We start from the raw sequence: 56809 nt of genomic DNA on the forward strand, positions 1-56809 counted from the left end.
ACAGTGTGGCACCGGGGTACGACAACAAACCAGCCACCGGGAAGCACCTGGTCCCGAAAGCCATGCAAGACCATCGCGTTCAGGGCACGCTCGGCATGCGGTCGCGGTCCGCGCGGAAGTGTCGCGACTGCGCCGCGTACTCGGTGCTGTCGTGGAGAGCCGACCCTATCGATTAGCCGAATCCGTTTGTCTGACAGTCAAACTCGGCGAGACCGACCGCCTGGCCGACTGCCATTTCGTTCGCCACGCCACCGCCCCCGGCCTTCGCGCCCTGTCCGAGCCGAGCCTCTAGGGTCGGTAGTGCAGACCGACCCGAGGAGCAGGCATTCATGAATACGTCGAACGAGCGCACACCCAGCGGGTGGGAGGAGCTCACCGCCGCGGACCCGGCACATTCGAGCTGGTACGTGGAGCGGTTCAGGACCCTGGCCGCGCAGGGCGAGGACATCGTGGGCGAGGCGCGGCTGATCGACGCGATGCTCGGGCGCGGTAGCCGAGTGCTCGACGCGGGCTGCGGGCCGGGGCGGACCGGTGGCTACCTGCATGGTGCCGGGCACACAGTGGTGGGCGTCGATGTCGACCCGGTGCTCATCGACGCGGCGCGTGCGGACTATCCCGGCCCGACCTGGCAGGTCGGCGACCTCGCCGAACTGAATCTGCCTGCCGCCGACTTCGACGCCATCGTGTGCGCGGGCAATGTGATGACCTTTCTTGCCCCGTCCACCCGGTCGGCCGTCCTGGCGGGGTTCGCCGGGCATCTCGCGCCGACCGGCCGGGTGATCATCGGGTTCGGCGCGGACCGTGGCTACGAGTTCGCCGAGTTCCTGACCGATGCCGAATCCGCCGGTCTCACAGTCGATCTACTGCTGTCAACCTGGGATCTGCGGCCCTTCACCGCCGACTCCGACTTCCTGGTCGCGGTGTTCTCCCTGGCACCCGACTCGAACGCGCGCACCGATCCCGACGCATGATGGGCATCGACGAGATCAGGAGGCGCAGGCGCCGGATAGGTGGACGAGGTGATGGCCGAACTGGTCGCCCTCGATGACCCGAAGATGCGCGCGGTGAACGAGAAACACGGCGACGCACCCACCTGGATCACCGAGACGGCGCGGCGACAACACGGATGACTCGACCCGCCGTGCACGCGCTCGTTCGTTGCCCGTCGGGCCTCGATGGCCGTTAGCGTGTCTCGGATGGGTGTGGATGAGATCTGTGATCGGTTCGTCGAGGACTACGCGGCCGCTGATCCGGTCATGGCGACCATGTTCGGCATCGCGGGGCATGACGATCGCCTGACCGACTATTCGCCCGCCGGGCATGAGGTTCGGGCGGAGATCGCCCGAAACGCGTTGCGCGCCATACTTTCCGCGCAACCAGTCGATGACGGTGAGCGGGTGGCGAAAGCCGTCTTCACCGAACGCATCGGGCTCGACGTGGAGATCCATGACGCCGGGCTCCCGCTCGCCGCGCTCAATGTGATCGAAAGTCCGGTGCAGAACATTCGGATGGTATTCGACGTGATGGCCGCTGAGACCGCCGCGGATTGGACAGTGATCGCCGAGCGTCTCGCTGGGGTGCCTGCGGCGCTGGCCGGTGTGCGCGCGTCGCTGGTGGTCGCGGCGGAACGCGGGCAGGTCAGTGCGCTGCGGCAGGTCGTCAAAGTCGCCGAGCAGGCCGACACGTGGGCAGGTTCCGGCGGGAAGCAAGGATTCTTCACCATCTTCGTCGCCGCCGCCGCGGATGTCGACGGTGCCCCGCTGGCGGAACTGCGCCGGGGCGCGGACGCGGCCCAACGGGCCTTTGCCGACTTCGCTGAGTTTCTGCGCGCCGAGCTCGTGCCCCTCGCTCCCGCCAAGGATGCCGTCGGCGAGCAGACCTACCGGCTGTGGTCGCGCTATTTCACCGGCGCCGACCTCGACCTGCGCGAAGCCTATGTCTGGGGGTGGGCGGAGTTCGCCCGGCTCGAGACCGAGATGCTGGCTGTCGCTGCCCGCATCGCGCCGGGGGCAACACTCACCGAGACGGCGACAGTGCTCGACGCCGACCCGAAATACCGGGTGCGCGGGCAGTCCGAGCTCCGAGCGTGGCTGCAGAAGATGTCCGACGAAGCCCTGGAGGCGTTGCGCGACAAGCACTTCGAGATTCCCGACGAGATCGTGCAGCTGGAATGCACGATAGCGCCGCCCGGCGGTGTGGTCGGGGCGTATTACGTCGGGCCAAGTGCCGATTTCAGCCGTCCCGCTCGCATGTGCTGGTCGGTGGAGCCCGGAAAAGAAGACTTCGCGACCTGGCGTGAGGTGAGCACGGTCTACCACGAGGGCGTGCCGGGCCATCATCTGCAAATCGCGACCGCGGTGTGCGCGGCGGATTCGCTGAATCGGTACCAGCGGATGATGTCGTTCGTCTCCGGGCACGGCGAGGGCTGGGCGCTCTACGCCGAACGCCTCATGCAGGAGCTCGGCTATCTCAGCGACGACGGCAATCTGTTCGGTATGCTGTCGCAGCAGCTGTTTCGCGCCGCGCGGGTGATCGTGGATATCGGGATGCACCTCGAATGGGAGATCCCCGCGGGCACCGGCTTCCACGAGGGCGAGCGCTGGACCCCCGACCTCGGCCTGGAGTTCCTGCTGACCCGGACAGTCACTGATGCCATCACGGCCCGCGACGAGATCGACCGGTACCTGGGGTGGCCGGGACAGGCGCCTGCGTACAAGCTCGGTGAACGTCTGTGGCTCGCAGCCCGCGCAGAGGCAAGCGAGCGAGCGGGCGCAGCGTTCGATTCGAAGCAATTCCACACCCGCGCTTTGCGATTGGGCGGAATGGGCCTGGATACGATGCGGGCGCAACTCGCCGCCATGGCGTGAGGGCCGTCAGAACAGGCTGGTTTGCGCGGGTTCCGGACTCGCCGTGATCGAGGGGTCGAGTTCGATGCGGCGACCGACCAGGCGGGTGTCGTTGACCAATACGAGTTCGCTCGCGCCCGCGGTGTCCCGGCACGCGATCGTGTGACCGTGCGCTGTCACCGCGTCGATGAGGTATTCGCCTGGCTCCCCGGCGATTTCGGTGGCGACCGGGAACCGGCCGTGTTCGAGGATCGTTGCGTAGAAGTCCCGGCCGCCCGACCAGCCGATATCGGTGCGCGCGATGTCGGTGGGCAGTGCGCTCGCGGCATGCTCGGCCGCATCGGCGACGGCTGATTCCAGGGCTGCCCACGGGCGCAGCGGTTTGGTCAGGATGCGAGTCTTGGTGACACCGGCGACCGCCTGCCCGATGCCCGCTCGCTCGGTCACTGTCCGTTCGAGATCTCGAACATGGAGTCCGTCAGGGGAATCGGTGATGAATCGGGCGACCAGCGCGCCCTGTTCGAAGAGCCGGCGATTGCGCCGCGACGCCGAGGCTGTACCGACCTTGGTCATCCCGTCGCCGAAATACGCGATGTAGAGGTGGTGTGGCTGCGACATGTAGTCGCGGACCTGTTCTGGCAATGCCGTGAGCGGACCGCGATGACTGTGCACCACCGACCAGCCCTCGGTGATTCGGCACTGCTCGCACTGACGACCGGTGTCGACTCGTGCGCGGCGAGGGCACGGCTGCCGCCCGCGACGTCCGCCGCCGAACCCGTTGTACCCCAGGCAGAATCGCCCGGAATCGGTAATCCGGAACGCCAGCCGCGTCCCGACACCGGGCATCAGCTCGGTGGTCCCGTCGTCGCCGAGCAGCTCGTAGAACCATCGACCCTGCTCGTCCCAGCGAGTGCCGCAGTACAGGGCCGTGGAGGTCATCGGTCGAACCTACACTGGCCGGTCGGTGCCGATCACAAGTCGGCAGCCGAAAGATATCTGAACGCCCAGTAACCCCCGCACGATTTCGCGCACCGCGAATCGGTCACCTACGTTGAGCGCACAGCAGGGGCGCGAAACCGGTAAGGGGAAAAAATATGGACGATCTCGAGCTCCTACTCGACCCGGGATTCAGTGTGATATCGAATGCGCACATGGATTGCCTGACAGATCAGCTGATGGTCGCTGTCGAATCCTGCTCGCGCAACGGCATTCCCTTTCCCCGAATATGGGAGGAGGTCGAGGAGGCACTCGACCTGGTCCCGGCGGATGTCCCCGCCGAGTGGCGCAGCGAATTAAGGCTCTACCTCACCGATCACGTGATCTCCGCATTCATGAATGTCGCGGCGGACGCGACATCGCCACCCGGCTGGTGACCCAAGGCCGCTACAGCGGTCGAACCGTGCACGTGTCTTCGGCGGGCGAAGCGGGCACAGCTCGAACGGGCACAGCTTCTTGCCGCACCGATGAGTTTCGGGAGGCGAGAGCGTCGTTGTGGTAGAGGACAGTGGATCGATCAGGGATCCGCGGGCCCGGCACCGAGAGGAACGAGTTATGAGGATCGCTACGTCGAAGGATGGTACGGAGCTCGCGTATGACGTTTCCGGGAACGGGCAGGCACTGGTGTACATCACCGGCGCGACGTGTTTCCGGAGGTTTCGGCCGATCGTCGCCGACGTGCGGGTGTTCGCCACGAAATTCACTGTCTACAACTATGACCGGCGCGGGCGCGGGGACAGCGGGGACGTGCTGCCGTACGCGATCGAGCGGGAAATCGACGATATCGAGACGGTGGTCGATGCGGCGGGCGGGCGCGCGATTCTCTACGGACATTCGTCGGGTGCGGCGCTCGCACTCGAAGCGGCGGTAAGGATGCCGGACAAGCTCGACAGGGTCGTGATCTACGACGCTCCCTATGTGCACGACGAGGCCGAGCGGGCGTCCTACGCCGAGCTGGCCGGGACGGTACGCGCGCTTCTCGACGAGGGGAAGAACGCCCGAGCGCTGAAGGCATTCCTGCAGGGGATCGGGATGCCGCGTGCGTTCGTCGCGCTGCTACCGCTGTTTCCCGGCTGGAAAACCATGAAGGCACTCGCCCCCACAGTGATGTACGACATCGGGATCACCGAGATACTTCCCCCGGTGGAGCGTTTCGAGAACATCCAGGTGCCGGTGAATGTCGTTGTCGGGGCGAAGAACCCACCCGGAATGCATCAGGTGGCGCGGGAGCTGGCCGCGGCGATTCCCCACGCGACGCATCGGGTGCTCGCCGGGCAGGACCACATGGTCAGCGCCGAGGCGTTGCTGCCGATACTGACGAATTCCGCCGCGAACGATTGAACCGGCGCCGGTCGTCTCCTGCTCACCTCGCCGTCCACGGCGCCGGCGGGAACATTCGGACGGACTGCTGGACCGGTAGCGTGCGCGCGGCGGCCAGGGCCTCGGTGCGGCTGGGGTAGACGGGTAGCCACTCGGTGAGGCCGGCGGCGAGGATGATCCGGTCGGTGACCGACGGCACGGGATTGACCACACTCATGCGCAGCTCGCACTGTTGGGCGCGGGTCGCCATGTCGAGAATCGCCCGGCAGGACATGAAGGTCACGTCCCTGATGTCGATCACCAGATGGCCCGACTGCCCCTCCGCCGCGATGGCCTCGTCGAGAATCGCGCGCCACTCGAGCAGGTTGCAGGCGTCGATCTCGCCGTGCACGTGCAGAACAGTCGCCGTGTGATGGAGGGTGACCTCCGCGCACAGTGCCGGGTCGAATTCGTCGATCCGGATCGTCCTGTCACCATCACTGGAATGGGTGTTCACGAGTGCTCGATCCCTCGACACCGGCAGGTAGACAGACTGCCCGCCGATCCAGGTAGCTAGAGATGGGCTGGTGAATCCATTTCAGCACGCCGAGTCGGTGGTGTCAGCGATTGTGATGGATCTGATGCGTGTCGAAAAGACCGCGGGTCATCGGTCCCGTCGAGGACCGATGACCCGGATGGCGTGTGACCGGTCAGTCGCGGAACGCGTCCTTGACCTTCTCGCCCGCGTCCTTGAGGTTCGACTTCGCCTGCTCGCCGCGACCCTCGTTCTCGAGATCACGGTCGTCAGTGGCGCGGCCGGCCGCTTCCTTGGCCTTGCCCGCCAGCTCTTCGGCCTTGTTCTTCGCCTTGTCAGCGATACCCATGGCATTCCTTTCAGGCTGTTTCTCGGCCAGCTGGTGGCCGTGGGCCGTCCTGGGGGCCCATCGACGGCCTACCCGGGTCCGCCATAGGCAAACAGGCGCGGCGACCGGCACGGATCAGGAGTTGCCTTCGATACGGGCCGACGCGCGATGCTCACAGGTGCGGCACCGCGGCCCGATCTCGTCGGGTAACGGCCGGAAATGAGCTCGAGGCGTGACCCGATGGTTACGGGGTAACCTCCGACCACATGGTCGGTGACGAGGGAGGTGGCGTGCGAGCTCGAGATCGCGACACCGCTCCCCGCTCGAGAACCGTCGGGTTCCAGGTGCCCGCCGACCTGGACCAGCTGAGCATGGTGCACGCACTCGCCGAGACCGTCCTGCTCGTCGGTGGCTTCGCGCTCGACGAGGTCACCGATCTCCTGCTGGCACTCGACGAAGTCGCCACCGCGTTGATGCTGGTCGCGACCCCGGACTCCCAGCTCGACTGCTCGTTCACCGGCGGCGACGGCGTGCTCGGCGCCCGGGTGAGCGCACTGGCCCGCGAGCCCGCCGCGCTCGATGAGCAATCCTTCGGCTGGCATGTCGTCGCGACCCTCACCGACGCACTGCGCACCGATTACGCCGGCTTCGACCCGGCCCGCGACGGCTATCCGACCACTGTCGAATTCGGCTGGATCAGGCGATTGCACGGACCGACCGAGTCGTGATCATCTCGCGCTAGCCTCATAGGTAGGGCATGGCCCCGGGTCCCGGTGGGTACCCCATGAACACATCTGCAACCGCCTGGAAGTGAGGCAAGTAGCGATGACATGGGAATCAACGACAGCCGCAGTTCGTCCGACCGCCCGGCGATCCCATTCGCGCGGCGACAGCTACGACAACATCGAACCGTGGTTCGAGAAGCTGCGGGCACTGCCCATCGACGACGAGCACCACGACGCGATGCGCAGGCAGGTCATCGAACTGTGTCTGCCGCTCGCCGACCACATCGCACGCAAGTTCAACGGCCGCGGCGAACAGTTCGACGACCTCGAGCAGACCGCCCGGGTAGGGCTGGTGCTCGCCGTGGATCGCTATGACGTCACTCGCGGCTCCTCCTTCCTGTCCTTCGCGATTCCGACGATCATGGGCGAGGTGCGCAGGCACTTCCGTGATCGCACGTGGGCGGTGCGGGTGCCGCGACGGCTCAAGGAGATCCAGCTCAGGATCGGTCCCGCCACCGAGGAACTGTCGCAGCGGCTCGGGCGGTTCCCCACCGCGCACGAACTCTCCGACGAACTCGGCGTCGACCTGATCGAGGTCACCCGCACGCTGGTCGCGGGCAACGGTTACCAGACCAACTCCATCGACGGCGTCACCCACGACGGTCGCGACAATTCCACGCAGCCGATCACCGATATCCTCGGCTCCGAGGAGCCCTGCTACCAGCTCACCGAGGACGCGATGGCGGTCCGTCCGCTGATCGCCGAGCTGCCCGCCGAAGAGCGGCAGGTGCTGATCATGCGCTTCTACGAGTCCAAGACGCAGGGCCAGATCGCCGAGGAATTGGGTGTCTCCCAGATGCAGGTCTCGCGGATCCTGTCGCGGACCCTGTCGTCGTTGCGTGAGCAAGCACTCGCCGAGCCGATGCCCGCGCAGTGACAGCGGCGCCGCCACGTGCCAGAATCGTCCCAGGTCGATACCTCCAGCCGAACCGGTTCTCGTGCGCCGCACCCTGTGCCAGGGTCCGTCGGTAGCGCGAACCGGAACGCCCTGTCGCACAGGAGGTTCTATGTCTGTCGTCATGGATCGCCGGCATTCGAGTCGGCTGCGCTGGTACCGCGGGTGCTCCGCGGCCGCCGCGGCCGGGTTGGCGCTGCGCGATCCGGGGCGACCGGGCTGCTGGGTCTTACACGGCGGTATCGAGCTCGACGCGGCGCGGATGCCCCGATTCTGTGCGCTGCTCGACCGCGCCGTGCATTCCGGTGCGCGCGTGGTGGTCCTCGATCTGCGCGATACCGAGTTCCTGAGCCTGCGGGTCGCCACGATGCTCGGCGTCGCCAAAGCTGACGCGTGGTCCCGCGGGGTCGATATCAGCCTGCTCACCGACGGTCGTGAGGTGGAGCGGGCACTGGATCTGGTCGGCGTGCGGCCACTGTTCCGGTACTACCTGTCCATCGACGAGGCGTCGGGATCCGAATCCGGCCACTGAGAAGCTGTTTCGGGTCGGTAGTTCCTGGGTATGCGCTCGGTGAAGCCACTCCAGCGCATGCTCGGGAGGAGGACATCGTGGATTCGAGCGACCGGCTCATCGCCGATTCGATTCATGCGACATCGATCCGTATCCAGATCGACGCCGACCTCGGCCAGGTTGTCATGCTCCGGGCTGTCGCCGAAACCGTTGCCCTGATCGCGGGTTTCACCGTCGACGCGGTCGCCGACATGCGAGTCGCGCTCGACGAGGCAGCCACCTGCCTGATCCTCGGTGCGGTGCCCGATTCCCAGATCACCTGCGAGGTGACCGCCGACGGCTTCCGGATCCGGATCGAGGTCGACGCCGTCTGCGGAGACACCGACCCGATCGACACGACAGGGTTCGGCTGGCATGTGATGCACTCGATCACCGACCACCTCACCGCCGACCACGAGGCCTACGACCGGGACCGGGGCGGTTACCCCGTCGCCATCTCCTTCACGCAGGTGCGCCGGGTGCACTGATCGCCTCACGCAGCGAACCGCGATCCTCGTTCCAGCACTTCAGGATGTGCTCGGCGAAGCGGTCTTCGAGCAGGTTCGTCGCCTGGATGCCGAAGACGATCGAGGCGGCTTCGCCCGGTTCGGCGGCCAGTAGCCCAGCGATGACATCGCGACGCATCACCTGTTCGTGCACGGCGTCGGCCTCGACGTGCTCGGCGTAGAAGTGCGCGCACGCGGGATGCGGGAGCAGCGTGCGGGCCAGCTCCGCCAAGCGCCGGGAAGCCGGCGACGAAGTGATCTCGACGGTGGCGAAATGCCCGACCAGTGCGCCGCGCAGGCCGCGATGCAGGCCGAACAGCGACATCATGTCCACCAGCGCGAGCATCGGCGCCGGCACCGCGTCGAGGTAGTGCAGGTAGCCCGGCTCCAGTCCCGCCCCCGAGAGCAGGTCGGCGAAGAGTTGCGCGTGGACGCGTTCGCCGCGGCCGCCGCCGAACTCGTCGAATTCCACCGCCACCAGCGACGCTTTCGCCTGTCCGCGCAGGCGCGGGATCACCCAGGCATACGGGTCGGCCTCGATGTGGTGGTAGATCGAGCGGTGGACGAAGTACTCACGCAACTGGTCGGCGGTCCCCCGCTCGGCGAGGAACCCGGCGACGCCGTCGGTGTCCGTGGTCGGTTCGAGCAGACGATCGAGTTCCCCGTCGACGTCGTCGCCGCCGGGGACATCGGCGCGCAGTGCCGTGAGCAGGGTGTTCTCCAGGTCGCGGCGCAAACGCAGGAGGTCGGGGTCCCATTCCCAGTTCTCGTCGACACCGGCGAATCCCTGATAGTGCAGTTCGTAGCAGGTGTGCAGGGCGAGCAGTAGATCTTCGCCGTAGGGGTCGAGCGCGCAAGCATCGGGAACCACCGAACCTGGTGTCCGCGTGAGTAATTCGACAACCGCGGCGGACAACTCGCCACGCGGGCGCGGCAGTGATCGCCGGGGCATCAGTCGGCGCTCCTCGGCTGACGTCGGCGCCGGTGGCTGGTATCGCACAGCGGGTACGTGCTCGATCGACGACACAGACACAGCGCCACCACGAAACGGTCGCAGTGCAGCACCGTGCCGTCGGCGGTGACCAGGTCGACGGGACCGTCGATGAGTGCGGGCCCGTCGTCGGTGAGTACGACGCGCCGCGGCTCAGGCGGGGTCGGCGACGACAGACGACGATGTTCGGTCGACACGGATCACCACCAGTTCCTCTTCGCGCTGGCCATGCCTGATGAAGCCCTTCGCGGCCAACCACCCGGCGCGTGACCGCATGACCGGCCCGAACGGCACCGTTCCCGTTGCCACGACATCGGCGTTCGCACCCAGCTCGCGGAGCTGGGCCAAGCTGCGCTGGGGATCACTGATCGCCGAATGCACGATCAATCCGACGCCGCGTTCGGTGAGCAGGTCCGGCAGCATCGCGCACAACCGGTTGAGCACACTCCTGCCGTCGGGACCCGCGTCCCACGCCAGTGCAGCACCGCGACCGCCTGCCCGCTCGGTGGGAACATAGGGCGGGTTCGCGACCACCACATCGAAGCGCGGCAGCCCCAGCGCGGACGCGAAATCGCCGTGCAGCAACTCCACCGCCACGCCACGCAGCGTGCAGTTCATCCAGGTCGATATCAGTGCCGACCGCGACAGGTCGACCGCGGTCAGACTGCTCGCACCCGCCGCCGCGGCAGCTACCGTCAACGCGCCGGTACCGGCGCACACGTCGAGCACCCGGCCGCCACGCAGCGAGGGCACCTCGTTCAGCGCGCGGGCCAGCAGCCAGGTGTCGGCCTGCGGTCGGTAGACGCGCGGCGCCCGGATGACCACCACCTCAGTGTCCTCGTGGTTCACCCAGGGCGAGGCCCTCCTGCGCCTTCACCCACCGATGCTCCGCGACCACGAGCCCGATCCCCATCACCAGACACACCGCGCACGCCACCCCTGCGAGCACCGCCCAGCCCGCGAAGCCGTACCCGGCCGCGGTGAGCGTGACGGCGAGCAGCACCAGCCCGAGGGCGGCGAGAATCAATCCGGGCCAGTTCCTCGTGTCCCTGATCGACTCCCCCGCATGTGTCCGAGTGGTCCGAGCGTTATCGGGGAACTGCTTCTCTGATTGATTCACCGCGCATGCTCCTTTCGCGGACGACACCGCCCTGTCGTGGACATGCCCGCAAACCGGCAAGGCAATCAGCCGACACCCGCGTGGACCGGTGAGTCAGTTCGTCTCGATGACCCCGGCCAGGTCGCGGCGCGGGGTGGATTCCAGCGCGACCCGCGGGCCGTCCGCTGTGGTCAGGGCCACTCCTAGGACTTCGGAGTCCTGGCGAGTTGGTGAATCCGTCGCACCCGTCCGTCGGCGGCGACGCTGCCGATCATGATCCATTCGATCGCCACCTGTCCGAGCTTGCGATGTTCGGCGGCGAGGTAGCAGCGGGCGGCGAATCGGTGGCCGTCGACGAGCAGGTCGTCGATCCGGACATCGACGGCGGTGACGTTCTTACGGGAGGGGGCCGCGTGCGCGATCAGCGCGGCGCGATCGAGCTCGCTGCCGTCGGTCTGCCAGATCACGTCCTCGGTCAGCGTGCGGTTCACGATCTCGGCGGGATCCTCATCGGACAGGGCCATATCGCGGGTGTAGTCGAGGACGAGTCGGCGGGCCGCGCGTTCAGTTATCTCTGACATACCTGACAATTTTAAGTGGGCTGTTATCGTTGTCAATCGTGTCAGAGATAAGGAAGCGCCGTCAGCGGGCAGAGGTCGGACGCAACCGGTCGGCACTGGTAGCGGCGGCGATCCGGGTGCTGGGCGAGCGCCCGGAGGCGAGCATGTCCGAGATCGCTGCCGCGGCGGGGGTCACCCGACAGACCGCGTACGCGCACTTCGGCACCCGCGAGATGCTGCTCACCTCGGTGCGCGACGAACAGAGTCGACGGGCGCTCGACGCGCTGGCAGCAGCAGACCTCGAAACCGGCACTGCCACTGCGGCTCTCGACCGATTCCTGTCCGCGGTCGCCACGATGCTGGCCGAGCAGACGAGATTCGACTATTCCGACAACGACCGCACCGCCGACGCCGCACGTCACGTACCGATCGAACAGCACCTCGACGCGCTCATCCGCCGTGGCCGCGACGCAGGCGAATTCACGACGGATCTGCGCACCGACTGGCTCGTCGCCGCGACGATCGCGCTCGGCCATGCCGCCGACCAGCACCTGCGCGGCGGCGGGCTCGACGTGGCGACCGTGACCGCCCAATTCCGGTCGTCGGTACTGCGCCTGTACGGCGCCGACTGACCGGGCTCGGTCGAATTCCGAGCCCGGTCCGTCGGCCGAGTACTACGCGGGCAGTCGACCCTCGATCGCGCCGATGATCCGCGGACGCAGATCCGCGACGCTGACGATGGCGTCGACCGAGCCGACCTCGACCGCGCGCTGGATGTTGTGCACGCGGTCGAACTCCGCGGCCACATCGCCCAGCTTCTCCGCGCGTACCGAAGAGCGCGTCTCGTCGAGTTCAGCACTGAGCGTCGCGCGGTCGGTGCCGACAGCGGTCGAGACCCGGGATTCCAGCTCCCGCACGCGCGGATCGGCCGCGGTCCTGGACTTCACCTCACCGGCGAACACCACCGCGGCGGCAGGCGCACCGCCGAGCACCGAGGCGAACGACCCTTCCAGTGCCAGCACCGTCATGTTCGGGTTCAGCGCCTTCGAGAACACCACGAACGCACCGCCGTGGTAGCGCGAGATCACGCAGAACACGATGGGGCCTTCGAAATTCACGATGGCGCGGCCGATTTCGGCGCCGTACTCGAGCTGCAGCTTGCGCATCGATTCGGGCGAGCCGTCGAAGCCGGACAGGTTGGCCAGCACCACCAGCGGGCGGTTGCCGCTGGCCGCGTTGATGGCCCGTGCGGCCTTCTTCGACGAACGCGGGAACAGGGTACCCGCGGTGTAGGTGTCGGGCCCGTCGGTGGACGGGAAGCCGCGCCGTGCCACATTGCGCGACTCGATACCCAACAGGCACACCGGGATTCCGCCGAGGTGCGCGTCGTGCACCACCGCGGTCTCGGCGTCGGCCATCCCGGCCCAGCGTTCCAGGACGGGGTGATCCTGATCGGCCAGCGCCCGCATCACCGTGCGAATATCGAAGGGCTTCTTGCGATCCGGGTTAGCGGAGGCGGAGAAGATCTCGCCGACAGTGGCGAAGGTGCTGTCCGCCAGCACATGCGGGAAGGCCGAGATATCGCGATCGACGGGATCACCGGTCGCGGCACGCCGCGGTGCCTGCTCGCCGGGGGCGACATAGGTGTGGTCGTAGTGCGACATCAGGACATCGCGGGCGGCGGACAGGTTCGGCGCCCAGTACTGGGCCTGGCCGTTCGGGCCCATCACGCGGTCGTAGCCGCCGATGCCGAAGTTGTCCTCGGCCGAGACGCCGCCGGAGAAGTCGAGCGACTGCTTGCCGGTGAGCACCATGGCCGAATCGGGGGTCATGACCAGCACACCCTTGGTGTGCATGAGCATGGTGGCCTCGGCGTTCCAGTACGGCTGCGCGCCGACGTTGATGCCGGCGACCACGATATTGATCTCGCGACCGTCCTGGGTGAATTCGACGATCCGCTTGAGCGCGGCCGCGACCCAGTCCATGTTCTCGGTACCCGAGGCCATCGAGATCCGCGCGCCCGAGGACAGCGCGTACCACTCGAGCGGCACCTGCAGGCTCTCGGCCAGATCCAGCGCGGCGATCACGCGACGGCATTCCGGTTCCGAGAGCGCGCCGAGGGATTTGGTGGGGTCACCGAGCAGCAGCACGCGGGTGACGCCCTGCGGATGCTGCGCGGTCGGCGTGGTCACCACACCGGCGACGATCGCCGCGGTGTTGTGTCCCTTCGGCCGATCGACCGGCACCAGCGCATGGTTCGCGTCGAGATCGTATTCGGCGAAATCGCCCAGCAGCGAAGTCAATTCGTACGGGTACACGGTGTTGCGAGCCGCGGCACGCAGCACCTTCTGCCGGTACTCGTCCAGCGGCTCGACGGGCTCGTCGGTCCGCTCGCCGACCGTCACCTCGGATTCGCCGTTGGGACGGAACGAGATTCGCACACCGACCTTGGTCAGCGCACCGGTCTCGGGATCGCGCTGGCGGGCGATGAGCAGGATCTCCTCTAGCCCGGCGCCCGCGGCCGTCGGCAGCACGTGGCCACCGATGGTCTCGAGCTCCGCGCGGGTGACATCCATATGCGGCCAGATGTACATCACGATGCGGTTGGTGTTGAGCCGCTTGGCCGACGGGAACCGCGACTGGGCCCGGCGGATCGAGTCGACGCAGGTGGCGATGGCGCTCTCGGCGGTGGGCAGGGCCACCAATCGTCCGTCGTGATCGCGCAACGCCGCGAGGTCACGGACCTGGGCGAAGGCGATGAGGCGCTCGTCGGAGGGGTTCTCCTTGGCCACCCCGCGGAACAGGTAGACCTCCTCGTCCGAGGACGGCAACCGGGTGAGGTCGAACTTGCGCAACCGCTCCAGCTGCATCCGCTGCGCGATGTAGGGGTGCAGCCCGCGGATCAGCCGTTCCTCTGCCATGCCGGTCACCGACGGACGGAAGGTGAAGTGGTGGTGCATGACCGAGCCGCCGCTGCCCGCGACGGTGGCGGTGATCCGGTGCACCTGGTTGGGCACCGGGTGCGCGCCGAGCACCTCCTGCAGGGCCGCTGCCATCGCGTCGAAGTCCTCGGGCTGCGATTCCCAGCTGAGGTAGATGTCGGCGTCGATCGAGACAGCGCCGCTGGCCAATTCGGCGAGCCCGTCCAGTGCCCCGTCGAGCTTGTCGAAACTCACGGCGGTCGAGACCAGCATCGAACCGTAGCGTTCGGCGACGACGAACGTGGTGTCGCCGACCTGTTCGGTACGGACCCCGGTGAGACCCTTGTTGCCGTAGTAGCGCCGCGTCAGTACCTCGAGCATCGAGGTGTGGTCGGGCTTGTCGCGCTCGAGGCGCTGGCCGAGCAACCGCACGAGCGGTTCGGTGCTGCGCACCATCTCGGCGATCCTGGTGCCGCGATCCTCGGCGGCCGGGTTCGCGTCCAGGTAGCTCAGGTGCTTGCGGACGTTGGTGTACACGCGAGCGCGGTTGCGGCGCAGCAGCGGCTGGCCGTACCAGCTGTAGACCAGTCCGCGGGCGAGGTCGGCGATCGCCGGGAAACGCACCTGCGTTGCCGCCACCAGGCGCTCGAGCGCCAGGCCGACGGGTTCGCGCAGCACCTGGTCGGGCATCGGTTCGGTCAGCCATTCACGCAGTAGCGTCGTGATCACGGCGACGGTGTCGGCGGGACGTTGCTGGGCGAGGAAGATCCGGAAGACCGCCGCTTCCAGCTCGGGCGAGCGATCCAGCTCGGTGACGCCGTAGTGTCCCAGCGCCGCGCCGAGCTTGGCCTGGTAGGTCTGCGGCAACCCGGCCCGCTCGACGTCGAGGCTCTGCAGATAGGTGTGGAAGTACTCGCGGGCACTGTGTACGTGACCGTTGCCGTGGTCGTCGTCGGCCGAACGGTTGTGGCTCAGTTCGGCGACGTCGGCGAAGACCTGCACCAGCTCGAGCTCCTCGCCGAGCGGACGGCGGTTGTCGCTGACGGCTTCGCGGCGGGCCGTGAGGTAGTCGTCGAGGACGCGGCGGTCGTCGTGCGGGTCCACATCGAAGCCGAGCAGCAGACTGCGCAGGTCCTGCAGGCCGCGCGCCACCCGCTCGTGGGCGCGCAACGGCGTTGCCTCACCGGGCAAGTCGAGTTCGACGGTGCCGGTGGTGGTCACGGTCTCGGCGGCTTCGTCGTCGTCGGCGAGCGGTTCGAGCCGCAGCAGCGGCGCGCCCGCCTCGACCTGGGTGCCGACCGAGACCGTGCATTCCTTCAGCCTGGCCCGGAACGGTGCGCGCAGCACCGTTTCCATCTTCATGCTCTCCAGCACGAGCAGCGGCGCACCGGCCTCGACCTCGGCGCCGACCTCGAGCGGTGTGCCGACGACCAGCGCCGGAGCGGGTGAGCGGACGACACCGCCTTCGTCGCGGCTGATCCGGTGGGTCACGCCGTCGACGTCCACCACGTGCGTGGGCCCATGGGTGCCGGTGATCAGGCGGTAGCGGGTGCCGTTGACGACGATCTGGCCGGTGTGGTGATCGAAACGTTCGAGGTCGACGTCGGCGGTGCGCAGGTCACCACCGGCCTCGATGCCGACACGGAACCGGTTGGCACCGATCCGGGCGACGCGCACGCGATAACCCGCGCCACGCAGTTTCAGGTCGAGTGGCCGTCCGCTCTCGTGCTGCACCTGCGGACGGCCACCGGACGCGGTCGACAGCAGTCGATGCCGCTCGACCCGCTCGTCTTCCTCGTAGGCGTCGATCGCGGCCACGGCCAGCGCGACGGTGGAGTGACGGTGGGTCACCAGGCGGCCTTCGCCACGCACCCGGTCGATCCAGCCGGTGTCGGCGCTGGCGTCGATGACCTCGGGCTGATCGAGCAGGTCGAGCACGAAGCTCTTGTTCGTCGCGCCGCCTTCGATGACAACCCTCGTCTGGGCCATCGCCCGGCGCAGTCGACCAAGGGCTTCGTCGCGGTCGCGGCCGTAGGCGATGATCTTGGCGATCATCGAGTCGAAGTCGGCGGGGATCGTGTCACCCTGGCTCACGCCGGTGTCGACGCGAATGCCGGGGCCCGCGGGCAGATCGAGCCGCACGATACGACCGGGGGCGGGCGCGAAGTCACGGTCGGGGTCTTCGGCGTTGAGGCGGGCTTCGATGGCGTGGCCACGCTCGGCCGGCGGCTCGCCCTCGAGCCGGATGCCCGATGCCACCCGCAACTGGGCGTGCACGAGGTCGAACCCGGTGGTGAGCTCGGTGATCGGGTGCTCGACCTGCAGGCGGGTGTTCACCTCGAGGAACGCGAACAGCTGGTCGCCGGGGTGGTAGAGGAACTCGACGGTCGCCGCGCCGCAGTACCCGACCGCGATCGCGAGGCGCTCGGCCGAGGCCTTGAGTTCGGCGGTCTGCTCGGCGCTCAGCACGGGAGAGGAGGATTCCTCGATCACCTTCTGATTGCGTCGCTGCACCGAGCAGTCGCGCACGCCCAGCGCCCACGCGGTGCCCTGACCGTCGGCGATTACCTGGACCTCGACGTGCCGGGCGCCCGTGACCAGGCGCTCCAGGAATACGACGCCGCTGCCGAAGGCACGGGCGGCTTCCTGCTTGGTGCGCTCGTAGGCGTCGACGAGTTCGGCCTCGTTGGTGATCACGCGGATGCCGCGACCGCCACCACCGGCGGTGGCCTTCAGCATCAGCGGGTACCCGATCCCGGTGGCCGCTTCGATGGCGTCTTCGACGGTGTCGACCGCGCCCCGGCTCCACGGCGCGACCGGCACCCCGACTTCCTCGGCGATCAGCTTGGCGCCGATCTTGTCACCGAGCTTGCGCATCGCGTCGGCGCTCGGCCCGACGAACGTGACACCGATGTGGTCGCACAGCTCCGCGAACGCGGGATCCTCGGCGACGAAGCCCCAGCCCACCCACGCCGCGTCGGCCTTGGTGGCGACGAGTGCGTTCTCGAGGGCCTTGAGGTCCAGGTACGGCCGTGCCGACGCCGGACCGAGGTCATAGGCGATATCGGCTTCCCGGACGAACGTGGCATTCCGGTCGACGTCGGTGTGCAGGGCGACGGTTTCGATCGGTAGCCCGGTCGCCGCCGCCAGATCACGGACGGCGTGGATGAGGCGCATAGCGGCCTCGCCCCGATTCACGATGGCGATACGGCTGAACACTCGCCGACTCCTTCCATTTACCCAGGACATCGTCCTGCGGGTGAGATTTGCAACTCCCGGTCCGTGCGCAGTCTGCACCCCCGTACCTCATATACAAGCACCGTGCGCGGGTTACCGGCACGTAGCCAAGGCACGAGCGGCCGCCGAGCACGATACAACCCGACGAAGGCGAGTGGTCGAAGTCGCCGAGATGACGGCTGGCTGGCGTCGCGATGCCCGTTGGTCGAACAAGCACATCCCCCAAGCGAGTGGACGGCCAAGGTCTGCGGTCCCGGACCATCCACTCACTTCGAAATCCTATCAATCATGTTGACCTACAACATATTCGAGGTGACATCCCGCTCGTCCCACTGATGCCATCACCGGTATCGCCGGCACGGGTCGTCTCCGTCGGCACCGGCGCGGCCCGGACCGTCGGCGGCGGGGGCGTTTCCGGACCCGAGATGTGAAACGCGGGTGAACCATCCACTGTCATCCGTGCCATCTGCGCGCGCCCGCGATCGTGAGTTCTGCCAGCGGGCACGCCGGATCGGCCCCCTCGGCGCGCGGGCTTCTACCGTCGGGTCCGTGTCAGAAGACTCCCCAGGTAACGCCACCCCCTCCTACGACTACGACGTCCTGATCGTCGGGTCGGGGTTCGGCGGCAGTGTCACGGCCCTGCGCCTGTGGAGAAGGGCTACACCGTCGGTGTCCTGGAAGCTGGTCGCCGGTTCGCGGATGCCGATTTCGCCGCGACCAACTGGGACCTGCGCCGATACCTGTGGGCCCCACGGTTCGGCTGCTACGGGATCCAGCGCATTCACCGCCTGCGCGACTGCTTCATCCTGGCCGGCGCCGGAGTCGGCGGCGGTTCCCTCAACTACGCCAACACCCTCTACAAGCCTGGAGCAGCGTTCTTCGGCGATCGGCAGTGGGCCGGTATCACCGACTGGGACGCCGAGCTCAGCCCCCATTACGACCAGGCGCGCCGCATGCTCGGCGTTGTGCGCAATCCGCACATGACACCGGCCGACACCATCATCGAGTCGGTGGCCGAGGAGATGGGAGTCGGTGACACCTTCGTGCCGACCCCGGTGGGCGTGTATTTCGGCGAACCAGGCCGGACCGCCGCCGACCCGTACTTCGGCGGCGTCGGACCCGACCGCACCGGCTGCATCGAGTGCGGGGAGTGCATGACCGGCTGCCGTCACGGCGCCAAGAACACCCTCGTCAAGAACTATCTCGGGTTGGCGGAGCAGGCCGGGGCCATGGTCTCGCCGATGACCACCGTGACCGCGATCCGGCCGCAGTCCGACGGCAGCTGGCTGGTCGACACCGAACGCACCGGACGCTGGGTCCGCAAACACCGCGCCACGGTGTCGGCGCGGCATGTCGTCCTGGCCGCGGGCACCTGGGGAACCCAGCACCTGCTGTTCCGAATGCGTGACACCGCGATACTGCCCGGGATTTCGCCGCGGCTGGGTGTGCTGACGCGCACCAATTCCGAGGCGATCCTCGGCGCCGGACGCACCGAGGTCGACCCGGCCGTCGACATCACCAAGGGCGTGGCGATCACGTCCTCGTTCCATCCCACGCCGGATACCCATGTCGAGCCCGTGCGCTACGGCAAGGGGTCCAATGCCATGGGGTTGCTCAACACCTACCTCGTCGACGGCGACCACCGGCTGCCGCGCTGGTCGCGAGTCCTGCTGATCGCCGGGCGCCACCCGGTACAGACCGTGCGACTGTTGCGCACCAACCGGTGGAGCGAGCGCACCCTGGTCCTGCTCGTGATGCAGAGCCTCGACAATTCGATCACCACCTACACCCGGCGCGGGGTGTTCGGTCGCCGGTTCACCAGCAAGCAGGGTTTCGGCGAACCCAATCCGTCCTGGATTCCGCCCGGTCACGAGGCGACCCGCCACGTCGCCGCGAAACTCGGTGCCACACCGGGCAGTACCTGGCCTGACGTGTTCAACGTCCCGATGACCGCACACTTCATCGGCGGCTGTGTCATCGGCACCGATGCGGGCACCGGCGTGATCGATCCCTACCACCGGGTCCACGGCTACCCCGGCCTCAGCGTCGTCGACGGCTCGGCGATCTCGGCCAACCTCGGTGTCAATCCGTCACTGACGATCGCGGCCCAGGCCGAACGCGCCGCCGCGCTGTGGCCCAACAAGGGCGAGCCGGATCCGCGCCCGGCGATGGGCGATCCCTACGAGCGAATCGCCACGGTGGCACCGAACGACCCCGTCGTCCCCGCCACCGCGACCGCCGCCCTGCGTCTGCCGATCTGGCCGGTCACCGCGCCCGCACGCGAGGGCCACCAGGGCGCGTTGTAGAGAATGCGATGAGATAGCTGACCCAGACTTTGTGACCTCTCCCGCCTCCCCCGCATCTCGCGCTGGCACACCGTGATTCGGCTACCGTCGCGCACAGCACTCGTGTTGGTTGGAAGGTGGCAGTAAGCGTGGTAACTACCCAGGCGAAGCTCGATGGGCTGGCCGAGATTCTGGCGATCGCCGCGGAACCAGCAGGTGAGGCCGCCCTCGCCAAGCGGGCGAAGAAGGGCATTCCGAGCGTTCGCGAGCGGATGAACATGCTGCTCGATCCCGCAACATTCATCGAGATCGGGGCATTGGTGCGTCAGCCCGACCAGCCCGATGCCCTCTACGGCGACGGGTTGGTCACCGGGCGCGGATTGATCGGTGGCCGCACAGTGGTGGTGATCGCGCATGATCAGACCGTGTACGGCGGGTCGGTCGGTGTCGCCGCGGCGCGAAAGTTCATGCGGGCGTTGAAACTCGCGTTCGACAATGCGTGCCCGGTGGTGACGATCAACGACTCCGGCGGCGCGCGCGTGCAGGACGCGGTCGGTTCGATCGCCTCGTTCGGCGATATGACCCGGGTGCTGGAGAAGCTGTCCGGGTACGTGCCGCAGGTGTCGATCATTCTCGGCAAGTGCGCCGCCGGTTCGGTGTACGGGCCGATCAATACCGATGTACTCATCGGCACCAAGGATTCGTACATGTTCGTCACCGGACCCGACGTGATCAAGGCCGTCAACGGTGAGGACGTCAGCGCCGAGGCGCTCGGTGGCGCCGAAGTGCAGGCCAAACGCGGCACCCTGCATCATGTCGCCGAGACCGAGCAGGACGCCTTCGACTGGGCCCGCAACTACCTCAGCTACATGCCGTCGAGCTGTCTGGAACAGCCGCCGGTCGTCAATCCCGGCCTGGAACCCGACATCACCGCCTACGACCTGGAACTCGACACGATCATCCCGGATTCCGATCGCGCGGGCTACGACATGCACGACATCCTGATCCGGCTGTTCGACGACGGTGAATTCCATGAGATCCGAGCCGCTTTCGCCCCGAACCTGATCACCGGATTCGCCAGGGTCGACGGCTATCCGGTCGGTGTGATCGCCAACCAGCCGCTGGTGCTCGGCGGTTCCATCGACGCCGCGTGCTCCGACAAGTCGACCTATTTCATCCGGCTCTGCGACGCCTTCAACATCCCGCTGATCTTCGTCGCCGACACCCCCGGTGTGCTGCCCGGCCTCGACCAGGAGGACGCGGGCGTGATCATCCGTGGTGGCCGGGTTCCGCGCGCCATCATCGAGGCGACGGTGCCGATCATCAACCTCGTGGTGCGCAAGTCCTACGGCGGCGCCTACGGCATGATGGGATGCCGTCAGGTCGGTGCCGACGTCAGCTTCGCCTGGCCGACCGCCCGGATCGCGGTGATCGGCGCCGAAAGCGCGGTCGACCTCGCCGGCAAACGCCAATTGGCCGCCATCCCCGAGGAACACCGCGCCGCGGCGCGGGACTTCATGATCAACCAGTACAACGAAACCATCGCCACCCCGTGGATCGCCGCCGAACGCGGCTACATCGACGCGGTCATCGAACCCTCACGCACCCGCCTCGAGATCCGGCACGCGCTGCGCCTGCTGCGCGACAAGCCACCGGTCACGCCGGAATTCAACCCGCGCAAGCACTCGGTGTACCCGATGTGATCACCCTGCGCGAGAGCTGGTTTCGCTAGGACCTCGATAGAGCTCTGTTGATCCGGATCCACGATGGGCCCGGATCAACAGAGCGGCACGCAGATGGCACAGACCGGAAACATCGTTGAGGTCGAACCCGGTCATCTGGCCGATCCGTTTCAATCGGTAGTCGACGGTATTCGTGTGGATGAACATGGTGCGCGCGGTCCGCGAACGCTGCATATTCGTGGACATATACACCTCGAGCGTTCGCAACAGCTCCGGGTGCGCTTCGAGAGAATCGACGATGGAGCTCAGATAATCGCGCGCCGGGCCCGGCCGGGTGAGCTGATATTCGAATGCCAATTCATGCGGGCGATAGACCTTGCTCGGACCACCGAACCGATGCGCGATTTCGACGAGTTCGTGGACTTGCTCGGCGGCACGCGGAATTTCGGTCGGCGTCGCCGATGTCGCCACCGCACGCACCGGCACCTGTGCCGCGGCGGACAAGCCGACGATCAACTCGTCCAGGTCGGCTTCGGTGAATTCCGGGGTCGGTAGCAGCAAGGTGCCGCCGTCCACGCTCAACAGCGACAGCACCTTCCCGTCGCACCGGTCGGCCAGTTCGGCCTGAACACGCCGCAATTTTCGTCGAGCGACGACTTTCGCGTCGAGGGACGGGTCGAATTCCTCTGCGTGCGGCGGAAGTTCGAGGGCTACCACGTGATAGCGGTCGGCGACTTCGATGCCGCACTCCCGTGCCATCGTCGAGGTGTTCTGGCCGCCGAGCAATGCCGAGGTCAGGGTGTGCACCGCCGTGTGGTGCTCACTGTCCACCGACCGCAGTTCACGAACGTAGGCCACCGAGACCGCCGAGGTGATCATGTTCTGCGCGTCCATCAGCCGCCGGGCCACCCCGACGACGGTGTCGTAATCGTGGTTGGTGACATTGGTGATGACGAGATCGAAGCCGAGTTTGAAGCCCTCGTGCACGGCGTCGTGAATGGTGTCGATCGGGATTCCCTCGCGCGCCCAGTCGGCGGCGGCGGCCTGCACCCGCTCCACGCGCCCCGGGATATCGCGGCCGTCGAGCATGCTTCTGGTCAGTTCCAGACAGACGCGAGTCACCGTGGTGACGTCTCCGTCGAGCGCTTCGCCGGGCAGCGTGCCACACGGGACGACGTTCTCGATGAAATGCACCACCATCTGGCGGGATATCGTCCGCACATCCTTCAAGGGGTTCGATACCGGCCGCCCCGAAACGGTCAGAAACGGTTCGATGGAAGTTGCGCCAGCCATGATGAATCCTTCCCACCCAGATCACTGGGCAAGCCCCCAAACTACCGTGAACAACAATCCCCCGTCCAACCTTCGCTTGTGACAAAGAGTAAGAGAAGGCCGGATCAATGATGCTTTCCGACAAGTACACCCGCGGCCTGCGGGTCCACCACGGTGCGGCGGTGGCGGTTGCCGAACCGGAGCCGCGCACATCTTCACTCCGTCGACCGGTCGCCACCGCCGCATGTATCCGTGTTAGCCGGTTACAGGCACAAGCTGACCTCGAGTACGGGGAGCGGAAGGGGGAGACACACTTCCACCGAACCCGAGACGGGCGCAGGAGCTGCTGCCGTGGCGGTACCGGCGCCGATCGCACCGGCGGACAATACGATGGCGGCGACGGCGAGCGGACGGGAAATTCTGGAGTTCATACGGTCATCCTCATTTGTACTGTGTGAAACATCCCAGCTTCGGGACATCTCGATCAGATCACGAACACCGCACTGATCGCTATCACCGCACACAGTTTTTGACGTTCTTATTCCGTATCCGCGGAATTGTCATGGATTCCCACAAGAATTTCCACCGCGAACTACTCGCGTTTCGTGGCGCCTTCAGGTATCGCGTGGCCTTCTACCGCGGGCAGGATTCGGGATCGATTGCGGGACTTGGCGCATGAGCCATCTGCGCGGGCCGCCGCCGGGCAGGTCGATCACCGCGGTCGTGTCGAATCCGAGGCGTTCGTAGTAGGAGAGGTTGTTCGGGTTCGTTGTTTCCAGGTGCACGGGAACGGCGTCGGCGGCCGCTCGATACATTCCCGCCGCGATCAGGTCCCGGCCATGCCCGCGTCCGCGTGCCGCCGCGGAGACCCCGACCGCCAGCAGGTGCCAATGCTGTTCCTGCACGCCTGCCGCGTAGGTCGCGCGTGCGCCCGTCCGCGCGCGGGCGGCATGCGAACCGTAGGTGTGCCAGGCTTTCAGCTGTCGACCTACCGTCGCTCGGGGCAGGATGTGAAAGGTGGCCAGCCATACCGCCACGCCGACGATCGCGCCGCTGCTGTCGAGTGCGAGGTCCACTCCGTCGCTGCAATCGCGTGAATCGTCGAGCGACGCTCGAAACGACCGGGCGAGCCGGGTCCTGCGGCTGGATTCCTTGGGGTGCAGCCACAGCGTCGCCGGGTCCTCCGCCAAGGATGCCGCCAACAATTCGGCGGCGACGCCGAAGTCTTTCCTGTTGCCGGGGCGAATCCGCCGAGCATGTTCCTGTACCGCATCTCCCACGGTCGAAATGATAATGGCGGGTTGTCCGTACGGCTGCTCGAGCAGGACAGTCAGACCGGAACTGCCCGGCCGCGCAAGTAGGCGATGACGTTCTCGGCGCCTGACTCGTCCGGATCAGCGGCCGATAATCGGAACTGGGTCAGCGCATCATCGAGTCGTGGCCCCGGGCCGTGTTCGGCGAGCAGAACGATGATCGCCTCCATGGCGGCAGGTGGTGGATTCGGGTCCGCCAGCAGTTCGTTCAGGTAGGCGTCCGGTTCGAGCAGGCGCAGCGCCCGGCGCGCGTAGGCGTGGACGCGCACCGGCAGGTCGGCACGAACGGCATCGACATCGGCCTGTAGTGCGGGGCGTCCCCGATGGGCCGGATCGACCCGCAGCGACCACAGCTCGGTCAACTCCTTGCCCATCCCCCGCTCATCGATCAATGCGGGCCCGGTTGCTTGTTCGAGCGCGGCCGGTGGGAGACCTCGCCCGGTATCGCGCCAGTTGCAGAATTCCCACCAGGCCATCGGCGTCACGCGCAGTTCCAGGCCGAATCCGATCGCCTGCTGACCGTCTGTCCAGGTCCGCTGGGTGCGGGTGCGGCGGATCGATGCCGTACCGCCGGCGGTGACCTGCGTCCAGGAAGCTTCCGTTCCGTGAAAGCCATATGGCCGCAACAACTTTCCCGCCTCGCGTGTCAGGCGGCGTAGCGCAGAGTCCGGTCCGTCCATGTGAGCCAGACTAAAGGGGCGCACCGACAAGTTCGGTTCACCGATGAACAGCGCCCGCTGTGGCCGCATGTCGCGATGGGCGGGAACCACGCTCGACCGGCGGTTCGTGCGGACTAGGAATCGACGACCCGCGTGCCCGTCGTCGCGGCGAGCACCGCTGCGGTGACCTGATCGGGCGCCTCGACCATCACCAGGTGACCCGCGCCGTCGACGACGATCGCCCGCGACGGTTTCAACGTGCGGTTCAGCGCGGCACCGGCTTGCGCGCTCAACACGCGATTGCGGCTGCCCCAGACCGTGGTAATCGGGGGAAAGTCCGCGGGCGGCACGAAGTTGTCCAGCTCACCGAGGAGCGGAATCTCGCGGGAGATCGCGGCAGTGACCATCAGCCGACGGGGTTCGGTCCAGCTCTTGCGCAAATGCGCCACGATCTCCCCGGGCGCGTCCTCGGAACCGAGCTGTTCTGCCACGATCAGCCCGGCCACCGGGCCGGGAATGCGGACCCGCGCGAGCAGCGAGTCGATGTGTAGTCGCCGGCCGAGCCGGGCCGCCCATGCGGTTCGGGTCGGCCGCAAGGTGGCCGGCGTGAGCGGGCTACTGATCACCAGCGATCGCACCCGGCCGGGATGACGCTGGGTGTACAGCAGTGACAGCGCGCTGCCGAAACAGTGGCCGACCAGCGTCACATCGCGCAGATCCCGCTCCTCGAAGAACGCGGTGACCATGGCCAGATAGTTCTCGACCGTGTACCCGTCGTCGGGGGCGTCGGAGTCGCCATATCCGATGAGATCGATCGCGAAGACCCGATGGGTCTGCTGCAGTGCGTCGAATTGCGCTCGCCAGATGTGACGGTCACCGCCGAGGTTGTGCAGGAAAACGATCGGCGGCCCCGCACCCGCCTCGTCATAGGCGATCGAGGTTCCGCGAAAGTCGAAATGCCGCATCCCGGGGCTTCCTTCCAGTGGCAGCCACGTGACCACGTCGTCGTGGTCAATCCACGGTAACGCCGACACTCTCGCTCACACGGCGAAACTTCAATCCAGGCAGAACTCGTTGCCCTCGGGATCGGTCATCACGATCCATCCGGCACTCATCGGCGGCTCGGGCTCGAAGCGCTCGACCCGCTTGCCACCCAACGCGACCAGCCGCGCGCACTCCGCCTCCAACGCCGCCATCCGCCCGTCTCCCTGCAACCCGGGCGCCGCCCGGACATCGAGATGAACCCGATTCTTGGCGACCTTGCCCTCTGGCACCTGCTGGAAGAACACCCGCGGGCCATGCCCCTCCGGATCCTCGATCGCCGACTTCGTATTCCGCTCCTCCGCCGGCACACCGATCCGCGCGAGAAACTGATCCCACACAACAAGCGGGTCGACCCCGGCGGGCACCTCGACTCCTGGCGGGCCCGGATGCACATATCCCAGCGCATCACGCCAGAAGGTCGACAGCGCGGCCGGGTCGTGCGCGTCGAAGGTGATCTGAATATGGCGGCTCATCATTACTCCGTTCATGGCAACTGAACATGGCGTGGCAGACCTTTCCGTCACCGTAGGCCAGGGGTCCGACAATCTGCCGCTGTGGTTGCCGGGGCCGGTGATTCGCCCAGGCCGAATCTGGCGTGGACGGTCTTCATCCAGGCCGGGGCCCACCAGCAGTCGTCGCCGAGGAGTTTCATCGTCGCGGGGACGAGCAGCATGCGCAGGACGGTGGCGTCGATGATGAGGGCGGCGATCATGCCGTAGGCGACGTATTGCATCAGGACCAGGTCCGAGAAGGCGAAGGCGCCGGTGACCACGAGCAAGATCAGCGCCGCCGCGGTGATGATGCGGCCGGTGTGCGCGGTGCCGATCCGGACCGCCTCGGTGGTGGTCGCACCCCGGGCCCGCGCTTCGACCATGCGCGAGAGCAGGAAGACCTCGTAGTCGGTGGACAAGCCGTAGATGATCGCGATGATCATCACCAGCATGTTGGCCTGGATGGGTTGCGGGGTGAAGTTCAGCAGGCTCGCGCCGTGACCGTCGATGAAGATCCAGGTGAGGATGCCCAGCGTCGAGCCGAGGCCGAGAGCGCTCATGAGGGCGGCCTTGATCGGCAGGATCAGTGAACCGAAGGTCAGGAACATCAGCAGCGTGGTGACGAGCAGGACGAGGGCGATCATCCACGGCATGCGCTCGAGCAGCGCGTCGAGCGAGTCCTTCTGGATGGCGGGGACACCGCCGACGAGCATCCGCACGCCGTCGGGAAGTTCGATGCCGCGCAGGTAGTCGATGGTGGCATCGGCGGAATCGGAGTCCGCGAGTGTCGTTTTGGTGCGGTATACGTCCGACTGCACCGGCGACCGCGACGGCAGTTCGAACGTCGCCGCCAGTCCGGGTGCTCGGTTGGCCAGTTTCAGGGCAGCGCCGATCGCGACGCTGTCGCCGGAGACGAAGATCAGGTCGATCGGATCGGAGCGACGGCCGGGGAAGGTCGCGTCGATCTGCTCCTGCGCGACGCGAGTGCTGTTGTCCGGCGGCAGATACCGTTCACTGAAGCCGCCGAACGCGAGATTTCGAGCCGGCAGAATCAACAACACCAGGATCACGCCCAGCACGCCCGCGACCTTCACCGGATGCTTCATCACCCACTGGGTGCTGCGGCCCCAGAATCCGTTCTCCACTTCGTCCGCGGACTTCGTTCTCCTGAGCCGCCTGCTTCCCCACATATCCACGCGCGCACCGAGAATCGCGAGCATCGCGGGCAGCAACGTGATCGCAGTGAGCGCGGCCAGCGACACGGTCGCGATGGCGCCGTAGGCGATGGATTTCAGGAACCCCTGCGGGAACAGGAGCATGCCGCCCGCGCTGGCGATGATCATCGTCGCGGAGAACACCACGGTGCGTCCCGCCGTCGCCATCGTGCGCCGCACCGCCGCCGCGGTGTCGTGGCCCTCGGCGAGTTCTTCCCGGAAGCGACTCACGATGAACAGCCCGTAGTCGATGGCCAATCCGGCACCGATCATCGAAACAACCGGCGCGACAAAGGCATTCACCTCGGTGACGTAGGTGAAGGTACGCACGATCCCGCTCGCGCCCAGCATCGTCAGCCCGCCGACGATCAACGGCAGCGCAGCGGCGACCACACCGCCGAAGATGAAGAACAGCAGCAGCGCCACCACCGGGAATGCGAGAACCTCCATCCGTCGGATGTCGTCGGACAGGGTGTCGTTGAGTGTTCCCGCTACCGATTGCAGCCCGCCGACCTGCACATCGATACCGGGAATCGCGAAGGCGTCCTTCACCTTCCTGGTGTTGCGCAGCATCTCGGTGTCGTTGTCACCAACGATGGCAACGGCGGCGACAGCGCGGGTGCGGTCCGATGTGGCGAACAGCGAACCACTCGCCCGGCCCGTTTCCGTCGGCCAGTAGGCCCCGTTGACGCCGGCTATCGCGCCGGAATACGCACGCGGCAGGCTGTTGAGGTTGTCGACGATCTGGCGACTGAACTCGGGATCGTCGACAGTCTTGCCGGGCGGCGCCGTGTAGAGCACGACCACGTCGAGGTCATGGTTGCGACCGAACGCACTGTCCGCCAAGCGCCCCGCCAGCGCGGATTCCGAGCCGGGATCGTCCATGCCGCCGGAACTCAGCTCATCGTGCAGCCCGAGCCCATACCCGCCGAGCGCGAGCAGTGCGGCCACCACGACGCCGAGCACGGCGAACCGGAATCGATAGACCAGATCGCCCCAGCGCGTGAACACTAGCTCGCCGCCCGTTCGTCGACTCCGAGTGCAATGTTCAAGAGGCCGCATCCTTTCACGTGGTCCGCCTGATGTGCCTCCCACCTAAAGTACCGCCACTTCGCGAGACGGGCCCTGATCTAGGACCGCGCGCGCTGATCGACGCCGATCTCCTGCAATGCGGCGATCAGGAAGTTGTTGACCGCGTCGGTTCGTTCGAGATGGACCAGATGGCCCGCGCCCGGAAGTTCCACTACCGCGCGCAGATCCGTGACGTTCGCACGGAGCGTGGCAAGCGGGTCGCGGCCACTGAAGCCCTCCATGTCGGGGTCGTTCTCGCCGTAGAGGAAGTAGGTCGGGACCTCGATCTTCGCGTCGGCGAACGACTCGGCGAGTTCCCAGTTGCGGTCCAGGTTGCGGTATCAGTTCAGGCCACCGGTGAAGCCGGTCCGTTCGAATTCTGTCGCGATGGTGTCGAATTCATTCTCGCTGAGCCATGTCCACGGCAGTGCGGGCGCCTGCGGCAGCACATCCAGGTAACCGAGTCCTGGCGGATTCTTCCAAGTGTCGAGATAGTGGTAGTCGCCGGAGAGCGAGAAATAGACGCGGGACAGGAATTCCCTCGGTCGCGCGGCGAGTTCGACGTCGGCAACGCCGGGCTCCTGGAAGTAGGACAGGTGCAGGAAGTGGCGTTGGGCGGCCTTGGTCCAGAAGGCCGAGGGCGCGCGGGGCGGACGCGGCGAGTACGGATTGTTCAGCACCACGAGGGCTTCGACGCGTTCGGGAGCGCGCAGCGACAGCTCCCACACCAGTTGGGCACCGAAATCGAGGCCGACGAACACGGCTTTCTCGGCGCCGATGTCGTCGAGCAGGCTGAGGAGGTCACCGATCACCGCCTCGTTGGTGTAGGCGGCGACATCGGCGGGCGCCTCCGTTCGGCCGTAACCGCGGAGGTCGGGCGCGATGGCCCGGAATCCCGCCTCGGCGACGGCTTCGACCTGCCGGTGCCAGATGAACCCGGTGTGCGGAAAGCCGTGACAGAACACGACCGGGTAACCCTGCCCCTGCTCGGTGACATGCATCCTGATCCCGCCCGTGTCGAGGAATCTCTGCTCCACTACCGCCTCCAATTTCTAGAACGTGTTCTGATTTGACGGTAGTGTCCGGAGGTCATGAGCGGAACACCCAAGATTCTGACCGGGCGCGTCGCGGTCGTCACCGGGGCCAGTCGCGGCATCGGCAAAGGCATCGCCCTGGAACTGGGCGCGGCCGGAGCGACCGTGTACGTCACCGGACGCACCACCGAGCCCGGGAAGCTACCCGGCACCGTGCAAGACACCGCCGCGATGGTGACCGAACTCGGCGGGCACGGCGTCGCGGCAGTCTGCGACCACCGCGACGACGACGCGGTCGAGAAACTCTTCGCCCGGATCCGCGAGGAGCAGGGCCGCCTCGACGTGCTGGTCAACAACGTCTACAACTCCCCCGCCGCCGCCCGCTGGCTGGGCCGCAAGTTCTGGGATGTGCCACCCAAGGCTTGGGACGAGACCTTCGACATCGGCGTGCGATCACATTATGTGGCAAGCGTTTTCGCGGCCCCGCTGCTGATCGAGTCGGCAGGGCTCATCGTCAACGTCTCCTCCCCCGGCGCTCGGCGGTATATGCACAATGCCGTCTACGGCGTCGGCAAGACCGCACTGGATCGGCTCACCGCCGACCTCGCCCACGACCTGAGCGGCACCGGCGCGACCGCGGTCTCGATCTGGCCCGGGATCGTGGATACCGAACTGCTGCAACTGGTTCCCGCAGACGAACACGGCCACCGGCGGGTCACCCTGCCCGGCGAAGGCACCTTCGACCTCGATACCGCTGAGACGCCCCGCTTCCCCGGGCGCGCGGTGGTGGCCCTGGCCGCCGACCCCGGCCGGTCGACGCGCACCGGGAAGTCATGGAAAGTCGCCGACCTCGCCGAGGATTACGGGTTCACCGACGTCGATGGACGCATCCCCCGCGCGGACTGAATACACCCGCTATCGCGATGAGAGCCACAACGCCGCGCGAGTTGATCGCGACTGATGCCGGGCGAATAACCCGTGCCACGGTCAACTAAGATCAGCGACGGTAATTCTCGGCACCCGAACGAACAGGACTCCCATGGCGCGCAAAGTCGTTGTCACACTTGTCGATGATTTCGATGGCACGTCCGCTGCCGATGCGACTGTCACATTCGGAATCGATGGGGCGGCCTACGAAATCGACCTGTCCGATGCCAACGCGGCAGAACTGCGTGAGGTATTCGAGCAGTGGGTTCCGTACGCGCGTCGCACCGGCCGGGCGAAGGCGGGCGCCGCACGCCGTCTCGGCTCGGCACCGGCGGCCGAATCCACCCGCCGCAACGATCTGACCGAGATCCGGGCGTGGGCTTCGCAGAACGGGCACACAGTGTCCAGCCGCGGCAGGATCTCAGCGGATGTCATCTCGGCCTATGAACAGGCATCTGCGTAAAGCAGCAGTTCGGCAACAGCACGGCGCGCATTCCCTCCGCGCGCCGTGCTGTTTTCGTCTGGTCGGGCAGCAGAATATCGGCTTGATCGGGGGAATTCCCGCGACAACGCCGAGTTCTTCATGGCACGCAGACTGTCGAGCACCATTTTGCCCTCGCCCTAGGTGTTGAAGGTATTGAACTTGCCGTCGAAGCCGACGACGTTGATCGCGAACCCTTGCGCGAGCCAGTAGACCGCCAGCGCAGCCTCTTTCATCGTGCCCGTCTGCACGAATAGGGCGGGTTACACGACGAATCGGTCGACGTCCTTGCTCCACAACAGCAGTTGGTCGGCGACTACCCGCCGTTGACAAGGGGTCGGTCGAGCCAATAGTCTCTTCTTACGCGCAGATACATCTTCTACGCAGAATCAATCGAGAGGCTCGCGCGATGACCACCATCGACACCACCCGCCCCACCAAGTCCCGACGGCGCACCATCGTGCGGGCGCTCGGTGCCACCACGCTCGTGCTCGGCCTTGCCGGAGCGTCCGGCTACCTATGGCTGGGTTACACCTCCGACGTGCACAACACCGGCGTCGCCGAGTGCACGAGCATCGTCCCCGCCGGCGGCACCGAGGCCGATCTGCGTGCGGTGTGCGCCACGCTGAGCGCGATGACCGCCGCCTGGGACCGCAACGACGCCGATGCCTACGGTGCCACCTTTACCGAAAATGCCACCTACACCACGTTTGTCGGCACCCACTATCAGGGCCGTGCGGATCTGACCGAGGCGCACCGCGCATTGTTCAGCGGCTTCCTGAAAGGCTCCAAGCTCGCGGACTCCTTCCTCGACGTCCGCTTCTACGGTGCCGACGTCGCCATCGTCACCAGCCGCGGCGACCGGTACGACGGCGACAAGCCCGCCGAGCTGTCCAAAACCCAGACCTACACTCTGGTCCGCGAACCCGACGACCAGTGGCGGATCGCGGCCTTCCACAACACCCAGCGCCAACCGAGGATGGAGCGGATCTCTTTCCTCTTCGACCCGGCAACCAAGCCATCGGCCGAACGATGACCACGAATCACCTTGCGCGAGTGGGCAACAGGCAAGCGCAGCGCGACTCGCGCTAGAGTGCGCGGGGACGTTCGCAGGGGTGTAGCGCTTGATTCGGGGGAATATCGTGAACGAAGTCTTGGCCTTGATCGGGGTGGGTGGGCTGATCCCGACGGTGATCGCCGCGGTGTCAGCGTGGTTCTCGGCGACGTTCAGTCGCCGAATCAGCAAGCGGGCCATCGAAGGCACCATGACCGGGGACGCCGTCGCCGTTGTCTCGACACCGACCGAACCGGTGGATCCGGACACCGACCATACCCAGCCGCCGCGTCATCGAACGGAGGAATACCTTCGGCAGGTGCGCAGTGCGATGGCACAGAGCACGGCGTTCTTCTGGGCGTACATGGTCAGCGGTTGCTGCGGAGTCGTGGTGGTACTCGCCGCGGCGTCGATGGTGGCGTTCGGCAATCGGGATGCCGCCGCCGCGACCTCGATCATGGGTGCGGTGCCGGTCGGGATCACCGCGTTGTTCTACAAGCGTTCCACCGACCTCGACAAGATCGTGGGCGAGAATCTCGCACGCCTCGGCAAAGCCGACGAGATCGCGGAAGCCAACCGCGCCGCGCACGACGTGGTATCGCGGATGGGGGTGGGCGCCGATCAGGATCGGCTACTGGCCATGATCGGTGTGCGGCAGCTCTTTCCGTCTGCCACGCCCGCGGAAGTCGCTGAACTACTTCGCACCGTGCCCGTCGAATCCGGACAGTGAGCTGTCGGGCACAACCGCGAGCCTGCCCCGTTCGGCAACGGAGTTCAGCTGCCGTATTGCGCTGTCTCCGGTCGCTCGATCAAGAGCACATGCGCGACCGTGTCGGCGACCGGGCGGTGCCGAATTCCCTTGGGCACCACGAACAATTCGCCCGGGTGCAGGGTTACCGGGGCGCGGTCTTCCAGTTCGATGACGAAGGTGCCGTCCCAGCAGAGGAAGAGTTCGTCTTCGTCGTGGTGGTGCCAGGGGAATTCGCCCGCCAGCTGGGCGACGCGGACGACAGTGTCGTTGACCATTGCCAGCTCGTGTTGCTGAAAGGGGCCGGGCAGGGCGGCGATGGCCGCGGGGATCGATATGGAACCGGTGGCGCGCGAGGCTGTCATGGTGATCATCGTCGGGCCGCTCGGGGCGACGATCCAGCGCCAATCGGCCATAATTGGTTTGGTGATGGATCCAATCACTGTGACAGATCGACTCGGCCGCTGGTCGGCGGGACGTGGGCCGCTCTATGCCCTGCTCGCGGCGGGGTTGCGCGGGCTGATCGACGACGGCGAACTCCCGCCGGGCGCACCGCTGCCGCCGGACCGCAAGCTGGCCGTCGCGCTGTCGGTCGGACGCAGCACCGTCGTCGCGGCCTATGACCTGCTCCACGACGAAGGGCGAATCGTTCGACGGCAGGGCAGTGGTACACGCGTCGCGGGGACACCGCAGGTCGATCCGCCGGAAACCACCAGTGAGCCGATGTTTCTCGACCTGCTCGAACCGCGATCCGACGTGATCTCGCTGGCTTGCGCGGCGCCGGACCGGCCTCCGGTCGAATTGGCCGAGTCCTATGCCGCGATGCTGCCCGCATTGGCCGCGACAACCGACGACATCGGCTACTACCCCTCCGGCCACCCAGCGCTTCGGGAGGCCGTCGCCGAGCACTACCGAGGGCGCGGTCTGCCCACCGAGGCCGGGCAGATTCTCGTCACCACCGGTGGGCAACAAGCGCTTTCGCTCCTCGCGCGGGCTCACCTGCGGCCTGGCGATCGAGTGCTCGTGGAAGCTCCGACCTACCCCGGCGCGCTGGAAGCCTTTCGCGGGGAAGCTGCGGTCGTGTCCGGATTGCCGCCCGGGCTGGACGGTTTCGCGGAGGCGATCCGCGAGCAGCGACCGACTCTCGCCTACGTGATCCCCACCTTCCACAACCCGACAGGCTCGGTGCTGTCCACGCTCACCCGGCGCAGACTCGCGGAAACCTCGGCAGCAGCGGGGATAGCGCTCATCGACGACGAGGTACTCGCCGAAGTCGGCTTCCCCGGCCACGAAATCCCGCGACCATTGGCCGCGTTCGCGGACACCGTGATCACCATCGGCTCGCTGAGCAAAAGCGTGTGGGGCGGACTGCGAGTCGGCTGGATCCGCGCGGCACCCCCGGCCATCGCCACGCTGGCCAGACTTCGCGCGGTGCACGACCTGGGCGGCAATCTGCCCGCCCAGCTGGCCGCGGCCGAGCTACTCCCCCGCCTCGACGGCTTGCTGCGCGCACAAGCCACCGAACGCGAGCGTCGCCACGACCACCTGCGCGCCGAACTCGCCCGCCGAATCCCCGCATGGGACGTGCCGCCGGTCGAGGGCGGACAGACCCTCTGGATCCGGCTGCCACACGGCGACGGCGCCTCCTTCACCCAAGCCGCACTGCGCCATCATGTTTCGATCCTCGCGGGCGGCGGCCTGGATCCGACCGGCGGCAGCGAACGCTACGTGCGGATCCATTTCCTGCATCCGCTGGAAACCCTCACGGCCGCGGTCGACCGTCTCGCCGAAGCCTGGCGCACCTACCGCCCACCGAACAGACCCGCTGTCGCGATACCACCTTTGGCGATGTGACGTCCGCCGCCGGGTTGACCTTGACGCTGCGTCAGGGTTGCAACCTTGTCGCATGACGAACGACAACTCATCCTCGACCCGGCTCGCCCCGCCGGTCGGCGGATTCGCCGAGATCGACGGCAAGCGCATTTTCGTGCACCGGTCGGGCAGCGGCGGACCGGCCGTGGTGTTCCTACCTGGCGCGAGCGCGGTCGGACTCGACTACTTCGGTGTACAGCAGCAGGTTTCGCGGTTCGGTACCGCCGTCGTGTACGACCGCGCCGGCACCGGCTACAGCGATCCGGTGCCCTTGCCGCGCACCGCCGAGGCGGTCGCCACGGAACTGCGCGAGCTGCTGCGCGCCGAGAACATCCCCGCCCCCTATGTGCTCGCGGCCCACTCTCTCGGCTGCCTCTACGCGCATCGGTTCGCTCAGCTGTACCCGCAGGACGTGGCCGGACTGGTCTGGCTGGACGGCTTGCACCGCGATTGGGACGAGTTCATGCCGCAGGCGATGCGGCTGGCAGCGGCCGCGGCGCCCGCTCCTGATCTCGAACAGGTCGAACAGATGCGCATCGCCCTTCGTGAGCTGCGCGGCGACTTGCTCGCGGACTACCCCGAGCACCTGCGGCAGCCCTTGATCGATGCCAGGTCGAGTGCCGAATGGATCCGTGCGGGCTTCGCCGAGCGCAACGGATTGACCGACGTGGCGGCCGAACTGCGCGGTGGGCCGAACCTTCCTGATGTTCCGCTGGTGGCGCTCAGTGTGCTGGGTGCCGACCCCAGCCAGTCCGCCGCGGCGCTGACCGAGATCCACGACGGCAGGCGGCGAATGGATGCGGCCGTGGTGCACGGGGTTTCGCGTGGGCAGCAGCGCATCATCACCGACACCGTGCACCACCGACTCTGCTTCGACCGTCCCGATGCCGTGGTCGCGGCGATCCGCGATGTCGTCGACCAGGTGGCAGGCCCCTAGAATCGGCGCGGTGCTCACCATCGGCCAGCTCGCGGCGACTGCCGGCGTGACCGTGCGCACCGTGCGCCACTACCACCAGGTCGGGCTGTTGCCCGAACCCGAGCGCGACGCCTCCGGCTACCGTCGCTATCCGGCGCAGGCGGCGGTGGATCTCATCCGGATCAGGACCCTCGCCGACGCCGGTGTTCCGCTGTCCAGGATCGACGCGCTTCTCCACGCGCAACCGACCGAATTCGCCGCGGCGATCGACGATATCGACGCGCATTTGCAGCGCAAGATCGATCAGCTCGCCGAGTACCGCCACCGGATCGCCGCACTGGCGAGCGGCGAAAGCCTTTTCCTTCCCACCGAAGTGGTCGTCCTCCTTGACCGGATGCGCGGTCTCGGCGTCAGCGAACATCGGGTGCGCCTGGAGCGCGACTCCTGGATCCTGTTGCGAGCGTTGGACGCCGACGCTCTCCCGGAACGGGTCCGCGAGAAGAACGCCGAATTCGACGACTCCGAAACCACACGCCTGTACCTGGCGGTGGACGAATCAGTCGACTGGGACCCGCACGATCCCCGCCTCGACCGACTCATCGACGACCTGGACAGCTGGGAAATCCAGCACAGGCGAAGCACCACCCAGTCGACCGAACTAGTAGCCGCCCGAATCTCCGAGTCCTCCCCCGCCTGGCAGCGCATCGTCGATGCCCTAACCCACCGCGCCGAACAGCGCGCCACCGAGCAGGACGGCTGAGGTCCCTCAGGTGCGCTGCCGGGCAGTAGTGTCACTCGCGGTCTGGACGAAGGCCTGTACCCGTGCGGTGAGTCCCGTGTTGAGCCAGCCGAGGCCGAATTGCAGTGGTGGGGCGTCGGTTACGGGGATGAAGGTGACGTCGGGGCGGACGTAGAACAGCGGGGCCTGTTCAGTTGTCAGGTACACGCCCTTGCCCGCGCCGACAAGGGCGAGGATCTCCGGGAAGGTGGCGGCGGTCGGTCCCGGCTCGATGGGCCGGCCGGACGGCGTCTGTCCTGGATGGTGGAACTCGACGAAGTACGCGGGTAGTTCCGGCGGATTCTGGATCATCGCGACCTCGGCGAGGTCTTCCAGCGATAGCGAGGGCCTACGTGCGAAATCGTGGCCGGACGGGACCGCGAGCATTTTGGCCTCGGAGATCAGCGGCGGGCCGATGGTCATGTCGGGCTCGCACATCGGAAAGCAGCACAGCATGATGTCGACAGCACCGCTGCGCAACCGATTCGCGCCGTCGCTGAGCTGCAATTCCGTGATCCGCACCGCGCATTCGGGATGCCGGGCCTCGAAGACCTCGCCTACCTCCAGCAGATACCGCCCACCGGCCGACCCGAAATATCCGACCCGCAAGGTGCCATGGAGTCCGCGTCCGGCCAGTTCGGCATTGCGGACGCTGCGCCGAACCTGCTCGTAGGCGGGACGAAGTTCCTCGCACAACCGACGCCCGACCGGCGTCAGGACGACCTTGCGGCTGGTCCGCTCGAACAGCGCCACCCCGACCTGACGCTCCAGCCCCTTGATCGTCTTGCTGACATGCGCCGTGGAAACCCGCAATCGCTCGGCGGTCCGGCCGAAATGCAGTTCCTCCGACAGCGTCAGGAACGCCTCGATCTCGTTTCGCTCCACGGCCGCCTTCGATCATTGCTCACCGGTTAACGACCCTTGGGTGATTTGTCGTTGAACATCCCCGGCGAACACTTGATCATAGATCCGTCTACACAACGTTCAGAGAGGTCGGTTCGACATGGCGGTAGCGACTGTCCCGCACATCAGGCACAGGGTCGTCGAAGTGGACGGGGTACGGGTCTTCTACCGGGAGACCGGGCCGGCGGACGCACCGACACTGCTTCTCCTGCACGGCTTTCCCTCGGCATCGCATCAGTTCCGGCGGCTCATGGACGCACTCGGTGGGCGATTCCGGATGATCGCCCCTGACTACCCCGGTTTCGGGCACACCGAAGTCCCCGACGGTTTCGTCTACTCCTTCGACCGTCTCGCCGACATCGTCGATGGCTTTGTCGACGCCGTGGGTCTGCGACGATTCGTGCTGTACACCTTCGACTTCGGCGGACCGGTCGGCTTGCGCCTTGCCGCCCGTCGGCCCGCACAGCTCGCGGGTCTGATCGTGCAGAACGCGAACGCCTACGACGAAGGCCTGTCCGACATCGCGCGCGCGATGACCGCGAACAAGCCGGGACAGCCGGGCGCCGAGGACAACGTTCGGCAGATCCTCGAACTGCCCGTCACCCGCGGCCAGTACGAGGGCGGCACCACCGATGTCGAGCTCATCGCACCCGACGGCTGGACTCTGGACCAGCATTTCCTCGACCTCCCGGGCCGCAAGGACGCGCAGGTGCTCCTGGCACTCGATTACCACACCAATGTGGCGCTTTACCCGGTCTGGCAGCAGTGGCTGCGCGAGCACCGGCCGCCGACGCTGGTGCTGTGGGGTCGCAACGACGCCTTCTTCCCCGAGGCAGGTGCGCATGCCTACCTCCGCGACCTCCCCGATGCCGCGGTTCACATTTTCGACACCGGCCATTTCGCGCTCGAAGAGAACCTGCCCGAAATCGCGCCGGTCATCAGCGATTTCGTCGATCGTCTGTAGCAGGGTCCCCGCGGTGTCTAGCGCAGGACCAGGTCGCGAATGGCGGCCGTGACCGCTTCGGGATCCTCTTCGGCCATGAAGTGGCCCGCGTCGACGGTGCGGTGGTCGAGGTTCGGTGCCCAACTCGACCACAGTGCTCGCGCTTCGAATCCGAGCGCGGCGCCCCAGTCCTGCTGCATGACCGTCACAGGCATGGACAGCCGGGTGCCTGCCGCGCGGTCGGCGCCGTCGTGATCGATATCGATGGTCGCCGACGCGCGGTAGTCGGCCACGATCGACGGGACGGCTGCGCGGCAGGCGTCCAGATACGCGGCGCGCACGGGCGCGGGGATAGCGGCGGGGTCCTTCGTCCACTGGTCGAGGAAATAGGCGAAGAACGCGTCGCCGCAGGCCGCGATCATCTGTTCGGGCAGACCCGGCGGCTGCGCCATCAGGTACAGGTGGAATCCGACGGCGGCGGTCACACCGTGCAGCACGTCCCACATGTCGAGGGTGGGTAGCACGTCCAGGCATGCGAGGTGGGTGATCGCCGCGGGGTGGTCGAGTCCGGCACGGAAGGCGACCAGTGCGCCGCGGTCGTGTCCGGCGAGCGCGAAGCGTTCATGACCGAAAGCCGCTGCCACGGTGACGATATCGGCGGCCATTCGACGCTTGGAGTAGGTATCGGAACCCGCTTCGGCGGGTTTGTCGCTGTCGCCGTATCCGCGTAGATCCGGGACTATCACCGTGTGGTCGGCAGCCAGCTCGGTGGCGACGTGCCGCCACATCAAATGGGTCTGCGGGAAGCCGTGCAGCAGCACGATCGGGGTTCCCTGGCCCGCGACGGCGACATTGAGGGCGACATCGTCGTCGGCGGCGGGGACGCGGTGGTAGTCGAATCCGGGAATGGTGCGGGTCATCGCATCGGCTCTCTTCGTTCGAAGGCTGGTAAGCGGGGTGTGTGCGGATCGCGTTCGAGCGTGCGGTGTCGCGATGAGCAGGCGATGAACGCGCACTACATTGGCCTGATGCGGTTTCAGGTGCTCGGTCCCGTCACCGTGCACGACGACCTGGGTGGACCGGTCGCGCTGCGCGGCCCGCGCTACCGCGAGGTACTCGCACGGCTGATCCTCGCCCACCGGCACGTGGTCCCGGTCAGTCGGCTGGTCGACGATCTGTGGGACGAGCCGCCCGCGAACGCGGTGGGCGCGGTGCGCACGTTCGTCGCCGGACTGCGCCGCGCGCTGGAGCCCGACCGCCCACCTCGCACCCCGGCACGCCTGCTGGTCACCGAGGGGCTCGGCTACGCGCTGCGGGCCGAACCCGATGCTGTCGATGCGTGGCGCTTCGACGACGCGGTTCGTGTCGCATCGACTCTCCCCGCGGAACAAGCCTTCTCGCTGCTCACGGCGGCACTGGGCTGGTGGCAGGGACCGGCCTATACCGACTTCGCCGAGGAGGGGTGGGCTCGGGCCGAACGATCGCGGCTCACCGAGCAGCGACTGTTGGCGGTCGAACGCCGTGCCGCGGCGCAATTGGCACTGGGTGCCGCCGCGGCGGCGGTTCCCGATCTCGACGCACACGTCACCGAGCACCCATGGCGCGAAGACGCGTGGGGACTGCTGGCCACCGCCCTGTACCGCTCGGGCCGGCAAGCCGACGCACTCGCCGTCCTCGCCAGGGCACGGCGGATGTTGGCGCAGGATCTCGGAATAGACCCCGGCCCGACATTGCGCCGCCTCGAACACGACCTGTTGCGCCAGGCAGCACACCTCGACCCCGCCGCGACCGATCCCACCGTGCGGGTCTGGGAACAGGCACGTGCCGCGTACGACAACGCGGTCCCGCCACACGCCAGGACGCGGCTGGAATCGACCGCCGGACTGATGCGCGACCTCGCGGTAACAGGCGGCGGCGGGTTGGCAGCGGCCCGCGCACACCGGATTTCCGCTGTCGTCGCCGCCGACGAACTAGGCGATGCCGAATTGACCGCGCGGGTGATCGGCATCTACGACGTTCCCGCGATCTGGACCCGCTCGGACGACCCCGCGCAGGACCGACGGCTCGTGGCCATCGCCGAGAAGACACTCCTGCGACTGCCCGCCCACGACGACGCCGACCGAGCAAGGCTGCTCGCGACCATCGCCGTCGAATCGCGCGGCACCCTGCCGGTGGACAATCCGACCGAGGCCGGGCCGCGCCCGCTGCGTGCTGCCCGCGAAGCCGAGGACATCGCCCGACGGCTGCACGACCCAGCACTGCTGGCCTTCGCGCTCAACGGGGTATTCATGCAGAGCTTCCAGCGGGCCGGACTGGCGCAGCGGCGAGCAGCCGTAGGCACCGAGATCGTCGCGGTCGCGGCAAACAGCAAACTCGCCACCTACGAGGTGCTCGGCCACCTCATCCTCGTGCAAACCCGGTGCGCCGGTGCAGATTACCCGGGTGCCGACCAGCACGCCGATGCCGCCGATGCGCTCGCGCGCCGCTACGAACTGCCGCTGGTGGAGGTGTTCACCACTTGGTACCGCGCCTTACGTACCAGTGCGACACAAGTTCTCGCGACCGCGGAAGCTGCCTACGAGGCGGCCGCCGCCACCCTCACCGGAGCGGGCATGCCGGGACTCGAGCAGGGAATGTTGCCGCTGGCCCAGCTGAGTCTGTATCTGCGCCATCACGACACCGGCAAGATCGCGGCGATCGCTCCCGACACGGACTGGGGACCCTACAAATCCTGGGTCGAGCCCACCTTGCTCGTCGCGCGAGGCGATCTCGACGGGGCGCGAGAGGCCTTGCACCACCTCACGTCCCCGCCGCGCGACCTGCTGTTCGAAGCGCTCTGGGCGATAGTCGCACAAGCCGCCATCGCCGTCGACGATGTCGAGACCATGCACCGAGCCAGCATTCAACTGTCCCCCGCCGCGGCCGAAACCACCGCCCAGAGTGCACTTCTCAGCGTAGGCCCGGTTCGCACCCTTCTAGACGACCTCGGCACGGCGATGTCGCACTGAAGCGCCTGCCGGCGGCATACGAAATTCGGCTCGAGCACCTCGCCCGCCCGATCTCCCCCAACGATTCGAAGCCCGCACTGAGGGAGCGGGTCGATGTCGACGGCGGTTAGGAGAAGACGTAGTCGGTCAATGGGAAATGGCTACTGCGCCACGCGGATTCGAGGGTGGAGTTGGGGCGTAGGGGTACATCGCCATGCTTGTCGAAGTAGTAACTGTTGGCGGTGGCGCAGCTTTCGTCCCAGAACACCTGGCCGCCGCGGCGGGCGAGCATCTCGCGGAAGTAGCGGTCGTTGGCTTCCTCGGTGACCTCGATGCGGTCCGCGTCGTGTGTACGGGCGTGGTGCAGACAGCGCAGGATGTGGCGGGTCTGGTTCTCGATCAGGGTGAAGTAGGACGCGCCGTTGTAGCCGTAGGGGCCGATGATGGAGAAGAAGTTCGGGAAGCCGGGAACGCTGACACCTTCGTAGGCTTGCAGCCGGTTCTCGTCCCACCACTTCTCCAGATCGCGGCCGTCGACGCCGCGCAGGTCGTAGGTCGGCATATTGCCCGATTCCATGACTTTGAAACCGGTGGCGAGGATCAGTACGTCGGCCCGGTGTTCGGTGCCTTCGGCCGTGCGGACGCCGGTGGCGGTGATCTCGCCGATCGGGTCGGTTTCCAGGGTCACGTTCGAACGGTTGAACGTCGACAGATAGTCGTTGGAGAAACTGGGTCGTTTGCACCCGAGTGCGTATTTCGGGGTCAGCGCGGCCCGGATGGCGGGGTCCTTCACCTGGCGCCGCAGATGGGCCAGGCCCGCGCGTTCACCGATCGCGGCCGTGGGCAGGGAGCGGTGGTAGTGGGCGGCGAGCGGGAAGGTGAACTCGACGTAGGTCTGGCTCACCAGGCGCGTCAGCGTTCGCCCGCCTGGCACCTTCAGTGCCAGGCGGGCAGCGAGGGGCAGTGGCAGGTCCGGGCGGGGCAGGCACCAGATCGGCGTGCGCTGGAACACCGTGAGGTGCTCGACCTGCGAGGCGATCTCCGGGATCACCTGGACCGCGGAGGCGCCGGTGCCGATGATCGCCACGCGCTTTCCACGCAGGTCCTGGCGGTGATCCCAGCGTGAGGTGTGCATGACCGTCCCCGAGAAGGTCTCGATGCCGGGGATATCGGGGAGTTTGGGTCTGGTGAGTACGCCGGTCGCGCTGATCACGAAACGCGCGGTCAGCTCGCTGCCGTCGGCAGTGTGCAATACCCACCGATCGGCGGGCTCGTCGAAGTCCGCGCCGATCACGGTGGTACCGAAGCGAATTCGCGGTCGGAGCCCGTATTTGTCGACGCACGATTCGGCATAGGCCTTCAGTTCGCGACCGGGCGCGTAGACCCGCGACCAGTCGGTGCGCTGCTCGAAAGAGTACTGGTAGCTGAACGACGGGATATCCACGGCGACACCGGGATAGGTGTTCCAGTGCCACGTGCCGCCGACGCCATCGGCCTCGTCGATGATCAGGTAGTCGTCGAACCCGGCCTTGCGCAGCTCGATCGCCACGCCGATCCCGGAGAACCCGGCTCCCACGATGATGATCTCGTGGTCGATTCCGGTGGTGGTCATGCGATCTCCTTCATCAGTTCCGCCGACGGATGCAAGTGGCCGGGCCGAGCGACCGTGCGCACGACATGGCCCGCGTCGTCGGCGTAGACGATGCTGTCCACTCGATGCTCGATGCCGTCGACGGTGCGTACGCCCAGCGGCACCAGTCGCGCGATCGGCCAGGTCACCAGCGTGCAGTGCGGTTGCCGCAGGGTGCGGTAGTAGCTGTTGTGCACGGCGACGCCCGCGGTGTCGTCCGGTGTCAGGCGGTGGCGCAGCCACGAATCATGTACCTGGACACGGAGATTGACGCGGGCGACGAGACGAACCAGTCTTTGCGGAGCGCGGCGCAGCGTCGTCGCGCCGGACAGCGGTACGCGCGGCAGGATCCACGCCGCCTCGGTCTGGAATACCGTCACCCGCGCGGCCTCGGCGGCGATGCCGGGCAGCAGGCGGGCGGCCGCCGCCCCGCTCCCGATGATCGCGACCCGCTGACCGGTGAATTCGTGCCGTGGCGCGAAGGCCGTGCGGTGCACCTGGGAGCCGGTGAAGGTATCGGCGAAACGCGGCGTCGTCATTTCGCCACCGGTTCATAGGTGAGCTCGTCCGACCACGACGGCCTGCGGCCGAGGACACGGATCGGGAAGCGGTCGATGCAGGCATTGGACACATCCGCCAGCAGCTGGAACGGCTGACGGCGGTGAATGGTGGCCTTCCCGTGCATCTTCACCACGTGATAGAGCGGAACCCGGCGGATGGCCGGGCTACGCTCCCCCACGTTCTCGTAGCGGCGCACCGCCTGCCACAGCTTCTCCTCATCGAGGCCCAACGCGATGATGTTGGTCGACATCCGCGACAGCAGTGGGGCGTACAGCAGCGCACCGAGCACGAACGACGGACGCACCGCGAAACCGGCCGTCTCGATGGCGATCCGGCGCAGCGGGCCCGCGCCGAGCTGTTCGAGAACCTGGAAACCGACGGCCAGGTGCCGGGATTCGTCGCTGTTGATGTGCCGGAACACCTCGTGGCACACCGGGTCCTCGACCTCGTCGAGCAGGAATTTCACCAGCGCGCCGTCGAGTGCGGTCTCCAGCGAGGGGATGACGGTGCCGAGCACGGGCAGGGTCAACTGATCGGCGTAGCGGTCGAGCCAGCTGATGACCAGGCGAATGTTCTTGTTGGGCACCGGCATCGAGGCGCCGTCGGCCAGCATGCCCCAGCGGCGCATCAGCGCGAGTTCGGCGTTGGCGTGCTTCTGTTCCTCGGCGTGGAAGTACCGGTAGATCTCACGGAGCGGGCCGGGCGGGGCCTGGTGGGTCAGCGCGGCGAAGCCGCGAGCGCCGACATGTTCGATCCACACCAGATCGGCCATGAAGGTGGCCAGCCGTGGGCGCTGTTCGTCGGTGATGGTGTCGGCACCCGGTGCGTCCCAATCGATATCGGCCAGCGCCCACTGCTTGGCGCGTACGCCGGCGAGCATATCGGGATAGGCGAACGTCATTGTTCGATCTCCTTCGGTGTGATGGATCAGCGCACGACCCGCTCCAGCAGCCCTGCCGAACGGGTGTAGGTGGTGGGCAGCCATCGTTTGGCCTGCCAGAGCATCTTGGCCTCGAGCTGCGGCACCACGTAGAGGTCGCCGCGGTCGACCGCGTCGAGGGTGGTGCGCACGATGGCGGCCGGTGCGCGGCCGGTCCAGCGCAGCAGCAGCCCGCCGAGGCGCTCGGCGGTGTCGTCCATCGGCGAATCCGCTTGCATGATATTGGTTTTCACGCCGGTCGGGCACAGCACCGTGACGCCGACACCGGTGCCTGCCAGCTCGGCCGACATCGTCTCCGACAGCGCGAGCACACCCGCCTTGCTGACGTTGTAGGCGGCCATCCGGGGTGCCGCGCCGAACGCGGCCGCCGAGGCGACGTTCACCAGCGCTCCACGCCCGGCCGCGCGCAGGATCGGCGCGAAGACGTGGCAGCCGTGGATGACGCCCCAGAGATTGACGCCGAGCGTGCGCTGCCAATCATCGAGCGCGAACTCACCGACCACCGGTCCGCCCGCCCCGATACCGGCATTGTTGACGACCACGGTGGGCGGACCGCCGAACCAGTCCTGCGCGGTCGTCGCCAACCGCGTGACCTCATCGATCACGGTGACATCGCAGCGGGTGCCGATCGCCTTGCCACCCACCGCCTCGACGAGTTCGACGGTGTCGGCCGCGCGGTCGGGATCGATGTCGGAGCACACGACACGACCGCCGCGGCGACCCAGTTCGATGGCGAACGCGCGTCCGATGCCACTACCCGCGCCGGTCACCACCGCATCAGCGTTCGTGGTCCGGCGCTGACCGCCGAAGGGGAACAATCGCATGGCAACTCCCGGTTCTACCCGGCGAGGCCCTAACTGGTGGCATCTGCCACCATTGGCCGCACCTGACACCAATTAGGCGCGCGGAGGAGTACTTTGTCAACCATGGATGTGCGCGCACCGGCTCGGACCTGGGGCGGGCGGACCGCCGCCGAGCGCAGAGCGCAGCGGCGGGTCGGCTTGGTCGAGGCCGCCCTCGATATCTGGCTCGACAACGGCTGGGCCGCGGTGACCATGCGCGGTGTCTGCCAGCGGGCCTCACTCAACGATCGCTACTTCTACGAGCACTTCGCCGACCGCGACGAACTGCTCGCCGCGGTCTGGGACGAGGTGTGCACCGAGGTGTTCGCCGAGCTGGCAAGTGTTGTCGTCGAACAGGCCGATCGGACGCCACTCGAGATCGCGCGCGCGACCATCGCCCGCGTCGTCGAATTGCAGACCGATCTACGCGGGCGGGCCAGGATTCTGCTGGCCGATCACGCGGGCAGTGCCGTGCTCGAACAGCGGCGAAAAACCATGCTCACCGACGCGACCGATGGGCTCATCGCGATCGCCTGGCCCTATCTACGCCCCGATATCGACGAAACCGCCATGCGTATGAGCACACTGGCGGGCATCGGCGGGTTCATAGAACTGCTGTCCGCCTGGCGCACTGGCGTGCTCGACGTGGACGCCGAGCGGCTCGTCGAACACAGCAGTGCGATCGCGATGCAGCTCGGCACGATGTTCCTGCCCGCGGAGATCATCGGCGACTGACCGAACACCCGCGAACGAAATGCCCCGCAACAATGACCGCGCCGGCGCGCTAGCGCCGATAGAACAACGGCTGGACCACCCAGAGGCCGAGGAATAACACGGCCGCGACAATTCCCGCGATCACTCCCGCGGCGGTGCCGACGACCATATCGAAGATCAGCACCGCCATGCCCGTCAACGCGACGCCGAGCAGCGCGATTCCGACGAGTGCCAGGTGGTGGGCACCGATCACGAGCACGTCGAGTCGATGGCGGCGGAACAGCAGCCGGTGAATGGCAACCGGGGCGACCAGCAGCGCGGTGGCGGCGATGGCGGCGGAAACCACGACGAGGTAGACAACGCGCAATGGGGTGCTCAGGGTGTCGAACTTCGATTGGAACGGCAATGTCAGCAGGAAGCCGGTCAGCACCTGCACGCCGGTCTGCAGGACGCGCAATTCCTGCAGAAGCGAGGACCAGTTCCGATCCAGACGCTGGGTGGTGTTCTCGCCGCGCACTCGCTCATTCCACGCGGCGTCGTGCCCGTCCATCGCCGCTCCTCGCCACCGCGGACAACTTTCCGATTTCCTGCCATCTTACTGCGGATATGCCAGGATTCGGCCGATCGGGGAATGTACCCCACCCCCTGCGTGGAATACATTCCCCGAGCAACACGCTCCGATCGGCCCCGTTCAGCTATCGCCGATGCAGCGACCAGACGGTGACCGCGCCCCAGAGCATCAGGCTCGCAGCGGCGGCCATATAGAGGAGATAAGCCAGCACGACCAGAACGGACCCGTAATTGCCCACCCAGTCACCGAGGCGCAGCAGACCGGCGACGCCGAGGCCGAGCAGGATCAGGCCGAGCACCAGCCCCGGCGTCGCCAGCGGCGCGAGCGGCGATTCGGTGGCCGAGTTCGCGGTGACGCGGCGTCTTCGCTCGGTAACTGTCAGGTTGCTGTTCGATTCGAAGTACATGCTGCTCATAACAACGAGGTCCCTTCCTGACAACCGCCCCGGCACGGCCGATAAGTGATCCGTACCGGATCTTTCGATGACCGTCGCGCCACGGCGGACACGTGGGGCGTCGTGACCGCGAGTCGGCGTCGACCCGGTTGATGATCACGAACGGTTAACGTTCAGCAATTACGAGCTTGCCAGCCGGGCCAGCGATAGGAAAGATGGTGTGATCTGCATCACATCGAATGCCTGTGCGACACAAATGCATAACGCGCGTTACATTCTCGCGGAACACGGGTTGGAACTGGCAAAACCCCCGCACAACTGGACGTTTGCTCAGGAAACTGCCATCCGTGTCATTTATCGAACCGTTACGGCCCTGACGTGGGAAAACGCGCCCTGCTGCACACCGCGATCCAGTTGGTACCTCCGCGAGCCTTCGACACGGCTCCGTGACGGAATCCGCTCAGCGAACCCCGCTCACGCCCGAAACCTCGACGCCCGAACCGCTTCGGTGCCGACGACGCGCAGAAACCGTGCCGTGACACGGGAGTTCTCCGGTAGGACCGGATCGTCACGCAGGAAACTTTCCGGCCGCGACATCCTGTGCGTTCGATGCGGGGATCGCGTCGCGTTCGGCTACTGTCCTTCTAGTTTTCGATGCTGCTGGATCGTTCGTGTCGCTTCGCCGAAGTCGCGTGCCGCGTGAGATCCACGCCTCGTGCTTTCGGCGACCCTCTCAGACGAAGGACGCCGGTTACCATGCCCGCACCCGTTATCCTCCACGGCCGCATCGCACGGCTGGAACCTCTTGCACCCCATCACGTTCCCGGCCTGGTCGCCGCGGCCGCCGCGCTCGACGGACCGGCCGGATTCACTATCGTCCCGCACGGCGAACAAGAGGCGCGCACCTATGTCTTCCAGGCCGAGGCGGCGCAGCTGGCAGGCACGGCGCTGGCCTTCGCGATCGTCACCGTCGCCGACGAGGGTGTGGTCGGGGCGACCCGATTCACCCGGCTCGACTACTGGCAGGGGCCGTTGACCTGGCCGTTGTCCGCCGAACCGGTCACCGCGTTGCCCGGCGGGGCGATCCCCGACGCCGTGGAGATCGGCAACACCTGGCTCACCCCCGCGGCGCGGGGCGGTCAGGTGAATCTCGACGCCAAGCTGTTGCTGCTGTCGCACGCCTTCGAGAGCTGGGGTGTGCGGCGGGTGACCTTGCGCGCCGATGCCCGCAATCTGCGCTCCCGGGCGGCGATCGAACGCCTCGGCGCGGTGAGTGACGGTGTGCGGCGGGCACATTCGCGTGGGCTCGACGGCGCGGTGCGCGATACCGCGTTCTATTCGATCCTGCACGACGAATGGCCGGGGGTGCGCGCGCGGATCATCGAACAGCTGGCCGCGCGCGCGTTGCGGCGGGCGCCGTTGATCCCGGCGACCGTGGAACCGTTACATGCCCTGGCCGCGCCGATCGGCTGACTCCGCGCGTCTGATCCGGCCGATCGGCGCGTCAGCGGCTCGGCACAGATTCGACCCGGTCGCTGATCAGCTCGGCCAGCTCGGCCGGGCGCTCCTCGGGTAGCCAGTGGGAGGCGCCATCGATCACGGCGAGGCGGTAGTCACCGACGACGTGGCGCTCGGTCAACTCGGCGCCACGTCGCGACAGCGCCGTGTCGCCGGTGCTCCACACATGGGTCACCGGCACATCGACCGGTCCCGAAACCATGCCCGGCGCCACCGACAGCACGGCGCGATACCAATTCATGGCACCGGTGAGCGCACCGCCGTCGACGATCTCGCTGTGCACCCGGGCGATAGCGTCCTGAGTCATGCCGGACTTGGCCAGCAGCCCGTCGAGCAAGGCGGGGCGGGTGCGCAGGACACGTTCCGGCACCATCGGGATCTGGAACAGCGCCATGTAGTAGGAGAGGACGAGTTGGTTGCTGGTGAACAGCGAACGCAAGTAAGCGCCAGGATGCGGCACCGACACGGTGACCAGCGTGCGGACCAGCTCGGGCCGGGTCGAAGCCATCGACCACGCGACCATCGCGCCCCAGTCGTGCCCGACGAGATGGACGGGCCCCCGGCCGATGGCGTCTACCAGGGCGACCACGTCGCCGACCAGCTCCGACACCCGGTATGCGCGCCTGCCGCGCGGTCGCGCGCCTGGCGAGTACCCCCGCTGATCGGGCGCGACGGTGCGGTAACCGCGGGCGTTGAGCAGGGCAGTGAGTGCAGTCAGCGAGGTGGCGGTCTGCGGGAAACCGTGCAACGCGACGATGACCGGGCCATCTATCGGGCCGGAATCGACCACGTCGAACTCGAGCCCGCCCCGGGTGAACGAGGTCAACCTTGTACTCAACGAACCCTCCGATGGACTCGACTGATCTGTAAATTACGCGGGATTCCGACGTAGCGTCAACGTCGCGGTCACCGGCCGGTACCGCCGTGCACCACGGCGACCTCGGCCCCACCGAGGTCGAAGGCCCGGTGCAAAATGCGCACGGCTTCGTCGAGGTCGGTGTCACGGACCAGCACCGAGATGCGGATCTCGGAGGTAGCGATCAGGTCGAGATTGATGTCCGCCGCGGCCAGCGCCTCACAGAAGGTGGCGGTGACGCCCGGATTGTTGCGCATGCCCGCGCCGATCAGCGATACCTTGCCGACGCGGTCGTCGTAGCGGACGTCGGCGAAGCCGATCTCGGCGCGGCGGTCGCGCAGCAGGGCGACAGCACGCGCGCCGTCGGCGGCGGGCAGGGTGAAGGTGATGTCGGTGCGTCCGGTGCCGGTGTTCTGCACGACCATGTCGATGCCGATCTCGGCGTCGGCGACCGCGCGGAACACCTCGGCCGCGTAGCCGGGTTCGTCGGGCAGGCCGACAACGGTCACCTTGGCCTCGTTGCGGTCGTGCGCGACACCGGTGAGCACCGCCTGGTCGGCGGGGATGTCGGCCATCGAGCCGAAGACGGTGGTGCCGATCGTGTCGGTGTAGGACGAGCGCACGTGCACGGGCACCTGGTAGCGGCGCGCGTATTCGACGCAACGCAGCATGAGAACCTTCGAGCCACAGGCCGCCATTTCCAGCATTTCCTCGTAGGAGATCTGGTCCAGTTTCTGGGCGTCGGGCACGATGCGCGGGTCGGCGGTGAAGACACCGTCGACGTCGGTGTAGATCTCGCAGACGTCGGCACGCAGTGCCGCGGCCAGCGCGACGGCAGTCGTGTCGGAGCCCCCACGACCGAGGGTTGTGACATCGTGGTTGTCCTGGCTCACGCCCTGGAACCCGGCGACCAACACCACTTCACCGTCGTCGAGGGCGCGGCGCACCCGGCCCGGGTCGACTTCGATGATCTTGGCTCGGCCGTGGGCGCCGGTGGTGATCACACCGGCTTGGGAGCCGGTCAACGACCTGGCATCGGCTCCGAGTGAATGAATTGCCATGGCCACCAAGGCATTCGAGATTCGCTCCCCCGCGGTGAGCAGCATGTCCAGCTCGCGCGGTTCCGGTGCCGAGGCGATCTGGGCCGCCAATTCGAGGAGCTCATCGGTGGTGTCACCCATCGCCGAGCAGACCACCACCACGTCGTGGCCCTGCTTCTTCGTCTCCACGATCCGCTCGGCGACCCGCCGGATCCGCTCCGCGGTGGCTACCGACGAACCACCGAATTTCTGCACAACCAGGGCCATCTGCGACGTCCTCTCCCCTGCTCGCCCGCATGCGATCCGCGGGTGACCCCTCCGAGTATCCAGGCAATCCGGGCACGGCCGTACCAATTCGGCAACGAAAACGACTGCCGCCGAATCGTTTCGGACGCGATACTGGCGGTCAGGGGGTGGCGCGCGAAGCGTCGGCTCTCGGTTCGGCAGTCTCGGCGTTAGGCGAAATCCGATGATCGATCAGCACTTCCATTCCGCTCGTTCCGCGTTGAAGGTCGCCGTCCTCGGCACCGGCGCGCTTGCCACGGAGGTGTCGCGAATCATTCGTGACACCGTCGATGATCTGAGCGAACGCGCCGGGACGCGGTTGGTACTCGATGCGGTGTCGGGTGCCGATCTGCTCGTCGACACGACCGACACCGCCGCATCGTCGACGACGGTGCTCGCCGCGCTGCGTGCGGGCGGGTCGGTGCTCACCGCGAATACGGCACTGATCGCCGAGTACGGACATCGATTGGCCGCGGCCGCCGAGGAATACGGGGCGGACCTGTGCTTCGAGGCGGCGGTCGCGGGCGGGGTGCCGGTGGTGCGCCCGCTGACCCAATCACTGTCAGGCGATCGAGTGCGACAGGTGCTCGGGGTCTTCCCCATCGACGGGGCGAATCCGGTTGCACAAGCGGCGATCCTGGCAACACTGGCCTTTCACACCAGAGTGGAAGTCGCCGATGTGCACTTCGAGGAGTTCGGTGCGGCCGACCCACACGACCTTGCCGCCGCTGAAGCTTTGTCACTGCGGCTACGGCCACTCACCGTCTGCACCAGGGTCAGCGAGCAGCCCGGCCCCGAACACGGTGGTAAGGAACAGATTTCGGTGCGGGTGCACCCTGCGCTGCTTCCTGCCACCCACCCACTCGCCCGGGTGGACGCACCCGCGGTGACCGTCGAGGCCGACAGCGCCGGGCAGCTGATGTTCTCCGGCCGCGATACCCCGAGAGCCACCGCGTCCGCGCTGCTCGGCGATCTGGTCACCGCCGCACGCAACCGCGTCAACGGCGGCCGCGCACCCCGCGCCTCCTACTACGCCGAACTTCCCGTCGCGCCCCTCGGCGACACCCCTACCCGCTACTACCTCAACCTCCACGTCACCGACCACGCCGGCGCCTTGGCCCAGGTCGCATCGATCTTCGCCGACCACGGTGTGAGCATCGAGCGGGTCCGTCAAGAGCACCACAACGACGCCGCCCACCTGATCGTGCTCACCCACCGCGCCAGGGAATCCGCCCTCACCGACACGGTCGACGCGCTCACCGACGCATCCTGCGTGCGCGCGGTGCGCACGCGATGGCGAGTGGAGGGCGCCGACGACTAGCCGGGGACCCCCACCAGCGGAGTGCGAATCATCCCTGGGCGGTGGGGACGACGATGAGTTCAGCCACGTTCACCCGCCGTGGGGCCGAGGTGGCGAAGGCGATCGCGTCGGCGATATCCTCGGGGACAAGGATTTCCAGTCCGTTCCGCCATTCGTCGAGCTCAGCGCGCCGGTTGTCGTCGCGCATCCCCGCGCCGAGTTCGGTGCCGACGAAGCCGGGTTCGATGTTCTTGACCCGAACTCCGCGTGGGCCGAACTCGGTTCGCAACGTGCGGGTCAGGTGCGCTACCGCCGCCTTGGTGGCGCAGTAGACACCGTAGTTCGGGAAGGCGACGTGGCCGCCGATGGAACCGACGAGCACCAGGTCAGCGCGGCGACCGGCATTCGCGGCGGCGAGCAGGTCATCGATGAAAGCTCTTCCGGTGTAGAGCAATCCGTTGACATTCGTTCCCACCATCTGGTCCCATTCGTCGATCTCGGCATGCTCGAACGGCGCGCCGAGCATGACGCCGGCGTTCGCGACCACCAGGTCGACCGGACCGAACGCGGAACGCACTTCGGCCGCGGCGTCCAGCACCGACTGCCGAACACTGACATCGGCGGTCACCGCGAGGGTGTTCGCGCCGATATCGTGGGCGAGTTCTGCCAGCCGATCTTTGCGCCGCCCGAGCAGCGCGACCTTCATGCCCTCAGCCGACAGTCGCCGTGCGGTGGCGGCGCCGATGCCACTGGATGCTCCGGTGACGACGGCGACCCGGTTTTCGATGTTGTCGTTGTTTGCCATGGCCACAACGTTCGTCTCGGCCGTCGTCGCGTGCCAGGTCGGAAACCTCCTGGTAGTGGGAGGGCCACCCAGGAGCCGCGGGGTGCGCATAGCCTCGAAGACATGGATTCCGACAATCGTCTCGGTACGTTCCTCCGGGCCCGACGCCAGCAGGTCAGCCCCGAAGATTTCGGGATGGCAGGCGGCGGTCAGCGCCGGGTGGCCGGGCTGCGCCGCGAAGAAGTGGCCATGCTCGCCGGGATGAGCGCCGATTACTACATCCGGCTCGAACAGGGCCGCGATAAGCATCCGTCCGATCAGATCGTGGCGGCGTTGGCTCGGGTGTTCTCGCTCGATGACGACGGCACCGCACATCTGCGGGCGTTGGCGCGCCCGGCGCCGCGGCGCACACGCGCGCCGCGACGACCGGAACGGGTAACGCCGAGCCTGCTACGCCTGATGCGCACCTGGTCGGACACTCCGGCGCTGGTCTACGGCCGGTATATGGATGTCCTGGCCGCGACTCCGCTGGCCATCGCGCTGAATTCCTGTTCGGCGCCGGGAGTCAACCAGGTCAGAATGGTGTTCCTGGATCCCGAGGCGCGCAACGTTTTTCCGGAATGGCCTGCGATCGCCGCGGAGACCGTGGCCGCTTTGCGAGTCAGCGCAGGCACCGATCTCGACGACCCGCGCCTGATCGAACTGGTCGGCGAGCTGTCATTGAAGAGCGAGGACTTCCGCCGTCTCTGGGCCAAGCACGAAGTCCGCGCGAAAACCGCCGGGGATAAGCGCTTCCTCCATCCGCTGGTGGGCGAGATCGCCGTGTCCTACGAGACGTTCACGGTAAACGGCGCACCGGGGCAGACGCTCGTCGTCTATCACGCCGAGCCTGCCTCCGATGCCGAGCAGTCACTGGCTCTGCTCGGCAGCATGCCCGCCGTCGATGCGCCCATGAGCTCATCGACCCCTCGGCGATGAGCACCTCGACTACAGGCTGAACGCGACCGCGCGCAGGATCAGGACGGTGATGAACACCGCGGTGAAGGCCAGGTCGAGGGAGAAGTCGCCGATGCGGATCGGCTTGAGCACCTTGCGTACCGGGGCGATCACCGGTTCGGTCGCGGCGTGGGTCACCTCCCGTGCCTTGCGCGCCCACTGCGGACCGTTGCCGAGCGCGTCGATCCAGTCCACCACCAACCGGGCGATCAGCAGCAGCAAGAACACGGTCAACGCGTAGCCGACCAGGGTTCCGATAAGACTCATGACGCACTCCCTCGCGGAGGCCACAGAGGACCTCTTACCGCTATCAACGTGCCCGACATTGCCAAGGTGTCCACCACCCGGTAGTTCTCAGTCGATTATCAGGCCTGCGGCCGAATTTCGACGTGATCGCGGGCGCGGCGTGGTGGCACCTGAACGGCAATGGCGAGTCGAGGCGAGCGTTGCCTATTCGCCGTGCCGGGCGTTCGTCGGCTCGTAGCGGCGGGTGAAGTCGAGAATGCGGGCAGTCACCAGCTTCGGGAACTGGTAGAAGACGCCGTGTCCTGCCTTGGGAACGATCGCGACTTCGCAGGTGCGCAGATTATCGCGCAGGCGTTGTTCGGCGAGCTGCGGATCGACCACCAACGACTCCGACCCGATCATCGCAAGAGTCGGTGATGTGATCGTGGCCAGCCGCTCGTCGGTGAACATCTTCGGGTAGCCGATCGTGGGGACATACCCGAGAGCCGACTTCACACCGGCGAATTCCGCGTCGTTCAGGGCGACGCCAGGGTTGAGCCGTGCGTTCATCGTGCGGAGGTTCTTATCGGTGGGCCGGGCGCCGACCCGGATCATCATCCACAGCAGGCTCCACTTGATCTTCGTCAACGTGCCGCTCGGTTCGACCACAGTCAGGCTCGCCAGCCGGGCCTGCTGGGTGGTACCGATGACCAGCGCCTGCCACGCGCCCTGCGAGTAGCCGACCAAGTGGACACGCTCGACGTCGAGGCCGTCGAGGACCTCACCGAACCAGGTACCGAACCCCGTTTCGTCGATCGGCGCGGTCTGCACGCTCAGACCAGGCGCGCCGATCATTTCCGGCATCAAGACCACGTGATCGCGAGCGAAATCCTCGATGACGTGATTCCAGGCCAGGCTGTTGCCGCCGAGCGAGTGCATCAGCACAATCGGCACACCCTCTCCCGCGCCGGCCCTACGGACGCGAGTGGTCCCGAAAGAGGTAGGAATGTCGACCGTGGTCGACGGAATGGGTGACTGCTTTTCCAGTTCCCGATAGGTCCGCAGGTATTCCTCGCGTGCCTTGTCGTTCTTGAACCGCCCGATCTTGGCCATGACCACCCCTGTTTCTCGTTGGTGATATCACCATACCACATAGGTGATATGGGCGTACCATGAAACCTTCCCGAGCAGTCGGAGCAGAAGGAGCCACGATGCCACGCTTGGCCGATCACGAAGAGCGCCGCAGGTCCATCACGGGTGCGACCCGCCGGGTCATCGCCAGAGGCGGGCTCGACGCCGCAACGTTTCAGTCCGTCGCGGCGGAGGCCGGAGTCTCGGTGCGGTCGGTGCAGTATTACTTCGGCACCAAGCGGGAGTTCCTGCTCGCCACCCACCGCGCGGTCGTCGAAGATTCCGGCGCCCGTTTGGCACAAGGGTTTGCGAGCCTCGGACAGGACGCCGGTCCGCGCGATATCGTGCGCACGATCCTGCTCGCACTACTCCCCCTCGACGAGCCGAGTCGGCAGAACGCCGTCATCCTCGGCATCTTCCACGCGGCGGCGCTCACCGGCACCGACATCGAATCCGCGGATACCACAGGAGCACCCGACTACATTGTCGATGCGGTCGCCGGACAGCTGCGGCAGTCGCGTGGGCCCGATGCCGACGAGAAAACGATCATCGCCGACGCGGAAGTGATCCTGCTCGCGCTCGGCGGACTGGCGCAGGGAATGCTGACCAACGACGGCTATGCCGCGCGCGCGACACAATTGGTCGACCATCTGCTCGACCGCGTCCTCGAGGCCTGAACAACGAAGAGCCCCGGCGATATTCGCCGGGGCCCACTCGTCTGACACTCGAATTACTTCTTGCGTTCCTTCTTCTCGCGCACGCGCACCGAAATGCGCACCGGCGAACCGTCGAAGCCGAACTCCTCACGCAGGCGGCGCTCCAGGAAGCGGCGGTAGCCTGCCTCGAGGAACCCGGTGGTGAACAGCACGAACGTCGGCGGACGGGTGCCCGCCTGGGTGGCGAACATGACGCGGGGCTGACGGCCGCCACGCATCGGCGGCGGAGTGGCCGCGATGACTTCCTTCAGCCAGGTGTTGAGGCGGCCGGTGGAGATGCGCTTGTCCCAGGACTCGAGCGCGGTTTCCATCTGCGGCACCAGCTTCGCCACGGCGCGGCCGGTGTGGGCGGAGATGTTGACCCGCTGCGCCCACGGCACCCGCACCAGATCGCGATCGATCTCTTTCTCGAGCATGTAGCGGCGGTCCTCGTCGACCAGGTCCCACTTGTTGAACGCCAGCACCAGCGCGCGACCGGATTCAGCGACGAGGCTGATCACGCGCAGGTCCTGCTCGGTGATCGGCACCGAGGCGTCGACGAGCATGATCGCGACCTCGGAAGCCTCCAGCGCCGACTTCGTCCGCAGCGACGCGTAGAACTCGGTGCCGGTGGCATTGGAGACCTTGCGGCGCAGACCGGCGGTGTCGACGAACTTCCAGGTCTTGCCGCCCAGCTCGACCAGCGAGTCGACCGGGTCGACGGTGGTGCCCGCGACATCGTGGACCACCGAACGCTCGTCGCCCGCCAGCTTGTTGAGCAGGCTGGACTTGCCGACGTTCGGCTTGCCGACCAGCGCCACGCGACGCGGACCCGCGACAGCGGTGCCTTCACGCGGGGTCTCCGGCAGCGCGCTGAGCACGTCGTCGAGCAGGTCACCGGTGCCACGGCCGTGCGCGGCCGAGACCATGCGCGGCTCGCCGAGCCCGAGCGACCACAGCGAGGCAGCCTCGAGTTCGACCTTCTGATCGTCGACCTTGTTGGCCACCAGGATCACCGGGATCTTGGAGCGGCGCAGCTTGCGCACCGCGGCCTCGTCGGTGGTGGTCGCGCCGACCGTGGCGTCGACGACGAGCAGGATCGCGT

56 protein-coding genes and 1 pseudogene (1 of these 57 cut by a window edge) are annotated in these 56809 nt (G+C 66.9%); 25 read left to right on the forward strand and 32 right to left on the reverse strand.

The genetic code is table 11. The annotated features are described in order from the left end of the window. The first annotated feature begins 329 nt into the window (after positions 1–329). Complete coding sequence (locus tag ACFXKN_RS28535) at positions 330–971, forward strand: class I SAM-dependent methyltransferase (RefSeq protein ID WP_378973007.1); 642 nt, start codon at positions 330–332, stop codon at positions 969–971. 225 nt (positions 972–1196) lie between these two features. Further along, positions 1197–2867 carry a DUF885 domain-containing protein gene (locus ACFXKN_RS28540; RefSeq protein ID WP_378972998.1) on the forward strand — a complete coding sequence of 557 codons (1671 nt, stop codon included), beginning with the start codon at positions 1197–1199 and terminating at the stop codon, positions 2865–2867. Positions 2868–2873: 6 nt separating this feature from the next. Here the strand turns inward: ACFXKN_RS28540 and ACFXKN_RS28545 are convergent, their stop codons facing one another. Then, positions 2874–3785, reverse strand: a complete 912-nt coding sequence (locus ACFXKN_RS28545) for a hypothetical protein (RefSeq protein ID WP_378972994.1) — start codon at positions 3783–3785, stop codon at positions 2874–2876. A 155-nt stretch (positions 3786–3940) separates the two neighbouring features. Here ACFXKN_RS28545 and ACFXKN_RS28550 point away from each other — a divergent pair, with 155 nt between their 5' ends. Beyond that, on the forward strand, positions 3941–4219 hold the full coding sequence (locus ACFXKN_RS28550; protein WP_378972991.1) for a hypothetical protein: 279 nt from the start codon (positions 3941–3943) through the stop codon (positions 4217–4219). A 178-nt stretch (positions 4220–4397) separates the two neighbouring features. Further along, a complete protein-coding gene (locus ACFXKN_RS28555; RefSeq protein WP_378972987.1) occupies positions 4398–5183 on the forward strand; it encodes an alpha/beta fold hydrolase in 786 nt (261 codons plus the stop codon). A gap of 22 nt (positions 5184–5205) precedes the next feature. Here ACFXKN_RS28555 and ACFXKN_RS28560 read toward each other — a convergent pair whose 3' ends face one another. Further along, positions 5206–5658: an anti-sigma factor antagonist gene (locus ACFXKN_RS28560; RefSeq protein WP_378972980.1), complete on the reverse strand. Its 453-nt coding sequence runs from the start codon at positions 5656–5658 to the stop codon at positions 5206–5208. 193 nt (positions 5659–5851) lie between these two features. After that, positions 5852–6025 (reverse strand): CsbD family protein, encoded by a 174-nt coding sequence (locus ACFXKN_RS28565; RefSeq protein WP_378972974.1) that lies wholly within the window; start codon positions 6023–6025, stop codon positions 5852–5854. Positions 6026–6294: 269 nt separating this feature from the next. On the opposite strand from ACFXKN_RS28565, the gene ACFXKN_RS28570 reads away from it, so the two are divergent. From ACFXKN_RS28570 to ACFXKN_RS28585, 4 genes are all read left to right on the forward strand, one after another. Next, a complete protein-coding gene (locus ACFXKN_RS28570; RefSeq protein ID WP_378972970.1) occupies positions 6295–6732 on the forward strand; it encodes an anti-sigma factor in 438 nt (145 codons plus the stop codon). Positions 6733–6829: 97 nt separating this feature from the next. Next, positions 6830–7666 carry an RNA polymerase sigma factor SigF gene (locus ACFXKN_RS28575; protein ID WP_379434176.1) on the forward strand — a complete coding sequence of 279 codons (837 nt, stop codon included), beginning with the start codon at positions 6830–6832 and terminating at the stop codon, positions 7664–7666. 130 nt (positions 7667–7796) lie between these two features. After that, on the forward strand, positions 7797–8216 hold the full coding sequence (locus ACFXKN_RS28580; RefSeq protein WP_378972962.1) for an STAS domain-containing protein: 420 nt from the start codon (positions 7797–7799) through the stop codon (positions 8214–8216). Positions 8217–8293: 77 nt separating this feature from the next. Then, positions 8294–8722 carry an ATP-binding protein gene (locus tag ACFXKN_RS28585; protein WP_378972959.1) on the forward strand — a complete coding sequence of 143 codons (429 nt, stop codon included), beginning with the start codon at positions 8294–8296 and terminating at the stop codon, positions 8720–8722. On the opposite strand, the gene ACFXKN_RS28590 is transcribed toward ACFXKN_RS28585, so the two are convergent. The 5 genes from ACFXKN_RS28590 to ACFXKN_RS28610 all read right to left on the reverse strand — a co-directional run bounded on the left by ACFXKN_RS28590 (position 8697) and on the right by ACFXKN_RS28610 (position 11411). After that, complete coding sequence (locus ACFXKN_RS28590) at positions 8697–9692, reverse strand: iron-containing redox enzyme family protein (RefSeq protein ID WP_378972956.1); 996 nt, start codon at positions 9690–9692, stop codon at positions 8697–8699. The genes ACFXKN_RS28585 and ACFXKN_RS28590 overlap by 26 nt on opposite strands. After that, on the reverse strand, positions 9692–9928 hold the full coding sequence (locus tag ACFXKN_RS28595) for a CDGSH iron-sulfur domain-containing protein (protein WP_378972951.1): 237 nt from the start codon (positions 9926–9928) through the stop codon (positions 9692–9694). Before ACFXKN_RS28595 ends, ACFXKN_RS28590 begins: the two co-directional genes overlap by 1 nt. Further along, a complete protein-coding gene (locus tag ACFXKN_RS28600; protein ID WP_378972946.1) occupies positions 9885–10559 on the reverse strand; it encodes a HemK2/MTQ2 family protein methyltransferase in 675 nt (224 codons plus the stop codon). The genes ACFXKN_RS28595 and ACFXKN_RS28600 overlap by 44 nt, the downstream gene beginning before the upstream one ends. Before the next feature lies 1 nt (position 10560). After that, the gene (locus ACFXKN_RS28605; protein WP_378972935.1) at positions 10561–10851 is read right to left on the reverse strand and encodes a hypothetical protein; all 291 of its coding nucleotides are present in this window, start codon (positions 10849–10851) and stop codon (positions 10561–10563) included. 182 nt (positions 10852–11033) lie between these two features. Then, on the reverse strand, positions 11034–11411 hold the full coding sequence (locus ACFXKN_RS28610; RefSeq protein ID WP_378972931.1) for a hypothetical protein: 378 nt from the start codon (positions 11409–11411) through the stop codon (positions 11034–11036). Positions 11412–11449: 38 nt separating this feature from the next. Here ACFXKN_RS28610 and ACFXKN_RS28615 point away from each other — a divergent pair, with 38 nt between their 5' ends. Next, positions 11450–12022 (forward strand): TetR/AcrR family transcriptional regulator, encoded by a 573-nt coding sequence (locus ACFXKN_RS28615; protein ID WP_378972926.1) that lies wholly within the window; start codon positions 11450–11452, stop codon positions 12020–12022. Between the two features lie 42 nt (positions 12023–12064). On the opposite strand, the gene ACFXKN_RS28620 is transcribed toward ACFXKN_RS28615, so the two are convergent. Continuing rightward, the gene (locus ACFXKN_RS28620; RefSeq protein ID WP_378972923.1) at positions 12065–17530 is read right to left on the reverse strand and encodes a carboxyl transferase domain-containing protein; all 5466 of its coding nucleotides are present in this window, start codon (positions 17528–17530) and stop codon (positions 12065–12067) included. A gap of 567 nt (positions 17531–18097) precedes the next feature. On the opposite strand from ACFXKN_RS28620, the pseudogene ACFXKN_RS28625 reads away from it, so the two are divergent. Both ACFXKN_RS28625 and ACFXKN_RS28630 read left to right on the forward strand, forming a co-directional pair. Then, positions 18098–19854 (forward strand): annotated as a pseudogene (locus ACFXKN_RS28625) (FAD-dependent oxidoreductase). A 128-nt stretch (positions 19855–19982) separates the two neighbouring features. Next, positions 19983–21536 carry an acyl-CoA carboxylase subunit beta gene (locus ACFXKN_RS28630; RefSeq protein ID WP_378972917.1) on the forward strand — a complete coding sequence of 518 codons (1554 nt, stop codon included), beginning with the start codon at positions 19983–19985 and terminating at the stop codon, positions 21534–21536. On the opposite strand, the gene ACFXKN_RS28635 is transcribed toward ACFXKN_RS28630, so the two are convergent. From ACFXKN_RS28635 to ACFXKN_RS28670, 8 genes are all read right to left on the reverse strand, one after another. Then, the gene (locus ACFXKN_RS28635) at positions 21537–22808 is read right to left on the reverse strand and encodes a PucR family transcriptional regulator (protein WP_378972914.1); all 1272 of its coding nucleotides are present in this window, start codon (positions 22806–22808) and stop codon (positions 21537–21539) included. Between the two features lie 593 nt (positions 22809–23401). Further along, positions 23402–24067 carry a GNAT family N-acetyltransferase gene (locus ACFXKN_RS28640; protein WP_378972911.1) on the reverse strand — a complete coding sequence of 222 codons (666 nt, stop codon included), beginning with the start codon at positions 24065–24067 and terminating at the stop codon, positions 23402–23404. 50 nt (positions 24068–24117) lie between these two features. After that, a complete protein-coding gene (locus ACFXKN_RS28645; RefSeq protein WP_378972906.1) occupies positions 24118–24780 on the reverse strand; it encodes a hypothetical protein in 663 nt (220 codons plus the stop codon). 113 nt (positions 24781–24893) lie between these two features. Beyond that, positions 24894–25724 (reverse strand): alpha/beta fold hydrolase, encoded by an 831-nt coding sequence (locus tag ACFXKN_RS28650; RefSeq protein WP_378972902.1) that lies wholly within the window; start codon positions 25722–25724, stop codon positions 24894–24896. A 90-nt stretch (positions 25725–25814) separates the two neighbouring features. Beyond that, on the reverse strand, positions 25815–26276 hold the full coding sequence (locus ACFXKN_RS28655) for a VOC family protein (protein WP_378972896.1): 462 nt from the start codon (positions 26274–26276) through the stop codon (positions 25815–25817). 47 nt (positions 26277–26323) lie between these two features. Then, complete coding sequence (locus ACFXKN_RS28660; protein WP_378972891.1) at positions 26324–28519, reverse strand: MMPL family transporter; 2196 nt, start codon at positions 28517–28519, stop codon at positions 26324–26326. A 119-nt stretch (positions 28520–28638) separates the two neighbouring features. After that, complete coding sequence (locus ACFXKN_RS28665) at positions 28639–28821, reverse strand: hypothetical protein (protein WP_379434177.1); 183 nt, start codon at positions 28819–28821, stop codon at positions 28639–28641. 99 nt (positions 28822–28920) lie between these two features. Beyond that, positions 28921–29616: an alpha/beta fold hydrolase gene (locus ACFXKN_RS28670; protein ID WP_379434178.1), complete on the reverse strand. Its 696-nt coding sequence runs from the start codon at positions 29614–29616 to the stop codon at positions 28921–28923. Between the two features lie 54 nt (positions 29617–29670). On the opposite strand from ACFXKN_RS28670, the gene ACFXKN_RS28675 reads away from it, so the two are divergent. The 4 genes from ACFXKN_RS28675 to ACFXKN_RS28690 all read left to right on the forward strand — a co-directional run bounded on the left by ACFXKN_RS28675 (position 29671) and on the right by ACFXKN_RS28690 (position 32805). Next, positions 29671–30519 carry an SDR family NAD(P)-dependent oxidoreductase gene (locus ACFXKN_RS28675; RefSeq protein ID WP_378972887.1) on the forward strand — a complete coding sequence of 283 codons (849 nt, stop codon included), beginning with the start codon at positions 29671–29673 and terminating at the stop codon, positions 30517–30519. A gap of 133 nt (positions 30520–30652) precedes the next feature. Continuing rightward, on the forward strand, positions 30653–31003 hold the full coding sequence (locus ACFXKN_RS28680) for an Lsr2 family protein (protein WP_378972880.1): 351 nt from the start codon (positions 30653–30655) through the stop codon (positions 31001–31003). A 427-nt stretch (positions 31004–31430) separates the two neighbouring features. Then, positions 31431–32057 carry an SgcJ/EcaC family oxidoreductase gene (locus ACFXKN_RS28685; RefSeq protein ID WP_378972877.1) on the forward strand — a complete coding sequence of 209 codons (627 nt, stop codon included), beginning with the start codon at positions 31431–31433 and terminating at the stop codon, positions 32055–32057. A gap of 106 nt (positions 32058–32163) precedes the next feature. Further along, entirely contained in the window at positions 32164–32805 is a 642-nt protein-coding gene (locus tag ACFXKN_RS28690; RefSeq protein WP_378972873.1) for a hypothetical protein, read from the forward strand. 44 nt (positions 32806–32849) lie between these two features. Here the strand turns inward: ACFXKN_RS28690 and ACFXKN_RS28695 are convergent, their stop codons facing one another. After that, positions 32850–33188, reverse strand: a complete 339-nt coding sequence (locus ACFXKN_RS28695) for a cupin domain-containing protein (protein WP_378972869.1) — start codon at positions 33186–33188, stop codon at positions 32850–32852. A 79-nt stretch (positions 33189–33267) separates the two neighbouring features. On the opposite strand from ACFXKN_RS28695, the gene ACFXKN_RS28700 reads away from it, so the two are divergent. The 3 genes from ACFXKN_RS28700 to ACFXKN_RS28710 are packed head-to-tail and all read left to right on the forward strand — an operon-like array spanning position 33268 to position 36371. Continuing rightward, on the forward strand, positions 33268–34677 hold the full coding sequence (locus ACFXKN_RS28700; protein WP_378972867.1) for a PLP-dependent aminotransferase family protein: 1410 nt from the start codon (positions 33268–33270) through the stop codon (positions 34675–34677). A 52-nt stretch (positions 34678–34729) separates the two neighbouring features. Next, entirely contained in the window at positions 34730–35632 is a 903-nt protein-coding gene (locus tag ACFXKN_RS28705; protein WP_378972862.1) for an alpha/beta fold hydrolase, read from the forward strand. Positions 35633–35642: 10 nt separating this feature from the next. Beyond that, complete coding sequence (locus tag ACFXKN_RS28710; protein ID WP_378972859.1) at positions 35643–36371, forward strand: MerR family transcriptional regulator; 729 nt, start codon at positions 35643–35645, stop codon at positions 36369–36371. Positions 36372–36377: 6 nt separating this feature from the next. Here ACFXKN_RS28710 and ACFXKN_RS28715 read toward each other — a convergent pair whose 3' ends face one another. Next, positions 36378–37274: a LysR family transcriptional regulator gene (locus tag ACFXKN_RS28715; RefSeq protein ID WP_378972857.1), complete on the reverse strand. Its 897-nt coding sequence runs from the start codon at positions 37272–37274 to the stop codon at positions 36378–36380. A 118-nt stretch (positions 37275–37392) separates the two neighbouring features. Between ACFXKN_RS28715 and ACFXKN_RS28720 the strand changes: the two genes are divergently transcribed. Continuing rightward, entirely contained in the window at positions 37393–38256 is an 864-nt protein-coding gene (locus ACFXKN_RS28720) for an alpha/beta fold hydrolase (RefSeq protein WP_378972853.1), read from the forward strand. A gap of 17 nt (positions 38257–38273) precedes the next feature. Here ACFXKN_RS28720 and ACFXKN_RS28725 read toward each other — a convergent pair whose 3' ends face one another. Next, on the reverse strand, positions 38274–39155 hold the full coding sequence (locus ACFXKN_RS28725; RefSeq protein WP_378972845.1) for an alpha/beta fold hydrolase: 882 nt from the start codon (positions 39153–39155) through the stop codon (positions 38274–38276). A gap of 108 nt (positions 39156–39263) precedes the next feature. On the opposite strand from ACFXKN_RS28725, the gene ACFXKN_RS28730 reads away from it, so the two are divergent. Continuing rightward, a complete protein-coding gene (locus tag ACFXKN_RS28730) occupies positions 39264–41243 on the forward strand; it encodes a BTAD domain-containing putative transcriptional regulator (RefSeq protein WP_379434179.1) in 1980 nt (659 codons plus the stop codon). Positions 41244–41349: 106 nt separating this feature from the next. On the opposite strand, the gene ACFXKN_RS28735 is transcribed toward ACFXKN_RS28730, so the two are convergent. From ACFXKN_RS28735 to ACFXKN_RS28750, 4 genes are read right to left on the reverse strand one after another with little or no spacing between them, the layout of a single operon-like run. Next, positions 41350–42834, reverse strand: a complete 1485-nt coding sequence (locus ACFXKN_RS28735) for a flavin-containing monooxygenase (protein WP_379434180.1) — start codon at positions 42832–42834, stop codon at positions 41350–41352. Beyond that, on the reverse strand, positions 42831–43391 hold the full coding sequence (locus tag ACFXKN_RS28740; RefSeq protein ID WP_379434181.1) for an NAD(P)/FAD-dependent oxidoreductase: 561 nt from the start codon (positions 43389–43391) through the stop codon (positions 42831–42833). The genes ACFXKN_RS28735 and ACFXKN_RS28740 overlap by 4 nt, the downstream gene beginning before the upstream one ends. Beyond that, entirely contained in the window at positions 43388–44314 is a 927-nt protein-coding gene (locus ACFXKN_RS28745; protein ID WP_378972827.1) for a ferritin-like domain-containing protein, read from the reverse strand. The genes ACFXKN_RS28740 and ACFXKN_RS28745 overlap by 4 nt, the downstream gene beginning before the upstream one ends. Before the next feature lie 26 nt (positions 44315–44340). After that, positions 44341–45177, reverse strand: a complete 837-nt coding sequence (locus tag ACFXKN_RS28750; protein ID WP_379434182.1) for an SDR family NAD(P)-dependent oxidoreductase — start codon at positions 45175–45177, stop codon at positions 44341–44343. Between the two features lie 108 nt (positions 45178–45285). On the opposite strand from ACFXKN_RS28750, the gene ACFXKN_RS28755 reads away from it, so the two are divergent. After that, positions 45286–45930 carry a TetR/AcrR family transcriptional regulator gene (locus tag ACFXKN_RS28755; protein WP_378973038.1) on the forward strand — a complete coding sequence of 215 codons (645 nt, stop codon included), beginning with the start codon at positions 45286–45288 and terminating at the stop codon, positions 45928–45930. Positions 45931–45979: 49 nt separating this feature from the next. Here ACFXKN_RS28755 and ACFXKN_RS28760 read toward each other — a convergent pair whose 3' ends face one another. Both ACFXKN_RS28760 and ACFXKN_RS28765 read right to left on the reverse strand, forming a co-directional pair. After that, positions 45980–46459, reverse strand: a complete 480-nt coding sequence (locus tag ACFXKN_RS28760) for a DUF6328 family protein (RefSeq protein ID WP_378972815.1) — start codon at positions 46457–46459, stop codon at positions 45980–45982. A 145-nt stretch (positions 46460–46604) separates the two neighbouring features. Beyond that, a complete protein-coding gene (locus ACFXKN_RS28765; protein WP_379434183.1) occupies positions 46605–46895 on the reverse strand; it encodes a hypothetical protein in 291 nt (96 codons plus the stop codon). A 735-nt stretch (positions 46896–47630) separates the two neighbouring features. Between ACFXKN_RS28765 and ACFXKN_RS28770 the strand changes: the two genes are divergently transcribed. Beyond that, positions 47631–48347, forward strand: a complete 717-nt coding sequence (locus ACFXKN_RS28770) for a GNAT family N-acetyltransferase (protein WP_378972806.1) — start codon at positions 47631–47633, stop codon at positions 48345–48347. A gap of 31 nt (positions 48348–48378) precedes the next feature. Here the strand turns inward: ACFXKN_RS28770 and ACFXKN_RS28775 are convergent, their stop codons facing one another. Together ACFXKN_RS28775 and ACFXKN_RS28780 are read right to left on the reverse strand one after the other, a co-directional pair. Beyond that, on the reverse strand, positions 48379–49230 hold the full coding sequence (locus ACFXKN_RS28775; protein WP_379434184.1) for an alpha/beta fold hydrolase: 852 nt from the start codon (positions 49228–49230) through the stop codon (positions 48379–48381). A gap of 68 nt (positions 49231–49298) precedes the next feature. Next, positions 49299–50555 (reverse strand): aspartate kinase, encoded by a 1257-nt coding sequence (locus ACFXKN_RS28780; RefSeq protein WP_378972790.1) that lies wholly within the window; start codon positions 50553–50555, stop codon positions 49299–49301. Between the two features lie 202 nt (positions 50556–50757). Between ACFXKN_RS28780 and ACFXKN_RS28785 the strand changes: the two genes are divergently transcribed. Next, positions 50758–51894 (forward strand): ACT domain-containing protein, encoded by a 1137-nt coding sequence (locus ACFXKN_RS28785; RefSeq protein WP_379434185.1) that lies wholly within the window; start codon positions 50758–50760, stop codon positions 51892–51894. Positions 51895–51922: 28 nt separating this feature from the next. On the opposite strand, the gene ACFXKN_RS28790 is transcribed toward ACFXKN_RS28785, so the two are convergent. Next, a complete protein-coding gene (locus tag ACFXKN_RS28790; protein WP_379434186.1) occupies positions 51923–52678 on the reverse strand; it encodes an SDR family oxidoreductase in 756 nt (251 codons plus the stop codon). Between the two features lie 102 nt (positions 52679–52780). Between ACFXKN_RS28790 and ACFXKN_RS28795 the strand changes: the two genes are divergently transcribed. Continuing rightward, positions 52781–53635, forward strand: coding sequence for a helix-turn-helix transcriptional regulator (locus ACFXKN_RS28795; RefSeq protein ID WP_379434187.1), 855 nt, complete (start codon positions 52781–52783; stop codon positions 53633–53635). Between the two features lie 9 nt (positions 53636–53644). On the opposite strand, the gene ACFXKN_RS28800 is transcribed toward ACFXKN_RS28795, so the two are convergent. Then, positions 53645–53920: a YggT family protein gene (locus ACFXKN_RS28800; protein WP_379434188.1), complete on the reverse strand. Its 276-nt coding sequence runs from the start codon at positions 53918–53920 to the stop codon at positions 53645–53647. Between the two features lie 183 nt (positions 53921–54103). Further along, positions 54104–54991, reverse strand: coding sequence for an alpha/beta fold hydrolase (locus ACFXKN_RS28805; protein ID WP_378972762.1), 888 nt, complete (start codon positions 54989–54991; stop codon positions 54104–54106). A gap of 98 nt (positions 54992–55089) precedes the next feature. On the opposite strand from ACFXKN_RS28805, the gene ACFXKN_RS28810 reads away from it, so the two are divergent. Next, entirely contained in the window at positions 55090–55686 is a 597-nt protein-coding gene (locus ACFXKN_RS28810; protein WP_379434189.1) for a TetR/AcrR family transcriptional regulator, read from the forward strand. A gap of 53 nt (positions 55687–55739) precedes the next feature. Here ACFXKN_RS28810 and der read toward each other — a convergent pair whose 3' ends face one another. Beyond that, on the reverse strand, positions 55740–56809 hold the 3' portion of the coding sequence (gene der / locus ACFXKN_RS28815) for a ribosome biogenesis GTPase Der (RefSeq protein ID WP_378972749.1). The gene runs 346 nt beyond the window's last position; the window shows 1070 of its 1416 coding nt (coding positions 347–1416); its start codon lies off the right edge, out of view; it ends in the stop codon at positions 55740–55742.

The sequence above is a fragment of the Nocardia sp. NPDC059195 genome, assembly GCF_042754695.1.
Taxonomy (GTDB): Bacteria; Actinomycetota; Actinomycetes; order Mycobacteriales; family Mycobacteriaceae; genus Nocardia.

Coding starts and splice junctions, on each gene's coding strand:
- ACFXKN_RS28535 (WP_378973007.1), top strand. CDS start 330: ATGAATACGTCGAACGAGCGCACACCCAGCGGGTGGGAGGAGCTCACC.
- ACFXKN_RS28540 (WP_378972998.1), top strand. CDS start 1,197: ATGGGTGTGGATGAGATCTGTGATCGGTTCGTCGAGGACTACGCGGCC.
- ACFXKN_RS28545 (WP_378972994.1), bottom strand. CDS start 3,785: ATGACCTCCACGGCCCTGTACTGCGGCACTCGCTGGGACGAGCAGGGT.
- ACFXKN_RS28550 (WP_378972991.1), top strand. CDS start 3,941: ATGGACGATCTCGAGCTCCTACTCGACCCGGGATTCAGTGTGATATCG.
- ACFXKN_RS28555 (WP_378972987.1), top strand. CDS start 4,398: ATGAGGATCGCTACGTCGAAGGATGGTACGGAGCTCGCGTATGACGTT.
- ACFXKN_RS28565 (WP_378972974.1), bottom strand. CDS start 6,025: ATGGGTATCGCTGACAAGGCGAAGAACAAGGCCGAAGAGCTGGCGGGC.
- ACFXKN_RS28575 (WP_379434176.1), top strand. CDS start 6,830: ATGACATGGGAATCAACGACAGCCGCAGTTCGTCCGACCGCCCGGCGA.
- ACFXKN_RS28580 (WP_378972962.1), top strand. CDS start 7,797: ATGTCTGTCGTCATGGATCGCCGGCATTCGAGTCGGCTGCGCTGGTAC.
- ACFXKN_RS28590 (WP_378972956.1), bottom strand. CDS start 9,692: ATGCCCCGGCGATCACTGCCGCGCCCGCGTGGCGAGTTGTCCGCCGCG.
- ACFXKN_RS28610 (WP_378972931.1), bottom strand. CDS start 11,411: ATGTCAGAGATAACTGAACGCGCGGCCCGCCGACTCGTCCTCGACTAC.
- ACFXKN_RS28635 (WP_378972914.1), bottom strand. CDS start 22,808: ATGGCTGGCGCAACTTCCATCGAACCGTTTCTGACCGTTTCGGGGCGG.
- ACFXKN_RS28645 (WP_378972906.1), bottom strand. CDS start 24,780: ATGGACGGACCGGACTCTGCGCTACGCCGCCTGACACGCGAGGCGGGA.
- ACFXKN_RS28650 (WP_378972902.1), bottom strand. CDS start 25,724: ATGCGGCATTTCGACTTTCGCGGAACCTCGATCGCCTATGACGAGGCG.
- ACFXKN_RS28655 (WP_378972896.1), bottom strand. CDS start 26,276: ATGAGCCGCCATATTCAGATCACCTTCGACGCGCACGACCCGGCCGCG.
- ACFXKN_RS28665 (WP_379434177.1), bottom strand. CDS start 28,821: ATGGAGGGCTTCAGTGGCCGCGACCCGCTTGCCACGCTCCGTGCGAAC.
- ACFXKN_RS28675 (WP_378972887.1), top strand. CDS start 29,671: ATGAGCGGAACACCCAAGATTCTGACCGGGCGCGTCGCGGTCGTCACC.
- ACFXKN_RS28680 (WP_378972880.1), top strand. CDS start 30,653: ATGGCGCGCAAAGTCGTTGTCACACTTGTCGATGATTTCGATGGCACG.
- ACFXKN_RS28685 (WP_378972877.1), top strand. CDS start 31,431: ATGACCACCATCGACACCACCCGCCCCACCAAGTCCCGACGGCGCACC.
- ACFXKN_RS28695 (WP_378972869.1), bottom strand. CDS start 33,188: ATGACAGCCTCGCGCGCCACCGGTTCCATATCGATCCCCGCGGCCATC.
- ACFXKN_RS28705 (WP_378972862.1), top strand. CDS start 34,730: ATGACGAACGACAACTCATCCTCGACCCGGCTCGCCCCGCCGGTCGGC.
- ACFXKN_RS28720 (WP_378972853.1), top strand. CDS start 37,393: ATGGCGGTAGCGACTGTCCCGCACATCAGGCACAGGGTCGTCGAAGTG.
- ACFXKN_RS28725 (WP_378972845.1), bottom strand. CDS start 39,155: ATGACCCGCACCATTCCCGGATTCGACTACCACCGCGTCCCCGCCGCC.
- ACFXKN_RS28730 (WP_379434179.1), top strand. CDS start 39,264: ATGCGGTTTCAGGTGCTCGGTCCCGTCACCGTGCACGACGACCTGGGT.
- ACFXKN_RS28735 (WP_379434180.1), bottom strand. CDS start 42,834: ATGACCACCACCGGAATCGACCACGAGATCATCATCGTGGGAGCCGGG.
- ACFXKN_RS28740 (WP_379434181.1), bottom strand. CDS start 43,391: ATGACGACGCCGCGTTTCGCCGATACCTTCACCGGCTCCCAGGTGCAC.
- ACFXKN_RS28745 (WP_378972827.1), bottom strand. CDS start 44,314: ATGACGTTCGCCTATCCCGATATGCTCGCCGGCGTACGCGCCAAGCAG.
- ACFXKN_RS28750 (WP_379434182.1), bottom strand. CDS start 45,177: ATGCGATTGTTCCCCTTCGGCGGTCAGCGCCGGACCACGAACGCTGAT.
- ACFXKN_RS28760 (WP_378972815.1), bottom strand. CDS start 46,459: ATGGACGGGCACGACGCCGCGTGGAATGAGCGAGTGCGCGGCGAGAAC.
- ACFXKN_RS28765 (WP_379434183.1), bottom strand. CDS start 46,895: ATGAGCAGCATGTACTTCGAATCGAACAGCAACCTGACAGTTACCGAG.
- ACFXKN_RS28770 (WP_378972806.1), top strand. CDS start 47,631: ATGCCCGCACCCGTTATCCTCCACGGCCGCATCGCACGGCTGGAACCT.
- ACFXKN_RS28780 (WP_378972790.1), bottom strand. CDS start 50,555: ATGGCCCTGGTTGTGCAGAAATTCGGTGGTTCGTCGGTAGCCACCGCG.
- ACFXKN_RS28785 (WP_379434185.1), top strand. CDS start 50,758: ATGATCGATCAGCACTTCCATTCCGCTCGTTCCGCGTTGAAGGTCGCC.
- ACFXKN_RS28790 (WP_379434186.1), bottom strand. CDS start 52,678: ATGGCAAACAACGACAACATCGAAAACCGGGTCGCCGTCGTCACCGGA.
- ACFXKN_RS28795 (WP_379434187.1), top strand. CDS start 52,781: ATGGATTCCGACAATCGTCTCGGTACGTTCCTCCGGGCCCGACGCCAG.
- ACFXKN_RS28800 (WP_379434188.1), bottom strand. CDS start 53,920: ATGAGTCTTATCGGAACCCTGGTCGGCTACGCGTTGACCGTGTTCTTG.
- ACFXKN_RS28805 (WP_378972762.1), bottom strand. CDS start 54,991: ATGGCCAAGATCGGGCGGTTCAAGAACGACAAGGCACGCGAGGAATAC.
- ACFXKN_RS28810 (WP_379434189.1), top strand. CDS start 55,090: ATGCCACGCTTGGCCGATCACGAAGAGCGCCGCAGGTCCATCACGGGT.